The organism is Xenorhabdus cabanillasii (assembly GCF_003386665.1).
GTDB lineage: Bacteria > Pseudomonadota > Gammaproteobacteria > Enterobacterales > Enterobacteriaceae > Xenorhabdus > Xenorhabdus cabanillasii.
Window position 1 is genome coordinate 2,248,444 of the sequence record NZ_QTUB01000001.1, and the last position, 57,671, is coordinate 2,306,114.

57 protein-coding genes, 1 tRNA gene and 7 pseudogenes (2 of these 65 only partly in view) are annotated in these 57,671 nt (G+C 40.2%); 46 read left to right on the forward strand and 19 right to left on the reverse strand.

What is annotated here, in order from left to right; translation table 11 throughout:
* Together sdhE and BDD26_RS10755 are read left to right on the forward strand one after the other, a co-directional pair.
* Nucleotides 1-28, forward strand: partial view of an FAD assembly factor SdhE gene (gene sdhE / locus BDD26_RS10750; RefSeq protein ID WP_115826524.1) — the final stretch only. 239 nt of this gene lie to the left of the window's left edge; only the last 28 of its 267 coding nucleotides appear in the window; the start codon falls outside the window, past its left edge; its stop codon occupies nt 26-28.
* Between the two features lies 1 nt (nt 29).
* Nucleotides 30-461: a protein YgfX gene (locus tag BDD26_RS10755; protein WP_244922713.1), complete on the forward strand. Its 432-nt coding sequence runs from the start codon at nt 30-32 to the stop codon at nt 459-461.
* A gap of 199 nt (nt 462-660) precedes the next feature.
* Here the strand turns inward: BDD26_RS10755 and BDD26_RS10760 are convergent, their stop codons facing one another.
* Nucleotides 661-1,764 carry a Txp40, insecticidal toxin (previously name A24tox) gene (locus tag BDD26_RS10760; protein ID WP_244922714.1) on the reverse strand — a complete coding sequence of 368 codons (1,104 nt, stop codon included), beginning with the start codon at nt 1,762-1,764 and terminating at the stop codon, nt 661-663.
* Nucleotides 1,765-2,801: 1,037 nt separating this feature from the next.
* On the opposite strand from BDD26_RS10760, the gene BDD26_RS10765 reads away from it, so the two are divergent.
* Complete coding sequence (locus tag BDD26_RS10765) at nt 2,802-3,182, forward strand: DUF4354 family protein (RefSeq protein ID WP_115826525.1); 381 nt, start codon at nt 2,802-2,804, stop codon at nt 3,180-3,182.
* 83 nt (nt 3,183-3,265) lie between these two features.
* Here the strand turns inward: BDD26_RS10765 and fldB are convergent, their stop codons facing one another.
* A complete protein-coding gene (gene fldB, locus BDD26_RS10770; protein ID WP_038270096.1) occupies nt 3,266-3,784 on the reverse strand; it encodes a flavodoxin FldB in 519 nt (172 codons plus the stop codon).
* Nucleotides 3,785-3,890: 106 nt separating this feature from the next.
* On the opposite strand from fldB, the gene xerD reads away from it, so the two are divergent.
* From xerD to BDD26_RS10805, 7 genes and pseudogenes are all read left to right on the forward strand, one after another.
* Nucleotides 3,891-4,829: a site-specific tyrosine recombinase XerD gene (xerD, locus tag BDD26_RS10775; protein WP_115826526.1), complete on the forward strand. Its 939-nt coding sequence runs from the start codon at nt 3,891-3,893 to the stop codon at nt 4,827-4,829.
* A 74-nt stretch (nt 4,830-4,903) separates the two neighbouring features.
* Nucleotides 4,904-5,605 carry a bifunctional protein-disulfide isomerase/oxidoreductase DsbC gene (gene dsbC, locus BDD26_RS10780; RefSeq protein ID WP_115826527.1) on the forward strand — a complete coding sequence of 234 codons (702 nt, stop codon included), beginning with the start codon at nt 4,904-4,906 and terminating at the stop codon, nt 5,603-5,605.
* 52 nt (nt 5,606-5,657) lie between these two features.
* Nucleotides 5,658-7,391 (forward strand): single-stranded-DNA-specific exonuclease RecJ, encoded by a 1,734-nt coding sequence (gene recJ / locus BDD26_RS10785; protein ID WP_115826528.1) that lies wholly within the window; start codon nt 5,658-5,660, stop codon nt 7,389-7,391.
* Nucleotides 7,392-7,609: 218 nt separating this feature from the next.
* A protein-coding gene (prfB, locus tag BDD26_RS10790) for a peptide chain release factor 2 (RefSeq protein ID WP_099119400.1) occupies nt 7,610-8,708 on the forward strand; the annotation gives its coding sequence in 2 pieces (ribosomal slippage) (nt 7,610-7,684 and nt 7,686-8,708; 1,098 coding nt in all).
* Between the two features lie 9 nt (nt 8,709-8,717).
* Entirely contained in the window at nt 8,718-10,232 is a 1,515-nt protein-coding gene (lysS, locus tag BDD26_RS10795) for a lysine--tRNA ligase (protein WP_038270101.1), read from the forward strand.
* Between the two features lie 174 nt (nt 10,233-10,406).
* Nucleotides 10,407-10,480 (forward strand) — tRNA-Gly (locus BDD26_RS10800).
* Between the two features lie 107 nt (nt 10,481-10,587).
* A pseudogene (locus BDD26_RS10805) lies at nt 10,588-10,864 on the forward strand (Arm DNA-binding domain-containing protein); the annotation flags it as partial.
* A 104-nt stretch (nt 10,865-10,968) separates the two neighbouring features.
* Here the strand turns inward: BDD26_RS10805 and BDD26_RS10810 are convergent.
* Together BDD26_RS10810 and BDD26_RS10815 are read right to left on the reverse strand one after the other, a co-directional pair.
* Nucleotides 10,969-12,039: pseudogene (locus tag BDD26_RS10810) on the reverse strand (IS110 family RNA-guided transposase).
* Nucleotides 12,040-12,309: 270 nt separating this feature from the next.
* Nucleotides 12,310-12,607: pseudogene (locus BDD26_RS10815) on the reverse strand (transposase); the annotation flags it as partial.
* On the opposite strand from BDD26_RS10815, the gene BDD26_RS19550 reads away from it, so the two are divergent.
* Nucleotides 12,516-12,827, forward strand: coding sequence for a hypothetical protein (locus BDD26_RS19550; RefSeq protein ID WP_170140348.1), 312 nt, complete (start codon nt 12,516-12,518; stop codon nt 12,825-12,827). The pseudogene BDD26_RS10815 and the gene BDD26_RS19550 sit on opposite strands and share 92 nt — an antisense overlap.
* Nucleotides 12,828-12,858: 31 nt before the next feature.
* Here BDD26_RS19550 and BDD26_RS10820 read toward each other — a convergent pair whose 3' ends face one another.
* The 5 genes from BDD26_RS10820 to BDD26_RS20645 form a co-directional block, all read right to left on the reverse strand.
* Entirely contained in the window at nt 12,859-13,245 is a 387-nt protein-coding gene (locus tag BDD26_RS10820) for a hypothetical protein (protein WP_147299012.1), read from the reverse strand.
* Nucleotides 13,217-13,435, reverse strand: coding sequence for a peptidoglycan recognition protein family protein (locus BDD26_RS10825; RefSeq protein WP_115826530.1), 219 nt, complete (start codon nt 13,433-13,435; stop codon nt 13,217-13,219). The genes BDD26_RS10820 and BDD26_RS10825 overlap by 29 nt, the downstream gene beginning before the upstream one ends.
* 37 nt (nt 13,436-13,472) lie before the next feature.
* Nucleotides 13,473-13,754: an N-acetylmuramoyl-L-alanine amidase gene (locus tag BDD26_RS19755; protein WP_211305468.1), complete on the reverse strand. Its 282-nt coding sequence runs from the start codon at nt 13,752-13,754 to the stop codon at nt 13,473-13,475.
* A gap of 159 nt (nt 13,755-13,913) precedes the next feature.
* Nucleotides 13,914-14,168, reverse strand: coding sequence for a toprim domain-containing protein (locus BDD26_RS20640; protein ID WP_342353480.1), 255 nt, complete (start codon nt 14,166-14,168; stop codon nt 13,914-13,916).
* 92 nt (nt 14,169-14,260) lie between these two features.
* A complete protein-coding gene (locus tag BDD26_RS20645) occupies nt 14,261-14,425 on the reverse strand; it encodes a hypothetical protein (RefSeq protein WP_342353466.1) in 165 nt (54 codons plus the stop codon).
* A gap of 324 nt (nt 14,426-14,749) precedes the next feature.
* Between BDD26_RS20645 and BDD26_RS10835 the strand changes: the two genes are divergently transcribed.
* Nucleotides 14,750-15,004 (forward strand): hypothetical protein, encoded by a 255-nt coding sequence (locus BDD26_RS10835; RefSeq protein WP_115826531.1) that lies wholly within the window; start codon nt 14,750-14,752, stop codon nt 15,002-15,004.
* A 200-nt stretch (nt 15,005-15,204) separates the two neighbouring features.
* Nucleotides 15,205-15,654, forward strand: a complete 450-nt coding sequence (locus BDD26_RS10840) for a GNAT family N-acetyltransferase (RefSeq protein ID WP_038269198.1) — start codon at nt 15,205-15,207, stop codon at nt 15,652-15,654.
* A 12-nt stretch (nt 15,655-15,666) separates the two neighbouring features.
* Here the strand turns inward: BDD26_RS10840 and BDD26_RS10845 are convergent, their stop codons facing one another.
* Nucleotides 15,667-16,734 carry a PfkB family carbohydrate kinase gene (locus BDD26_RS10845; protein WP_115827542.1) on the reverse strand — a complete coding sequence of 356 codons (1,068 nt, stop codon included), beginning with the start codon at nt 16,732-16,734 and terminating at the stop codon, nt 15,667-15,669.
* An 812-nt stretch (nt 16,735-17,546) separates the two neighbouring features.
* Between BDD26_RS10845 and BDD26_RS10850 the strand changes: the two genes are divergently transcribed.
* The 5 genes from BDD26_RS10850 (at nt 17,547) to BDD26_RS10870 (ending at nt 23,506) form a co-directional block, all read left to right on the forward strand.
* Nucleotides 17,547-18,911 (forward strand): ShlB/FhaC/HecB family hemolysin secretion/activation protein, encoded by a 1,365-nt coding sequence (locus tag BDD26_RS10850; RefSeq protein ID WP_280524516.1) that lies wholly within the window; start codon nt 17,547-17,549, stop codon nt 18,909-18,911.
* Nucleotides 18,899-19,063: a ShlB/FhaC/HecB family hemolysin secretion/activation protein gene (locus BDD26_RS20510; protein ID WP_280524517.1), complete on the forward strand. Its 165-nt coding sequence runs from the start codon at nt 18,899-18,901 to the stop codon at nt 19,061-19,063. The genes BDD26_RS10850 and BDD26_RS20510 overlap by 13 nt, the downstream gene beginning before the upstream one ends.
* A 258-nt stretch (nt 19,064-19,321) precedes the next feature.
* Nucleotides 19,322-19,762, forward strand: coding sequence for a two-partner secretion domain-containing protein (locus tag BDD26_RS10855; RefSeq protein WP_115826532.1), 441 nt, complete (start codon nt 19,322-19,324; stop codon nt 19,760-19,762).
* Nucleotides 19,747-20,619 (forward strand): two-partner secretion domain-containing protein, encoded by an 873-nt coding sequence (locus tag BDD26_RS10865; RefSeq protein WP_115826533.1) that lies wholly within the window; start codon nt 19,747-19,749, stop codon nt 20,617-20,619. Before BDD26_RS10855 ends, BDD26_RS10865 begins: the two co-directional genes overlap by 16 nt.
* Nucleotides 20,606-23,506 carry a hemagglutinin repeat-containing protein gene (locus BDD26_RS10870; RefSeq protein ID WP_115826534.1) on the forward strand — a complete coding sequence of 967 codons (2,901 nt, stop codon included), beginning with the start codon at nt 20,606-20,608 and terminating at the stop codon, nt 23,504-23,506. Before BDD26_RS10865 ends, BDD26_RS10870 begins: the two co-directional genes overlap by 14 nt.
* 84 nt (nt 23,507-23,590) lie before the next feature.
* Here the strand turns inward: BDD26_RS10870 and BDD26_RS10875 are convergent.
* Nucleotides 23,591-23,793: pseudogene (locus BDD26_RS10875) on the reverse strand (VOC family protein); the annotation flags it as partial.
* Between the two features lie 369 nt (nt 23,794-24,162).
* Here BDD26_RS10875 and cobU point away from each other — a divergent pair.
* The 3 genes from cobU (at nt 24,163) to cobT (ending at nt 26,631) form a co-directional block, all read left to right on the forward strand.
* Nucleotides 24,163-24,708 carry a bifunctional adenosylcobinamide kinase/adenosylcobinamide-phosphate guanylyltransferase gene (cobU, locus tag BDD26_RS10880; RefSeq protein WP_115826535.1) on the forward strand — a complete coding sequence of 182 codons (546 nt, stop codon included), beginning with the start codon at nt 24,163-24,165 and terminating at the stop codon, nt 24,706-24,708.
* Nucleotides 24,705-25,469, forward strand: a complete 765-nt coding sequence (gene cobS / locus BDD26_RS10885; protein WP_038269203.1) for an adenosylcobinamide-GDP ribazoletransferase — start codon at nt 24,705-24,707, stop codon at nt 25,467-25,469. The genes cobU and cobS overlap by 4 nt, the downstream gene beginning before the upstream one ends.
* Before the next feature lie 97 nt (nt 25,470-25,566).
* Nucleotides 25,567-26,631 carry a nicotinate-nucleotide--dimethylbenzimidazole phosphoribosyltransferase gene (cobT, locus tag BDD26_RS10890; protein ID WP_038269204.1) on the forward strand — a complete coding sequence of 355 codons (1,065 nt, stop codon included), beginning with the start codon at nt 25,567-25,569 and terminating at the stop codon, nt 26,629-26,631.
* Nucleotides 26,632-26,698: 67 nt separating this feature from the next.
* Here cobT and BDD26_RS10895 read toward each other — a convergent pair whose 3' ends face one another.
* The gene (locus BDD26_RS10895) at nt 26,699-28,327 is read right to left on the reverse strand and encodes an AMP-binding protein (protein WP_115826536.1); all 1,629 of its coding nucleotides are present in this window, start codon (nt 28,325-28,327) and stop codon (nt 26,699-26,701) included.
* 283 nt (nt 28,328-28,610) lie between these two features.
* On the opposite strand from BDD26_RS10895, the gene BDD26_RS10900 reads away from it, so the two are divergent.
* Entirely contained in the window at nt 28,611-29,360 is a 750-nt protein-coding gene (locus BDD26_RS10900) for an SDR family oxidoreductase (RefSeq protein WP_115826537.1), read from the forward strand.
* A gap of 159 nt (nt 29,361-29,519) precedes the next feature.
* Entirely contained in the window at nt 29,520-30,215 is a 696-nt protein-coding gene (locus BDD26_RS10905; RefSeq protein ID WP_115826538.1) for an epoxyqueuosine reductase QueH, read from the forward strand.
* Between the two features lie 136 nt (nt 30,216-30,351).
* Here the strand turns inward: BDD26_RS10905 and BDD26_RS10910 are convergent, their stop codons facing one another.
* Nucleotides 30,352-31,167: a helix-turn-helix transcriptional regulator gene (locus BDD26_RS10910; protein WP_115826539.1), complete on the reverse strand. Its 816-nt coding sequence runs from the start codon at nt 31,165-31,167 to the stop codon at nt 30,352-30,354.
* A 974-nt stretch (nt 31,168-32,141) separates the two neighbouring features.
* Here BDD26_RS10910 and BDD26_RS10920 point away from each other — a divergent pair.
* On the forward strand, nt 32,142-32,630 hold the full coding sequence (locus tag BDD26_RS10920; protein WP_115826541.1) for a bactofilin family protein: 489 nt from the start codon (nt 32,142-32,144) through the stop codon (nt 32,628-32,630).
* Nucleotides 32,631-32,785: 155 nt separating this feature from the next.
* Nucleotides 32,786-33,331 (forward strand): GNAT family N-acetyltransferase, encoded by a 546-nt coding sequence (locus BDD26_RS10925; protein ID WP_115826542.1) that lies wholly within the window; start codon nt 32,786-32,788, stop codon nt 33,329-33,331.
* A 70-nt stretch (nt 33,332-33,401) separates the two neighbouring features.
* Here the strand turns inward: BDD26_RS10925 and BDD26_RS10930 are convergent, their stop codons facing one another.
* The gene (locus BDD26_RS10930) at nt 33,402-33,995 is read right to left on the reverse strand and encodes a phage repressor protein CI (RefSeq protein WP_176551362.1); all 594 of its coding nucleotides are present in this window, start codon (nt 33,993-33,995) and stop codon (nt 33,402-33,404) included.
* A gap of 229 nt (nt 33,996-34,224) precedes the next feature.
* Here BDD26_RS10930 and BDD26_RS10935 point away from each other — a divergent pair, with 229 nt between their 5' ends.
* From BDD26_RS10935 to BDD26_RS10990, 12 genes and pseudogenes are all read left to right on the forward strand, one after another.
* A complete protein-coding gene (locus BDD26_RS10935; RefSeq protein WP_038269211.1) occupies nt 34,225-34,563 on the forward strand; it encodes a DUF5347 family protein in 339 nt (112 codons plus the stop codon).
* A gap of 496 nt (nt 34,564-35,059) precedes the next feature.
* Entirely contained in the window at nt 35,060-35,272 is a 213-nt protein-coding gene (locus BDD26_RS10940; protein WP_038269212.1) for a hypothetical protein, read from the forward strand.
* 19 nt (nt 35,273-35,291) lie between these two features.
* Complete coding sequence (locus BDD26_RS10945) at nt 35,292-35,528, forward strand: DinI-like family protein (RefSeq protein ID WP_115826543.1); 237 nt, start codon at nt 35,292-35,294, stop codon at nt 35,526-35,528.
* Nucleotides 35,529-35,752: 224 nt separating this feature from the next.
* Nucleotides 35,753-35,956 carry a tail protein X gene (locus BDD26_RS10950; protein WP_038269214.1) on the forward strand — a complete coding sequence of 68 codons (204 nt, stop codon included), beginning with the start codon at nt 35,753-35,755 and terminating at the stop codon, nt 35,954-35,956.
* 9 nt (nt 35,957-35,965) lie between these two features.
* Complete coding sequence (locus BDD26_RS10955; RefSeq protein ID WP_038269215.1) at nt 35,966-36,229, forward strand: hypothetical protein; 264 nt, start codon at nt 35,966-35,968, stop codon at nt 36,227-36,229.
* Between the two features lie 5 nt (nt 36,230-36,234).
* A complete protein-coding gene (locus tag BDD26_RS10960; protein WP_115826544.1) occupies nt 36,235-36,774 on the forward strand; it encodes a lysozyme in 540 nt (179 codons plus the stop codon).
* The gene (locus BDD26_RS10965) at nt 36,771-37,271 is read left to right on the forward strand and encodes a lysis system i-spanin subunit Rz (protein WP_115826545.1); all 501 of its coding nucleotides are present in this window, start codon (nt 36,771-36,773) and stop codon (nt 37,269-37,271) included. The genes BDD26_RS10960 and BDD26_RS10965 overlap by 4 nt, the downstream gene beginning before the upstream one ends.
* Nucleotides 37,272-37,448: 177 nt before the next feature.
* Nucleotides 37,449-38,084 (forward strand): phage baseplate assembly protein V, encoded by a 636-nt coding sequence (locus BDD26_RS10970; RefSeq protein ID WP_038269218.1) that lies wholly within the window; start codon nt 37,449-37,451, stop codon nt 38,082-38,084.
* The gene (locus BDD26_RS10975) at nt 38,081-38,431 is read left to right on the forward strand and encodes a GPW/gp25 family protein (RefSeq protein ID WP_010845437.1); all 351 of its coding nucleotides are present in this window, start codon (nt 38,081-38,083) and stop codon (nt 38,429-38,431) included. The genes BDD26_RS10970 and BDD26_RS10975 overlap by 4 nt, the downstream gene beginning before the upstream one ends.
* Before the next feature lie 22 nt (nt 38,432-38,453).
* Nucleotides 38,454-39,362, forward strand: coding sequence for a baseplate assembly protein (locus tag BDD26_RS10980; RefSeq protein ID WP_038269219.1), 909 nt, complete (start codon nt 38,454-38,456; stop codon nt 39,360-39,362).
* Nucleotides 39,355-39,963: a phage tail protein I gene (locus tag BDD26_RS10985; RefSeq protein ID WP_115826546.1), complete on the forward strand. Its 609-nt coding sequence runs from the start codon at nt 39,355-39,357 to the stop codon at nt 39,961-39,963. The genes BDD26_RS10980 and BDD26_RS10985 overlap by 8 nt, the downstream gene beginning before the upstream one ends.
* Nucleotides 39,960-40,568 (forward strand): annotated as a pseudogene (locus BDD26_RS10990) (phage tail protein); the annotation flags it as partial. The gene BDD26_RS10985 and the pseudogene BDD26_RS10990, both read left to right, overlap by 4 nt.
* Nucleotides 40,569-42,934: 2,366 nt before the next feature.
* On the opposite strand, the gene BDD26_RS11000 reads toward BDD26_RS10990, so the two are convergent.
* The 4 genes and pseudogenes from BDD26_RS11000 to BDD26_RS11015 all read right to left on the reverse strand — a co-directional run bounded on the left by BDD26_RS11000 (nt 42,935) and on the right by BDD26_RS11015 (nt 46,443).
* The gene (locus BDD26_RS11000; protein ID WP_244922715.1) at nt 42,935-43,552 is read right to left on the reverse strand and encodes a tail fiber assembly protein; all 618 of its coding nucleotides are present in this window, start codon (nt 43,550-43,552) and stop codon (nt 42,935-42,937) included.
* Complete coding sequence (locus tag BDD26_RS11005) at nt 43,552-44,679, reverse strand: phage tail protein (protein WP_115826547.1); 1,128 nt, start codon at nt 44,677-44,679, stop codon at nt 43,552-43,554. The genes BDD26_RS11000 and BDD26_RS11005 overlap by 1 nt, the downstream gene beginning before the upstream one ends.
* Before the next feature lie 137 nt (nt 44,680-44,816).
* Nucleotides 44,817-45,071 (reverse strand): annotated as a pseudogene (locus BDD26_RS20160) (transposase); the annotation flags it as partial.
* 232 nt (nt 45,072-45,303) lie between these two features.
* Nucleotides 45,304-46,443: pseudogene (locus tag BDD26_RS11015) on the reverse strand (ISAs1 family transposase).
* Nucleotides 46,444-46,682: 239 nt separating this feature from the next.
* Here BDD26_RS11015 and BDD26_RS11020 point away from each other — a divergent pair.
* Entirely contained in the window at nt 46,683-47,423 is a 741-nt protein-coding gene (locus BDD26_RS11020) for a glycosyltransferase family 25 protein (RefSeq protein WP_115826548.1), read from the forward strand.
* Between the two features lie 228 nt (nt 47,424-47,651).
* Here BDD26_RS11020 and BDD26_RS20170 read toward each other — a convergent pair whose 3' ends face one another.
* Entirely contained in the window at nt 47,652-48,959 is a 1,308-nt protein-coding gene (locus BDD26_RS20170) for a phage baseplate protein (protein WP_244922716.1), read from the reverse strand.
* A gap of 477 nt (nt 48,960-49,436) precedes the next feature.
* Here BDD26_RS20170 and BDD26_RS11030 point away from each other — a divergent pair, with 477 nt between their 5' ends.
* The 8 genes from BDD26_RS11030 to BDD26_RS19765 all read left to right on the forward strand — a co-directional run.
* Nucleotides 49,437-50,609 (forward strand): phage tail sheath protein, encoded by a 1,173-nt coding sequence (locus BDD26_RS11030; protein ID WP_038265766.1) that lies wholly within the window; start codon nt 49,437-49,439, stop codon nt 50,607-50,609.
* Nucleotides 50,610-50,620: 11 nt separating this feature from the next.
* Nucleotides 50,621-51,139: a phage major tail tube protein gene (locus BDD26_RS11035; RefSeq protein ID WP_038265769.1), complete on the forward strand. Its 519-nt coding sequence runs from the start codon at nt 50,621-50,623 to the stop codon at nt 51,137-51,139.
* A 90-nt stretch (nt 51,140-51,229) separates the two neighbouring features.
* Nucleotides 51,230-51,547, forward strand: a complete 318-nt coding sequence (locus tag BDD26_RS11040) for a phage tail assembly protein (RefSeq protein WP_038265772.1) — start codon at nt 51,230-51,232, stop codon at nt 51,545-51,547.
* Nucleotides 51,548-51,558: 11 nt separating this feature from the next.
* Nucleotides 51,559-51,681, forward strand: coding sequence for a GpE family phage tail protein (locus BDD26_RS11045; protein ID WP_072022032.1), 123 nt, complete (start codon nt 51,559-51,561; stop codon nt 51,679-51,681).
* The gene (locus tag BDD26_RS11050) at nt 51,674-55,918 is read left to right on the forward strand and encodes a phage tail tape measure protein (RefSeq protein ID WP_244922717.1); all 4,245 of its coding nucleotides are present in this window, start codon (nt 51,674-51,676) and stop codon (nt 55,916-55,918) included. Before BDD26_RS11045 ends, BDD26_RS11050 begins: the two co-directional genes overlap by 8 nt.
* The gene (locus BDD26_RS11055) at nt 55,915-56,421 is read left to right on the forward strand and encodes a phage tail protein (RefSeq protein ID WP_115826549.1); all 507 of its coding nucleotides are present in this window, start codon (nt 55,915-55,917) and stop codon (nt 56,419-56,421) included. Before BDD26_RS11050 ends, BDD26_RS11055 begins: the two co-directional genes overlap by 4 nt.
* Complete coding sequence (locus BDD26_RS19760) at nt 56,418-57,281, forward strand: contractile injection system protein, VgrG/Pvc8 family (protein WP_211305469.1); 864 nt, start codon at nt 56,418-56,420, stop codon at nt 57,279-57,281. Before BDD26_RS11055 ends, BDD26_RS19760 begins: the two co-directional genes overlap by 4 nt.
* Nucleotide 57,282: 1 nt before the next feature.
* Nucleotides 57,283-57,671: the 5' portion of a contractile injection system protein, VgrG/Pvc8 family gene (locus tag BDD26_RS19765; RefSeq protein WP_211305470.1), read on the forward strand. It continues 229 nt past the right edge of the window; 389 of the gene's 618 nt are visible here — the first part of the coding sequence; it begins with the start codon at nt 57,283-57,285; its stop codon lies beyond the right edge, outside the window.

Sequence of the window (57,671 nt, forward strand, 5' to 3'; positions counted from 1 at the left end):
CCAAGCTCGTGGCCCTGTGGTACGGTGAATTGAGAATATCTCTCCGAACCCGCCTGTTTTCCTCTGGCGTGCATGGAGTGATTGCTCTGGCTGCTCTATTAGCACCCTGGTTTGCCAATAGTTTTTATGTCTGGCTTCTGCCGCCGATCATTATCTCTATAGTGGTGAGTTGGATAAGGAGCCAGAGAAATATCATGCAGTGCCGGGGAAAACTAATACTGTTTCGTGGCAATAAAGTACACTGGCAAAAAGAAAGATGGAAAATTACTCAGCCACCGTGGCTTAGCCGTTATGGAATAATGCTCACACTGCGTACTTTTGAGCAAGCGGAAAGTTTTTGCCTCCGGCCTAATATTCAATTATGGGTGGCATCGGATAGTATGTCGGTTGAAGCTTGGCGTAGTTTTAGCCAGATTATGCGTAGTACAGAATTGTGGAAAGAAAAGGCAGAAAGAGCATGAGAATCTGACTGTATTATTCCTGTATGTGGAGAATCTGTTGTGGTTAATAAATGGACAATGTCACTGCTGGACTGGAGAATGGCAATAAGCTGTTTTATTGGCGAATTCGGTGACCGCCTGGGCGGTCACCTCTGAGGAAGTGCAATAGAATTACAACCTCTCACATTTATCTCACGTCTTATCACTACTATAAATCAGACTATATATTTTGGTAATGAGTTCCAACACTCTGAATCTCCATTATTTTGTCAGTATTATTTATAGTGAATGTTACCCTGTGTTCTTGGCTTAGCCTTATACTATATAAATCTCTACCTTGCAGTTTTTCGAAGTTACTGCCGCTTTTTGTACCAATACTTGTTGCTGCTGTACGTGGATCACTACCCTTTTGTACCTCTTTTATAAGTGAACTATATTTTTGTTTTGAAGCATCATCCATTTTAGCAAATGCATTCCTGGATTTATTATCTTTAAGTTTTTGTAAACTAACTCTCCATTTAGATGGAGCTGCTGTAGACGCTGTTGCTGTAGAAGACATTGTTGGTAATTTAGGCGCTTTTGTTGGACCGGCCAGATAACCTATTCTGCCATCAGGTAACTTCTGCGGTGGCCGAAAGAAAGGTTTAGAAAGTTTCTTTCTCTCAATATAATTCGCTAATGATTTAGTTTCTAGACCATTGTAAAAATTACTTGAAAAAATCCTTTTTCCTAGTGATGTTACAGCAGATAAGATAAATAAAAAATCAATTAATTTAAAAAATCTTGCAGCGTTTGATTGTTGATTTTCCTCCAGTGGAATTTCCTGTGAAGAAAAGAAATATAGTGCTAATAATTTATCTTCATCTGAATAATCTCTTAATGGTTTATTTTCAAGATTAGGAACATCCCAGGTATTTTCAGGATATTCACCTTCAAAATCCAGTTCGTTCTTGTAAAAACCGTTTGCCATATCTTTAGAAATTTGATCACCATTCTCACCCAATAGTGCAGATGAAAGATTAGACATGTATTCTTGATAAATTTTATCTGCGGTATCCTTATTCTTATAATAGTCCTCTGGAAGCTGAGATTCATTATGAATACCACTTACCGCTAAAGCGTATGCTAATATTACTTTCTTAGCTCGATATTCAATTCCATGTGCTGCTGTGTGACCTTCATCTGTTTGCCTAAAGTTTAGTACACGTATTATCTCTCCCGCTATTTGCTTTTCAACGGGTGGATATCCACTTCTATCATCAGGAGTTAATTGTACTACACTCGGAGTTGTTACGGATTTTATAACCATTGTATTTTCAACCATTGTACTTTCCCATTATGTTGGCGTTTATTGAAATAACTACTAATATAAATTGCAGCGTTGATTTCCGCTGTTACGGTTTCTTGACTGCTTTAATTAAATTATCAAGTTTATTTTCTCTCGATAATATCCTTATAAACACCTCAGAGAATTGAGGTGCTAATATCTTAATAAAAAGTAACTATATAATCATGTTCTATGATTATGACTAAATATAAAAAAATTTGTTTATGTGACTGTTAGACATATAGATAACATAGCACTTTTATGGTGTCAAGCACTGCTAAGTGACTTAATTTTGATTATATTATAGGCATGAGTGATTCAATTTTAATTAAATCTTTGTAGCCTGAGCCAGTTTATCAGGACTCTTTTAGAAACAACTATAGCGAATGAAACCGCATTAGCTCTATATATTTTGTTTTAGTGTTGTCTCTAATGATAATGAAAAAGAAAGCAAAACAAATAAAATTACTTGATGTAGTCTTGATATTAAATTTTTTCCATCATTATTGTATGGGATTTCTAACAAATATGTTGGCGTACATGTTGTTAAATTTTTTTTAAATTGTTGTTGGTTTTACTTGTTAAATTATTTAAGCGTTAGCACATATTTCTCAATTTTTTATGGTAGTGAATTAATTTCGTAAATAGGATTTACATTTTCTTATATATTTATTGGTTATAAATTAATGCCAATGTATTTGTGAACAATATGTTTCTAATAATAACTAGTAATTTATCATCAGGGAGTGTTGAGGTTTGATGAAAGAGAATTAGTTCAATAATAATTAACTTTAAAGTAATCAGGGTCTTTAGATAAAATTTCTACAAGATTTTTTCTTTTTTGAGTTGATTATAAGTGGTAATAATCTGAATTATTTTGTGTTATTGCAATTTAAAAATATCCCCCAATCCTGCAATAATATTGAAATGTCACTTTACTGATGGATTAGTTACTTAAAAGTAGTATTATAATTGAGACTGTATCTTGCATACGTACAGTTACTACGATGATTTCAACTAAAGAAGGGACTTATATGAAGGTTTCCACGCTTGTCGCATCAGTTGCTTTGGCTGGCTTTTGTTTTACTGCACACGCCTCTGCTCTTGATAATGTTGCTGTTTATTCTACGGAGAAATCTAACGGCTCTATATCAGTGGGTGGCAAAAATGCTTACACTAAATCCTTTGAAGTTGCAGTAGCGAACTTATCCGGTAAGGATATTGATTTGTCGAAGCTTTGTCTGAAAGCTTACTCTCCTGACAAAAAAGAATTTAGTCTGGATACAGTTGATGAAGACCTGAATCAAGGCACACTGAAAGCGGGTAAGTCCGTCAAAGGTATTGCTGTGTTTGCTTCTGAAAATGACGTAGTTCATAAAGCCGCTCTTATTAAAATTTCTGACGATTGCAAGTGATCAGATAAAGCAGCCTTCCTGGCTGCTTTCTTTGGGTTAGCCTTTCAGACCCGCTCTGAACTCTTAAAAAAGCTTAATTGATGTTAAAATAGTGCTTCCATCTCTGCCAATATCTGCATACACCATTGATTCAAACGCTCATCAGTCTCTTCAAACTGGTTCACATCATCCAGAGCAAGGCCGACAAACTGCTTGCCATCTTCGGTCAGTGGCTTTGGACTGGTGAATTCATAACCTTCAATCGGCCAGAAGCCGATAAACTGTACGCCTGCAGGAAGTAAAAGGTGATACAGCATTCCCAGGGCATCCAGAAACCATTCGCTGTAATCAATTTGATCTCCCATGCCATACATGGCAACAATTTTCCCTGTCAAATTCAGTGATGGAAGTTGATCCCAAATGGTCAGCCAATCTTCCTGTATTTCACCGAAATCCCATGTAGGAATGCCGAAGATCAAGACAGAATATTCTTCCATCAATTTAGGATCACAATCTTTGACGTTGTGCAGGTCAATCAGATCCTCACCAAGAATATCGCGTATTTTTTCTGCTACCATTTCAGTATAGCAAGTGGTAGAGCCGTAAAAGAGACCAATTTTCATCATTATTTATCAGAGAATTTCTAATATAAGAGAGGGTATTGTAACAGAAGAATTACTTTTTCAGGCATAATAGCCGATCGGAAGGCACAGATATAAAGGAGGGCTTGTGCCAAGCAAACACGTATTAAAAACTGATGTATCGGAACAAAGCCCATCGGCTAATCCCCTGATAGAACAATTTTTGGATACGATCTGGCTGGAAAAAGATCTGGCAGAAAACACATTGGCTTCTTATCGGCTTGATTTACAATCTCTGAATAATTGGCTGGTGCATGGTGGCTATGATTTGCTTTCTGTACAGTCTATCGAACTACAATCATTTTTGGCTGAACGGGTGGATGGTGGTTATAAAGCCAGTAGCTCTGCACGTTTGTTGAGTGCCATGCGCAGATTGTTTCAGTATCTCTATCGTGAAAAAATGCGGACGGATGATCCAACCGCGCTTTTATCTGCTCCCAAATTACCTAAGCGCTTACCAAAAGATTTAAGCGAAAAGCAGGTTGAAGATTTGCTAAACGCTCCCTCGATTAATCAACCAATAGAACTGCGGGATAAAGCGATGCTTGAAGTGCTTTATGCCTGTGGGTTACGCGTATCCGAATTGGTTGGGTTAACATTATCGGATGTGAGTTTACGTCAGGGTGTTGTCAGGATCGTGGGTAAAGGGAACAAAGAGAGGTTAGTTCCTTTAGGAGAAGAAGCTCTCCACTGGCTGGAACAATATCTAGAGTATGGACGCCCATGGTTACTGAATGGCATAGTGTCCGATGTATTTTTTCCCAGTAAACGGGGAACACAGATGACGCGCCAGACTTTTTGGCATCGGATCAAACATTATGCTGTATCGGCTGGTATTGATTCCGAACGTTTATCCCCGCACGTTTTACGTCATGCTTTTGCAACTCATTTAATCAATCATGGCGCTGACTTACGGGTTGTGCAGATGTTACTCGGACATAGTGATCTCTCCACAACACAAATTTATACACATGTGGCAACTGAACGTCTTAAAGTGCTGCATCAACAACATCATCCTCGCGGATAACAATTCATAAATGTTGTTCATTGACAACTGCTTATGAATAGGTTGCGAAAAAAGGTGAAAAAAGGAACAAAGTAATGAAGAAGATTGTGTTTTGTCTTTCCTTGATACTAACTACTTTTGCTAACAATACCTTTGCTGACGACAGCAAGATTAATGATTCATTGTCAAAAATGGGGCTTAAGGCAGAAAGCATCACTCCATCGCATATTACCGGGGTAAGTACTGCTTTAACCCAGCACGGAACACTTTATATATCCAATGATGGTAAATATCTGTTCCAGGGGCCACTTTACGATCTCAGTGGAAAAGTACCAAAACAAGTGATTAATAAGGCTTTGGTAGAAAAACTGGAATCTTTGAAAGATCAAATGATCATTTATAAGGCTCCAAAAGAAAAACATGTAGTTACTGTATTTACAGACATTACTTGTGGATATTGCCATAAGTTACATGAAAATATTAAAGAATATAATGATGAGGGAATCACTATCCGTTATCTGGCATTCCCTCGTAATGGCTTGCAACACCAATCAGCGAAAGATATGCAATCTATTTGGTGCAGTGCGAAGCCTGCTAAAGCATTGGATGATGCTTTTAAAGGCGAGAAAGTTTCGCCTATTGAAAGTTGTAAAAAGGATATTGCCAAACATTATGAGCTAGGCTTACAGTTTGGTGTCAGTGGAACACCAGCTATGATACTCAAAGATGGCAGTATGATTAGTGGTTTTATGCCGCCAAAAGATTTAGCTGACGCATTAGCACAGCATGCTGAATAATCATCGCCAACAGATCCTGATTTAGTGAATAACAGGTAGTGAATTAAGCCCAGTGAATAGAAAAACACAACTCCGCCGCCGTCCAGCGGCGGATGATAGCCACCTTCCCGATAGTATCCATCCGTTATTGCGCCGTTTATATGCTACGCGAGGTATACGCCAGGCTGATGAGTTAGAACGCGGAGCAAAAGGGCTACTCAATTATCAATCTCTCAATGGCATTGAAGAGGCTGTTTCCTTGCTTATCGCAGCATTGCACCAACATTGGCGCATTGTTATTGTCGGTGATTTTGATGCTGATGGAGCAACCAGTACCGCATTAAGCATCCGTGCATTACGTGCAATGGGATATCGTGATCTGGATTATTTTGTGCCTAATCGTTTTGACGATGGTTATGGCTTAAGTGTGCAGGTTGTGAATGATGTCGCCAAAAAAGGGGCTGATCTGATCATTACAGTCGATAATGGGATCTCTTCCCATGATGGTGTTACGACAGCACATCAGCATGGCATTAAAGTGATCGTCACAGATCACCATTTGCCGGGAGAAATACTGCCAGCCGCAGATGCTATCATCAACCCCAATCTGGTGGATTGCTCCTTTCCTTCGAAAGCATTGGCGGGTGTTGGTGTTGCCTTTTACCTGATGTCCGCACTCAGAGCGGAACTACGTAAAATAGAATGGTTTGAGCAACAGGGTATTCCTTTGCCCAATCTGGCAGAATTGCTTGATTTGGTGGCATTGGGAACAGTGGCAGATGTCGTTCCTCTCGATACCAACAACCGTATTCTGGTGTATCAGGGATTGAACCGGATCCGGGCAGGGCGTTGTTGTGCCGGTATTCGTGCATTACTGGAAGTTTCCAAACGGGAATCAGGAAAGCTGGCTGCCAGCGATTTGGGATTCTCTCTTGGCCCGCGGTTAAATGCAGCAGGGCGACTGGATGATATGTCCGTTGGTGTTGCATTGTTGTTGACTGATGATCTTGTACAGGCACGACAGATTGCCTGTGAATTAGATGGATTGAACCAAACCCGCCGTGAAATTGAACAGGGTATGCAGCAGGAAGCCTTGCAGATCTGTGACCAAATTGAACGAACTCATACTGAATTACCTTACGGGCTGGCTATTTATCACCCTGAATGGCATCAGGGAGTTGTGGGCATTTTGGCATCTCGTATTAAAGAGCGTTTTCATCGTCCGGTTATCGCTTTTGCTCCTGCGGGAGACGGAACACTGAAAGGTTCAGGCCGCTCCGTAAATGGACTACATATGCGAGATGCTCTTGAGCGTCTTGATACCTTATATCCGGGTTTAATGCTGAAATTCGGTGGCCATGCCATGGCAGCCGGGTTATCGATTGAGCAGGATAAATTCGACCAGTTTCAGCGCCATTTCTCTGAGTTGTTGGCAGACTGGCTGGATATCACTCAGCTTGAAGGTGTCGTCTGGAGTGATGGTGAGCTGGCATTAAAAGAGCTGTCACTGGAAGTTGCTGAGATCCTGCGGGATGGAGGTCCTTGGGGGCAGGCATTTTCTGAGCCGGTATTTGACGGTAAATTCAAGCTTCTGCAACAGCGGATTGTTGGTGAAAATCATCTGAAAGTCATGCTTGAGCCGTTAAAAGGAGGGCCGATGTTGGATGGTATTGCGTTTAACATCGATACAAAATTCTGGCCAGATAACAGCGTTAAAACGGTGGAACTGGCTTATAAACTGGATATCAACGAATTTCGCGGTAACCGTGATATTCAGCTTTTAATCCAGCACATCTGGCCTCACTGAATTGGCTTTACTGACTGAGTCGATCGAGTGGCTAAGGTAGTGTGACTAACCATTTATCCATTGCCACATAATCAAATGTGATTATGTGGCAAGTCACTTGAAATGCTATAAACCCTTTGCCAGATCCGTTACAATACGCGGTTCGAAAATATCCATACGATCATCTTTCTGTAAAAACCATCGTTTTTTATAAAAACACAACGTATAAGACACGAAATATGTTTGAAATTAATCCGGTAAAAAACCATATTCAGAACCTGTCTGAGCGGACAGCAGTTCTGAGGGGGTATCTTTGACTATGATGCCAAGAAAGAACGTTTAGAAGAAGTCAATGCTGAATTGGAGCAGCCTGATGTCTGGAATGAACCGGAGCGGGCACAGGCGTTGGGTAAAGAACGTTCATCACTGGAAGGCATTGTAGAAACGATTGATCAGCTTGAACAAGGCTTAGAAGATGTAAACGGCTTGTTAGAACTGGCCGTTGAAGCTGATGATGAAGAAACTTTCAATGAAGCGGTAGCTGAATTGGAGCAATTGGAAGAAAAACTGGGCCAGCTTGAATTCCGTCGCATGTTCTCTGGCCAATATGACAGTGCAAACTGTTATTTGGATCTACAGGCAGGTTCTGGTGGTACGGAAGCACAGGACTGGGCGAGTATGTTGATGCGCATGTATCTGCGCTGGGCAGAATCCAAAGGCTTTAAGACTGAAATTATTGAAGAATCTGATGGTGATGTTGCAGGTCTGAAATCCGCTACCATCAAAATTATCGGTGAATATGCCTACGGTTGGTTACGTACAGAAACCGGCGTACATCGTCTGGTACGTAAAAGCCCGTTTGATTCTGGTGGTCGCCGTCATACATCATTCAGCTCAGCCTTTATTTACCCGGAAGTTGATGATGACATTGATATCGAAATCAATCCTGCTGATTTGCGTATCGACGTATACCGTGCCTCTGGTGCGGGTGGTCAGCATGTCAACAAAACCGAATCTGCGGTGCGTATTACTCACATACCGACAGGTATTGTTACTCAGTGCCAGACAGACCGCTCTCAGCATAAAAACAAAGATCAGGCGATGAAACAACTGAAAGCCAAACTGTACGAGCTGGAAATGCAGAAGAAAAATGCTGACAAACAGGCTATGGAAGAGAACAAATCGGATATCGGTTGGGGTAGTCAGATCCGCTCTTATGTTTTGGATGATTCCCGCATTAAAGATTTGCGTACAGGTATCGAAACCCGTAATACGCAGTCTGTGCTGGACGGTGATTTGGACAAATTCATTGAAGCAAGCTTAAAAGCTGGCCTATGAGGAACTAAAATGTCACAACAACAGCAGGGAGCTGAACAGGCTCCTGATTTAAATAACGAACTGAAAACACGCCGTGAAAAACTGGCTACACTGCGCAGCAACGGTATTGCATTCCCGAATGATTTTCGCCGTGAAAACATTTCTGAAGATCTGCATGCAAAATACGATGCCAAGACTCAGGAAGAGCTGGAAGCGCTGAATATTGAAGTGACTATTGCAGGTCGTATGATGACCCGCCGTATCATGGGTAAGGCATCTTTTGCAACCTTGCAGGATATGGGCGGCCGTATCCAGATCTACGTTTCCCGTGACGATCTGCCGGAAGGTATTTATAACGAACAGTTCAAAAAATGGGACTTAGGTGACATTTTAGGTGTACGCGGTAAATTATTTAAAACCAAAACCGGCGAGCTTTCCATTCATTGTAGTGAACTGCGTTTACTGACTAAAGCACTGCGTCCATTGCCGGATAAGTTCCACGGTCTGGCAGATCAGGAAACCCGTTACCGTCAGCGTTATCTGGATCTGATCTCGAATGATGAATCGCGTAAGACATTCCAGATCCGTTCCCGTGTAATGTCTGCGTTGCGTAATTTCATGATCAGCAAAAACTTCATGGAAGTTGAAACGCCGATGATGCAGGTGATCCCTGGCGGAGCGAGTGCGCGTCCATTTATTACTCACCACAATGCGCTGGATATCGACATGTATCTGCGTATAGCGCCAGAGCTTTACCTGAAACGTCTGGTGGTGGGTGGTTTTGAACGTGTGTTCGAAATCAACCGTAACTTCCGAAATGAAGGTGTTTCACCACGCCATAACCCAGAGTTCACCATGATGGAACTCTACATGGCCTATGCTGATTATCAGGATTTGATCGTTCTGACTGAAGAACTGTTCCGCGCACTGACTCAGGACGTGTTGGGTACAACTTTGGTCAAATACGGCGAGCAAGAGTTCGATTTTGGCAAACCTTTCGTGAAAATGACCATGAAAGAGGCAATTTGCAAATATCGCCCGGAAACCAATGTAGCGGATCTGGATGATATGGATAAAGCTGTTGCTATCGCTGAATCTCTTGGCATTGAAGTTGAAAAAGGTTGGGGATTGGGCCGTGTTCAGTGTGAAATCTTTGAAGAAACTGCGGAAAGCCATCTGATTCAGCCGACATTTATTACTGAATATCCGGCAGAAGTTTCTCCACTGGCACGTCGTAATGATGATAATCCCTTCATTACTGACCGTTTTGAATTCTTTATTGGTGGACGTGAAATCGGTAATGGTTTCTCTGAGCTGAACGATGCAGAAGATCAGGCAGAACGTTTTGCAGAGCAGGTTCGTCAGAAAGACGAAGGTGATGACGAAGCCATGTTCTACGATGATGACTACGTAACTGCACTGGAACATGGCATGCCACCAACAGCGGGTTTGGGTATTGGTATCGACCGCATGGTGATGCTGTTTACTGACAGCCATACCATTCGTGACGTGATCTTGTTCCCGGCCATGCGTCCGAACAAATAATCGTTTTTTGATTAAAATCGATGAATAATGCCCTGCTCGGCCTGTTGAGCGGGGCATTTTTTTACGCATAAGATAGATTGAATTAACTGATTAAAAATTTGTACTTCTTTTGATTGATAAGCCGTTGCTGAGATTCAATAAGAAGTATATATTTGATTGCGTCAATTCGCTGATGCGGGTGTAGCTCAATGGTAGAGCAGAGGCTTCCCAAGCCTACGACGAGGGTTCGATTCCCTTCACCCGCTCCAAGTAAACATCTCCCGCAGTCAATTAAAGTCTACTAAGCCCAGAAAAATCAAACGAGTTACTCTCTCTTAATCTAGTATCGTCTTTCTAAGTCTATGTAATGTGTTGTATGAAGCTGACAGACTTAATGATTAAGCGAGCTAAACCGAAAGAAAAAGCCTATACGTTAGCGGATGGCAACGGGCTATCTTTGTTAATCGATACTAATGGCTTGAAAGGCTGGAGGTACTGTTATCAATTTGCGGGTAAAAACGAAAATGATTTCATTCGGTATTTATCCAGTAGTAACACTTACCGAAGCCAGAACCAAACGTGACGAAGCGAGAAAGTTAGTTGCTAATGGAATCAATCCCAGTAAAGTCAGAAAAGCTGAAAAAATATCCGTTCTTTCATATTGCTTGCGGCGAACGTGGGTGATGAGGATACGCCTTCCACTTTCAGTTCATCGCACAACGCTTGCGATAAATATCCTTTGATGCCCTTCTAAGTGTCAAGTTGTTATTTGCACGCTGTTAATCTGCCGATCCCGGTTACGCAATAAAGTAAATATTTCTCTGGATATATAACGTTTTAAACAGCGTATAGCTTCCAGTTTGGAATGACCTTCTCCGACCCGTCTAGCGACATATTCCTGTGTCTTAGCATCTGTACGTAGCCTGCCAATGGCGATAATATGAAGCGCACTGTTCGCTGCACGATCACCGCCCCGGTTGAGCCGATGACGCTGATTTTTTCCTGAAGACGCAGGCACTGGACTTACCCCACATAATGCAGCAAAACTTGATTCTGAACGGAGGCGTTCTGGATTATCTCCAACTGTGATAAGACGTTGAGAAGCACATTCATATCCTACCGCTTTGCACTTAATAAGATCCGGTGCAAGATCATCCACAATAGCGGCAATCATGATGTCCAGTTCGCTAATTTCATCATGTAATTCCAGATAGCGTCGCGCCAGTGATTTCAGTGAAATACGGTAGGCATCCTCAACATGACGGTATCGAGTCATATCGGGTTTGGATGTGACGAGAATGCGTATCAGCTGCATTCGTGTGAGTTTTCTAAGCTGCTCTCGTCATTTTTCAGGCACAGAGACGAGAGTCATCTGAAGCATTTGTAGTGCAACACGCCGTGCCATGATTGCTGTTTTCCGGCAGGCTTTCAGAACACGAAGAGATTCAACCATACCATCCCTAGTTTTAGGCGTGACTGTCCGGATAAGTGAAAACGCTGCATGAGCTGCGCATTCGGCATCAATCGTGTCACTTTTTCCCCGCTTTCTGCGTTCCATTCTATCAGGGGCAGTCACCTCAAGGACTTCAATACCTTCAATTTGAAAATATCGCAATAAACCCGCGCCATATGAACCCGTACATTCAATACCTACCCGGATTAGTGGCCCAAATGACCTCATCCAGGATAACATTTGGCAATATCCCCGCCGAGTTGCCGGAAAAAATTCGCGCCCTAAAACACAATTATTATGATCAACGACTGCTGCAACGTGCAGGTCTTTATGTGTATCAACACCACCGATGACGCCCTGTTGAATTTCAGCCATAGGATAAAATCTCTGTTAGCGAACGCGCTGGCTTCTCCTGATAGATACCTCGGACAGGACAGTAAAGAGACAAGCCGTCAGGCCCTTCTTGAGTCACGCGTACCGTGAGGAGAATCCCCTTATAGCGTATTCTTGTCACCGACAGATCAAAGGCAGGACACAATTTTGGTCAATCGCCATACGGGTCAGGAAACAGAAAAAACGCCATACATCAGAAGAATAGATTAAAAAGATCTTTGGTCTATAGAATCTGACAGAGGTATTCTTACTGTCTCCATACAAATGCCCAGTTAGCCCTTTCACCAATTTCTTAACGGGTTTGCGATCGTCAGTATTTCCCGGCGTTAATTTGACAGATAAAAGTTCACCACAATCATTAATGACCAAATGAAGTTTAAAACCATAAAACCACCACATGCGGGTTTTTCCTCGTTGTGCAACGCCATCAAGAACATGATTTCGGGGGAATACGGCAATTGTGGCAAACAGCGATTTTGGTGGAATCTATAAAGGCAATGCCTTGTGATTTTTCTTTGCATGAAACAAGGAAGGCGCATAAAGGAATAATCGCTCTTTTCTTCCTTATCCAGAGTTCAGGTTTCTTACAAAAACGATCCATCGCCTGTCAGGATCGCCTTCGGATGGCGAAACAAAACGCCCTTTCAGGCTACAGGAGTTTTTTATTGTCGCTAAAAAGCGCTTTAATCCAGTTTAGATTAACTGATTTTTATAGTCATAGTAATAATGAAAGTTGTGTGTTGAACGATATAATTTATAATCAAGGTTGAAAGTTACTTTAACCTTGATTATAAATTATAATTATGGATTCATACCATCGAACGGTAAGATAAAGAAAGCTTCACATTTCTTTGATTCACAACCTAAAAATTTCTCTCTATTATTTTTTTTAAATGTAATCATTCCTCCACCATTAATATAAAAATTCCATATTTCATTGTTTATTTTTACTTTTCCATTTATATCACATGGAGTTTGATAGAAAGATTCATATGGAGAATAATCATATTCCCTGCTAATATCAAAAATATTATTTATATCTTCCTTACTTAAGTTCCATTTTTTGCAGATATCAATAATGTCTTTGTCATTATTTTTAGTTATCACTAATCCTGTTAAACTAATTATTTCTATTTTGTTTTTCGAATAAATATAAGGGCTAAATATCATTAGAATAAAGATTAGCACCTTCGCCTTCTGTTTTATAAGATATTTTATCATGTTCATATATATCACCATTATCTAAATTATAATTACATTTTAATAAGCTAACTAATTTTTTAATTGATTCACTTTGTTGTGCAGTGGCTTGATCCCAAGATTTAGATGCCTTATTATAACCTGCAACAACTTCAATTCCTATACTATCATCATTCATAGGGTATCTATCAGGATATGCTTTTAATTTTTCATGGTCATGAATTTTTTTTCGGATTCCATCCCCAACCTTTTATTTTTTTTGCTTCATCTGAATTACAATTATTTTCTGCTATACATTTAGATCTTATTTTTCCTATATGATATGTATATTGTTTTAAACTAGCTGTTTGTTTTATTGTACCATCCTTGTCTATAATAAAATGCGTTCCAACTCCTGTTGATTTGAATGATGATATAGCTGTTGACATACTTGAACCTCCTGTTCTATGTAATTCCTCCGGTTGATAAAACCCCTGATAGAAGGCCAGTTTTGCCATTTCTACACCGTGCTGCTGGCGATAATCGTCCTAGTTGGCTTTAATGGAATCCGGTGGCAATGTGACCCAACCATTAACCGCAATGGCTGCTTTTTCTGCCGAGATTTTGCCGATATTCACTTTTGGTTTACCGTTATTATCCAACTCATCGGGATGATGTCAGTCATTATCCGCTGCAATAATAATTTTCGTGTCCGGCCAGCGCTCCCGAACGGCTTTGGCAACAGAATGTAAATTGCCTGCATTCAGCGCAGCGAGAACAGTACTTTTACAGAGCTGGTTAACCGTAAATGCTGTGGCGTAACCTTCTGTAATGATGACTGTGTCGGGGCGTTCTTCCAGCTCTGGCAGAGTAATAAAAGTCCCTTTCTTCTGGCTGCCGGAGAATAGTTTTTTCTCGCCATTCGGTTTGATGAATCGGACAGCAGTCTCTGATTAGGGCAGAGCAGCCCCTTTGCAGTCAGATAGGGAGATTTGTCCTGCAACAGCTTGCGTTATCAATGCCGCTAATCGGCTGTGTTGGATAGATGGTTTCTCTGGTTGGTCTGGGTTCGGGCAAAGGCAATGCCAGTTGCCATAATGGTGATCATTAATAAAGTGAAAACGGTCAGTGCCACCACGAATAGGGCAGTCAGCAGGCTTTCCCAATGATACATGGCGGATTTTTTCATGGTCTGGATCAGATCGAGCGGTTTTTGGTTACCTGTCTTATCTGAAGCTGTAAATTTAGGGTGATTTCTGGGTATGCTGTATATCAGCTATCATCGTTACCTCGTATAACGGTTGTTGGTCAGACGCCTCAGTTATGTGTCAGCGTTGTTTTTTTATATTACGTTTATTATTTATCGGCTTATCATTCACATAGAGCAGTGCTCCTACCACGTTGACCATAACAATTTTACCCTGCACGATCTTAATCTACGTTTTGATTCACGCACGACAAACGTCCCGAAAACTACGTGGCGTCACTTGTGTAACAGCGGAGCGATTACCAAGTGACGCTGCTGGGCAGCCAATTCCGAAGGTATATATCTATTAAAGGTATTATGGGATTAAGTACCGATGACGCATGGGGAGGTATAGATAATAGATTTGGAGGTAATATTATGTACGATTGGTCTGGAATTGTTTCCACAGATGGTGAATTAACCTTTTTATTTTTAGATAGCCATTATAGTGATAATTCTGGTGACTTTTATGTCAATGCCAAAATAGAGTCAAGTTATTCATTTCTTGAAGAAATAACATAAAGTTACTTAATTAATATCTATATTAAAAATGCCAAGTGAAATAATATCAATACTCTTCACTTGGCTAATAAATATTCTATCATTATCTTGTTTGATATGCTTATAGCTTCTCATATCTTATTATCTAAAATTAACTTACTGCTACGGTAAATTTTGATATTGTAGGAAAAATTTTCAGGAAAAAATAATGGAGGAAAAAAATGGGGAACCATCTACATTGGAAGAAAGAAAACTATCGAGTTTCAACAGATAAATCTCTGTTAGATATCACGGCTATTCACCAGTTTCTTACATTTTCCCATTGGGCCAAAGGAATTGATCTCGAAACAGTACGGTGCTCTATTGAAAACAGTCTGACATTCGGATTGTTCTACGAAAAAGTGCAGATAGGGTTTGCCAGATTTGTGACAGATTTTTCAACTTTTGGATACCTGTGCGATGTTTATGTATTGGAAGAATATCAAAAACAGCAGTTAGGAAGCTGGTTAATGACATGCTGCCAATCTCACCCTGTTATTCAACGACTGCGAAGAGTAATGCTGGTGACTTCATCTGCACATTCGTTATACGAAAAGTTTGGCTATTCTCCTGTTAATCGTGAGAATTTTGTCTGGCAAATATTTCGTCCAGATGTTTATGAAAAAAATTGATACCAAACAAGGCTACCGATGTTTAAATTTATTGGGAAAGATGACAATGTCTTCTGATGACAATGTGAATGCAGAACATTGCTGAGAAAATTGAACACTATCTTCCAGTGTCATTCCGGCTAGCCAGCAGTGAGCAAGCCCTGCCATCATTGCATCACCGGCTCCATTTGTATTGACGACATTACTCATTAATGCGCGTGAATGACCTGCTTTATTATCTAATTCACTATAATACACACCTTCTGCATCCATACTTAAAATTATTCGTTGGACACCCTGTTGATGAAACCAGGATGCAGCAATGGCTGCGTCTTCCAATGTTTCAATCTCAATACCACTAAGTATTTTGGCTTCGGAGCGATTAGGTTTCAGAGTGTGGATATAGGATAGCCAATGGCGGATATTAGACGCTTTGAAGGTGGAAACGGTATCAACAAAAATCGGAACATTATTAGCGTGGCTGAATATCCATTCCAATGATTCCTGAGATAAATTGCAGTCAAGCACTAATACACTGGCATTTTGGATAAGTTTTTTAGATTGAGTCAGTAACGAGGGAGTAAGTTTATCCAGAATGCTCATATCATTTACAGATATGATACACTTTCCATTTTCATCAATAAATGAATTGCAGATTGATGTTTTTTCATCATCCAGCTTATGTAAATATTTAATATTAACGCCAGATAATTTTGTTTGTTCTGACAGAAGCTTGCCATGTTGATCGTTGCCAACGACGGAAATTAAATAACTTTCATTTTTTAATGCAGCAATATTCTGAGCGATATTTCTCCCGACCCCACCGGGGGTCGAGATTATTTTCCCTGGGTTGGAATCATCATATACTACTTTAGCAAAGGTATAGCTGGTTATATCTATATTAGTTGCACCAATTGTAACAGCATAAACATCATTGGATAAAATATAACCTTTCCCTTTGATATAACCTTTTTTACTTAGGTTCATAATATGCCCTGCAACACACGAGCGACTAATTCCAAGAATATCTGCAATTTCTTGCTGTTGGATAAAAGGGTCTCGTTTTAAAATTTTCAGTATTTGGGTTTCCCTATTTGACATATTATAGCCTTGGTTACTTTTTGTATGCATACTTTTATTTCATATTGGGCGGACAGTAAAGGTTATTTTTATAATTTATTCAGCTTTTGAGAAAGTGATCGTAAGTTTGGTTGGATTGATTTTTTGCTAATATTGTGATCTGTGTCATAAATATTATTCTGATAAATCAACAATGTTTAGGATAATAAAAGTGTTTAGATTGTAAACTATATTTTGTTCTGAATAAAATTGTTTTATATCAAATCGTTATGGTTAATTATGTTTCTTGCAAACAAGTGTTTGGTTTTTATGGAATAGCCTTTTGATATCATGCGATAACGAAAGATATTTCATATCTTAATATATTACATTCACATTTCACATAATGAAATTAAAAATTTTGTCTAAACCTGCCTGATGCTATCGGAAACAAGTCTGGTTTCTATATTGTCAGATAACAACGTTGGTATTTAAGTCTATCTTCATGATATGAGGTGTTTTTCACAAATTACCTTTATTTGAATATATATTTATTGTTATCCATCTGAATAAAATATTTTATGATTTTGATTATATTGACAAAAATAGATTATTAATTTTATTTATTATAATTTTCATAGGGATAATTGGCGTTTTTTTATTACATTAATGTTATTAGGTGGTTATGCATTAATATATTTCTTGTTGGTGTTTATGAATTGTTTGTATTTTATCTGTAAAACTATGGCAATATGCAAGTGCTAAATTTGAAGTTAATTAATTGTGATTAAAAAATTGTCAGAGTGAATTAATATATTAATGATAAGCATTAATTGATTATTTTGGTGCCCTATATGATTAGAAAACTCACAACAATATTTATATTTTTAATACCGTATATCTCTTTTACAATATCTGCTGCTCCGGTAAGCCTTAATGAAAATTTATCGCCATCTGTCGTGAGTGAAGGAATAAATAATTTACAGAACAGTGAAAGAGAGATTAACAAACTCATTGAACAGAGACGGCATCAGGCAATACTCAATCGATCAGAACAGAATTCTGCAAAAAAATCATCACCAAAGCTCGCGGAGTCACTCGCGGAGTCAAAAAAATGTCTGCCAATTAGTGGCATTTATATGCAGGGAATATCATTATTGTCAACCTCTGATCTGAAAACACTAAGTGCTATTCCTGGTGATTGTATTACCAGTAATTATATTAATAGATTAGTGTCAGAAATTACGAATCTTTATATTCAGAAAGGTTATGTTACAGCCAGAGTAAAACTCATTCCGCCTGATTATGATAAGAAATTGGGCATCAGCGTCATAGAGGGTTTTGTTGAAGATATTCGGGGAGGAGATCGCTGGGTTAATAGCAAAACTCTTTTTCCTGATTTAAAGAATAATCCATTAAATGTACACCAACTCGATCAAGGGTTAGATCAGGCAAATCGTCTGCAATCAAACAGAACTACATTGGATATCTTGCCGGGTACAGTCAATGGAGGTTCTATCATTCTCTTGAATAACAAACATAGCGCCCCCTGGAAAGTCTCTGTGACAACTGATAATTATGGACAAAAAAGTACCGGGAAGTGGATGGGAAGGTTAAATACCAGTTTTGACAGCCCATTGGGATTATCAGATTTTATTAGTTTCAGTGGAAACTCTACACTAAATACTTCTAAAAAAAAGTATAACCATTCTTATATCTTACTTTACTCACTTCCTTATGGCGAGATGACATTCAGCGGATTTTATGTTGATTCCCAATATAGAAATAAGATGCATTTACAGGTTAGGTCAATAAATATAAGAGGAAATGCTGAGCAAACAGGAATGCGTGCTGATTGGGCATTTCACCGTAATCAAAAACAAATAGATACATTAAGTACACAGGTAGTATATAAAAAAGGAAATAATTATTTAAATGATGAAAAACTCATAACAAGTAGTGAAACTGTTAGTCTTGTTTCTCTTAGTGTTAATCATTTTCAAGTTATTCCTACAGGTATTTTTACCTTTAATATGGGAATTGATAAAGGAATGCCATGGTTTGGTGCACAGACAGTTATGGACAAGAATTTTATTAAAGGTCAAATGTCACTGAATCTGAAAAAGAGGTTTACACTGTTTAAAATCAACCTATTTTTTTTGATAGTGAATTTTATACACAATATAGTCGAAATCGGTTACCGGCTATGGAATGTATAGATATTAGTGATAAAAGTAATATTCGAGGATTTAATGAAAGTTTCTTATGCTCTGATAATGGCTGGTATTTAAAAAACACATTGTCTTATCCGATCTCTATACCTCAAGGCTCTCTGACATTAAGTTTTTGGTGGAGATTTAGGTCAGAGTAAAAGTTATAACAATAAAGGTGAATGGATAAATGCTATAGGATTGAATGCCGGACTGACACTACATTACCAACAATTGTTTGCTGATATTCAAGTCAGCCAAGGAAAAATCTTGTCTCCACAATATCGGGGGCTTGATAACCCCATACAGCTATTAACACGTTTCTCTTACAGTTTCTAATTCTTAAGTAATCACTTTTACTTTTTTAAACCTATTTTTTGATTACACATAGTAATAATTAGAAACACAGGAGTAATTATATGAAAAATAATTGTTTTAGATTATCACCTACTGGTCGGCTTGCTGTGTCAGTGGCAATTATTATGATCTTTAGTTCAAATGGTTTTGCCAATGGGATTACACCCGGAGGTGATCCATCACACCAACCTGGTGTAACAAATGCTAAAAATGGAGCAGTGGTCATTAATATTGCTGCTCCTTCAGAATCAGGGTTATCACATAATCAATATGAAGATTTTAATGTTTCTAAAGATGGTGCAGTTTTCAATAATTCACTAACAGACGGTAATTCACAATTGGCTGGCAAGTTATCGGCTAATAATAATTTGCATGGCCGGGCGGCACAGATCATTTTAAATGAGGTTATCAGCCGTAACCCTTCTTTATTACTGGGTAAACAAGAAGTTTTTTGGCGTGGCGGCAGATTATGTATTAGCCAATCCCAATGGTATCACTTGTAATGGGTGTGGTTTTTATCAATACAAATCAGTTATCGCTGGTTGTAGGTAATCCACTAGTTGATAAAGGTGTTTTGAAAGGGTTTAACACGTTTGAAGGTAAAAATAGTCTGAAAATTGGTGAAGAGGGCCTGGTACATAACGCTGTTATAAATCTTATTGCACCCCAAATTAATAGCCTTGGTAAAATTAGTACCAGTCAGGATCTTAATATAATAACAGGTCAAAACAAAATTTCTGCTGATGGCCAACTATTGGATACAAAAAAATCAGCAGTAGGTTTACTTGATAGCTATTATTTAGGCAGTATGCAGGCTGGCCGTATTCGGTTATTAAGTACAGATAAAGGTAGTGGTGTTAATTTGCAAGGCGAAATGGCAGCAGGTGGTGGTATTAATATTGAATCCAAAGGAAAGTTAAAATTGGAAGGAGCCAGACTGAAAGGAGGTGATCTTGAATTAAAAGGTGACACTATTTTATCCCAGGGCTCTTTAGGAGAAGTTTCCTTCAAAGATGAAAAATCAGAAAGATATATTATGAGCGGAAATAGTACTCGAAAAGAGAGGAAGTTGCAGTCTGTTGCTCATACCAGGTTAGAAGGTAAAAATATTACATTGAATGCCAAAAAAGATAATAAAATTATGGCAACAGATATTTATGGTGACAATATCAATCTAACCGGTGAAAATCTGAAATTAGAAGGACAGCAATATAATCAGCATACTGAGGATAATGAAGAACAATGGAAATTTTTATGGAAGGACAGTAAAACGAATACCTATGATAAATTTCGACAGGATGGAAATCATATTCAAGCAAGTGATAATATCAAATTAACCGCAACAGATGAGGATATTTAAAATACAAGGTAGCCAGATTGATGCGGGTAATAATATATTATTATCAGCTAAGCGTGATGTAGTAATAGACAATCTGCTAGAAAATGAAAAAACGAGTAACCAGGAATATATCAGACTTGATTCTGGTAAATTAACGACAGGAAATAAAGAAAAAAGCTATTCCATCCAGAAAAATATCAGAAGTGAATTGAATGCTGGTAGTGATTTGGGAATTGAAGCAAATGGCAATGTTGAATTAATTGGTGCTAAAGCCCATTCCGGAAATAATTTAATTATTAAAGCAGGTAAACAAGCCAGGATTCTTTCTAAATCTTTCGATAATAATAAAGCAACAGATGCTAATAACTTGACTTACTGGGGAGGGATTGCAGGAGGAAAGAATAAAAATAATTATACTGAGGATAAACAAAATCAATCTTCGGATATAACAGCGAATGGACATATATTATTGGGCGGTGATGATGGAATTAGGATTACCGGAAGTAACATTAAAGCGGGTGAAGGAGCATACTTTAAAACAATTAATGGTGATTTAATAATTGATAATGCAGTCAATTATCATCAAAATAACATTGATGAGAGGAATGGAACTGTCTTTAATATTACTAAAGATTCTAATAAAGAAAAAGAATATAAAGGGACAGCACTGCAAAGTCAGGTTATTTCTGATGCAGATTTGAAATTACTCAGTGGTAAAGACATTGAAGTGGTGGATAGTTTGATAAAAAGTGCAAATAATTTGAATATCGATGCACTTGGTGATGTAAAAGTTTCCTCTTATGGTGAAAAGTATGATCAGCAGAAAATAAAATCTTTTCTTAAAGTAGGATTTATATTTAAACCTTATGATAAAAAAGATAGTGGAAAAATTTTTGATGTTGGGCCTGTTATTAATTATACCAGTGATAGCCAACAACAAGGAAAAATAACACAAAAATCATCAAAGCTTAGTGGCGGGAATATATCTATTAATGCCAATAAAGATGTGACTATTATTGGCTCAGATATAGAGACGAAAAATGGTGATGCTCATATTTCAGCTGACAACATCTCCTTCCTTGCAGCCGATAATGAAATTTCAAAAAATCAATCTCATTCATCTACTAACGTTGGTTTAGTGTTTTCTTTGAGTAAGGGGGGTATTGGCGCTGCTATTGGTACTAAATATGGCAATATCAATAATTCTCAGCAGCAGAAGATTGCAAGAGTATCAAAAACGAATATCGCTGGTAACCTCAAATTAACTGCAAGGGATAAATTAGAGCAGCAAGGGACTCAGCATAATGTCGCTGGCAGCTATGATGTTGATGCCAATCGTATAGAAAACCGGGCAGCTGTAAATAGTATCACTACTTCTTCAGGTAATTTGACAGCAGGAGGAGCTGTAGGAATTTCTTTTAATATGAAAAACAATTCTCCCGGTGTTTATCTTGATGTTGCAGCTAAGGGAAGTAACCACATACAAAATTCCGGTGTATCAAATGATAATGTTACCTCAATAAAGGCTAATAATATTAACGTTAATGCCAGAGGAGATGTTTATGATCAGGGGACACAATACTATGCAACTGGTGGAGATATAGAGCTAAAAGCGAATAATCATATCAGTGAAACGGCATTTAATCATAAAGAAATAAATGTTTTTGATACATCAGGCAACGCAGGTTTACAAGTGGGTTTTGACATCATGTCTCAGGAGATCGTCGCTAAAGGGACAGGAAAAGGCGGTTCATCATGGAGTTTTAAATCCCGCGCTGATGCTATAGCTAGTGATTTCAAGGCAAAGAAAAACATTAATATTCAGACTAAGCATGATGCCAGATATCAGGGGGTATCTTTTGATACAGAAAATGGGAAAACTACCATAAATGCGGGAGATAATATCAGCTTCAATCAGGTAAATAATATTAATAAAGTTTCTAATACAAATTATAGTGTTGGAACTGGGATTCAGGTGGGATTCAATGTTACTACTGGTGTAGTTGATTCTGGTGCTATTATTGCTGGTGCGCAATATGCTACAAGTGATGAAAATACAATAATAGCGAAAAACAGCAATGTTAAAGGAGCACAAGGCGTTAGTTTAACTGCTGGCAACAATTTATCCTTACAAGGCACAAATGTTTCTGGTAACCAAGTTGATTTAACAGCAAAACAGGGGGAGATTGCTATTACATCAGCCCAGGATAGTGTAAAGAAAAATGGTCTTCAAATTGGTGGTGAAGGGGGAGTCAGTGCTGCAATTAATGGCTCAAAATTGAATCAATTAGGTGTGAAAGTTTATGGAGAGTTTGGTAAAGAGTATGCTAATGCAGTTACCAACCATAACAGCCAGATTATCGGTGAAACTGTTACGTTGAATAGTGGAAAAGATACAACGCTTAGAGGGGCTAATATCGTAGCGGATAGGATGAATGGTAAAATTGGAGGGCATCTTAATATTGAAAATGCCAAAAATATCAATAACAGGCAACTGATCGATGTTGGTGCTGGATTCAATTTCAATGGAAGTAATATATTGAATAATAACCAGCCAGCTAATTTTTGGGGAATATTGGCTAAAGTCAAAGATGTGCTGACTGGGATAAAACCAAGATTTAAATTTAATTATGATAAATATGATCATACAGATTTAGTAAGCCAATCTGGTATTTCTGACGTCAGTAGTATTGATCTCAATGTAGCAGGTAAAAATTATCGGATCGGAAAGAGAAATGATGGTAATAAACAGCTCATTAACTTTAATACTCAAGCAAGAATAAATCATTCGATCACAGCATGTAATAAAGGAGAAAAAGAATCTGCGGAAATACCTTGTTATCCTGTTCAAATTATAGCAGACATTCAAAGTTATGATGAAAAAACAGGAATGCTTCAGGGAAAATAAAATGTTATCAATTAAATTGAATATTGTTTTTTTATTAATTATAAATAATAACAATGACGCAATCACATTGCGTCATTGTTATGCTTCCTGTCTTTCATTTGAAGCGATTGCTAATAATAAATTGCAATCACTTTCAGGATTGGGTGTTACGACAACCCATCTTTTACCTGGTTGTGAGTGTCTTCCACTAGCGTAGATCCCAATTTACTGGTGTAATAATCAATGGTTTTATCATAATCATCAATAACAATGGCGACGTAACCCAGACATCTTTTTTGTGTTCTCATCGTATTCCTAATTTAAAATTACAGCATCCGTGTCCCTAAGGTCACATTTTTTTCGGCTTTAATGATTTTGCCAACGCGAATATCGAGGGCCATAAAAGTAGATATATCTGTGAGATGGTTTTCAGGATTTTGCATGCGATCCATCTGTTAATAATAGGTTAATTATATTGGAGGTGATTGTAACAAACAGCACATAAGAATGTTTGTTTAACTTTGTGAGCTAATTCACGTGGATAAGAAACACATATCATTATGAGTGCATCAAATAATTATTCAGTACATTATTCTATGGCAATAATATAGCTTTCTGAGCCTGCTCAATGGCGAAGCTATGCAACCCGATATGATGCAATCTTCCGGAGCTAACAAATGATTTTAGTAACTGGTGGAGCACGCAGTGGAAAAAGTGCTTATGCTGAACGGTTGATTACTGAGCACTGTGAACAGGTATTGTATATCGCTACGGCTCAAATTACGGATGAGGAGATGGCTGTTCGTATTGAACGACATCAGCAAGATCGCCCTCCACATTGGCGAACCTGGGAAGGATATCAGGAACTGGGAAATGTTATCCGTCAGCACCGTAAGCCGGAAGAGGGAGTTATACTTGAATGTGTGACCACATTAATTGCCAATCTTTTATTTGATAAATCAGAAGGTGAATCACCCGATAAACTGGATTTCACACCATTGGAGGTGTTTGTTCACCACCAGATAGATGATTTGATCGATGCTTGCCTGAATTGCCCGATGCCTGTTTATTTAGTGACTAATGAATTGGGGATGGGGATTACACCTGAAAATCGACTGGCTCGTCATTTTATTGATATTGCCGGACGAGCCAACCAGAAACTGGCGCAGGCAGCAAAAGCAGTCTGGTTGACGGTTTCTGGTATTGGAGTGAAGATTAAATGAAATTGAAACTTTTTTGGGCAACATTACAGTTTATGACACGGCTTCCCGTGCCTGCAAAATGGGCTCAAGGTGCTGATTTTCGCCAGCTAGGGCGTGGTATACCAACTTTCCCTCTGATTGGCCTTATTGTCGGTGTAATTGCATCCTGTCTTGCTCTGGCAATAAGTCAATCTGGCGGGGGCGTGTATATTGGTGCAATCGGTTATGCGTTAGCTTTGGCACTTCTGACTGGCGGATTGCATTTAGATGGTCTGGCTGATACCTGCGACGGGATTTTCTCCAGCCGTCAGAGGGAAAGAATGCTGGAAATTATGCAGGATAGTCGTCTTGGAACGTATGGCGGGCTGGCCCTGATTTTTTGTATCCTCATTAAAATGCTTGCTGTTGTTGAACTTGCCTATCATCCTCCCCTGAAATTATTAGCCTTATTATCCTGTGCTCCTGTTGTTGGGCGTACTGTTGTTGTGCTGTTGATGTTTGAGCAGCGTTATGCCCGTGAAAATGAAGGGATGGGGAGCAGTTATATTGGTCGCATTACCCCACGTGGTACGGTCCTTGCTTTACTGACAGGGACAGTATTGGTGATGATACTTGGCGATTGGCAGGGATTATCTGCAATGATGGTTACGATGATCGCCATTTTTTTACTTTCTCTCTATTTTAATTATCGGTTGGGAGGGCAAACCGGAGATACGCTGGGAGCGGCAATTGAAATAGGCGAAGTGGTTTTTTTACTGACTTTAATTTTGATTTGGAAGTAGTTTTTTGAAAAATAGCTTTTAGAAATTGGTCTATGGAGAGTAAATGAATGTGGTTTTCTTTAAGCATCCAATCTGAAATTTGGCCGGAAGGATAATTATGACCTTTCAGTCTTTGTCTATTTTACTTGATAAAATTCAACCGCTTGATCGGAAAAAAATGGAGAAAGCAGTACAGCATATCGACAGTCTGGTCAAACCGATTGGTAGCCTGGGGCGTCTGGAGACTCTGGCAATACAACTTGCGGGAATGCCTGGTATTGAGGATCTGCGAGATCTGCAAAAAGAGATCGTCGTTATGTGTGCTGATCACGGTGTTTATGATGAAGGTGTGGCTATTTCTCCCAAAAATGTGACGGCCATACAGGCACGGAATATGTTGCAAGGGCTGACAGGGGTTTGTGTATTAGCGAAAAATAGCAATACTCATGTTTTGCCTGTAGATATTGGTATCGATTGTGAACCAATAGATAATTTGCTATCCCTCAAATTAGCTAGGGGCTGTGGCAATATTACACAAGGTCCGGCTATGCCTCATGAATATGCAGAAGCATTATTGTTGGCAAGTGCACAACTAGTTCAACAGCGTATTGCAGCAGGAGTTTCAGTGTTTGGTGTGGGAGAGCTGGGAATTGCAAATACTACACCAGCGGCGGCAGTCATCAGTGTCCTTACCGGAAGTGAACCCTGTGATGTGGTTGGAATGGGGGCTAATTTACCGATTGAACGACTCAGGCATAAAGAATCTGTTGTACGCCGTGCTATTGATGTGAATCAGCCTGATGTGCAGTCCCCTCTTGATGTATTAGCAAAGGTAGGTGGGTTTGAGCTTGTGGGGATGGCAGGCGTGATTTTGGGAGCAGCAGCAGCAGGTGTTCCGGTCGTCCTTGATGGCTTTATTTCTTACGCATCTGCGCTGGCGGCAGTCCAGATAGCGCCCTCTGTCCGGGATTACTGTATTCCATCTCATATGTCAGCAGAAAAAGGGGCAGTGTTGGCATTACAGCATTTGGGGCTGCAACCTTATCTGCATTTAGATCTGCGGCTTGGTGAAGGCAGCGGAGCAGCAATTGCAATGTCTCTGATCGATGCTGCCTGTGCGATGTATTGCAATATGGGGTATCTGGCAAAAAGTGGGATTCGATTTCCTGCGTTACTCCATTGAATAGGTTTTTTCGGGAGTAAAGTTATATTGCTGCATGAATTCCCGCATTTTTACCATGTCCTGTATGTTATAGGTCTTTAGCTAATTTTCTTAATTGTTTTTTGAGGATCTTCCCGTTTACATTGCGTGGCAGTGCTAAAAAAGTATAACCTTTGGGCCGCTTATAGCGTGCTACAACGGTACAGATATAGTCATCCAATTCTTGTTCAGTAATCAATGTATGTTCATCAAGTTCGATAAAGGCATGGGGAACTTCACCCCAATATTCATCAGGTTTTGCTACAATAGCGACAGCCAAAACTCCGGGGTAATTTGACAGAGCATTCTCCAACTCAAGGCTGGAAATATTCTCACCACCAGAAATAATGATATCTTTTTTCCGATCGATGATTTTAATATAACCATCGCAGTCAACGACGGCTAAGTCTCCGGTAAAAAACCATTGATTTGTCATATCAGATGTAACACGGCGGGCAGGATCATAAGAGGCAACAATATTGCCCCGGATGACAATCTCACCAATGGAGTGCCCGTCAGAAGGGACTGTTAATCCGCTGTTTTCATCAATAACCCTGACTTCTCCTTGTAAATTGGAAACAATACCCTGACGCATCTTTTTTAAAATTGTTTCTGATGTTGGTAGTGTTTCCCAATCGTGTTTATCTTCACAAACAACGACCGGCCCATAAGTTTCTGTCAGGCCATAGACTTGGGTAACAGCGATCCCGACAGCGTTAAGCAGAGCAAAGATTTTCTCTGTTGGTGGAGCGCCGGCAATAAGACCGTAGACATTATTATTAAAAGAAATACCGCGCTTCTGAGCTTCTTGTCCCAGGGAATAATGCACAATTGGAGCGCCACAATAGTGTGTAACCTGATGTTTTTGCATAAGCTGTATGGCTTCTTCGGCATCAAATTTGCGCATGCAGATATGTGTACCGGCACGTGCGGCTATAGTCCAGGGAAAACACCAGCCATTACAATGAAACATTGGTAGTGTCCATAAATACGTAGGGCGCTTAGGCATATCCCAATCCAGGATATTAGAAATTGCGTTAAGGAATGTACCTCGGTGTGAATAGACAACCAATTTGGGCTGTCCACTGGTTCCCGAAGTGGAATTAATGCTGATGGCTTCCTGTTCGTCAATGGGATAAAAATTCAGGATCTTGGATGAGTATTGGGTTAACAGTGATTCATAGTGGATAAGATCCTGACCAGGTTCTGATATTGATATGGCTGCATTATGTTTAGTCACCACAATATTTCCAGTAACCACAATGATTTTTATTGGGTTGTTAAAAACAACATCATCTAACAATGGAAGATAGTCTTTATCTATAACCAATATCTCAGGATTAATTTTCTCAAAAATAAAATTTAGTGTAGCTGAATCTGTTCTGATACTTAAAGCATTGAGGATCCCACCGGACAGAGGAACAGCATAATGTAGCTCCAGCAGTTCATGGGTGTTGGGTAATAGTGTCGAGACAACACTACCTTTACCCACTCCCATTTGCTGAAGTGCAACTGCAACTTTTTCACAACGTTTTGCATATTGTTGCCATGTCCAACACTGTTCTCCATCTATTACCGCAGGATAATCACCATTACTTAACATGGCTCTTTTGAGAAATAAAACAGGTGATAGTGCACTACCGTCATACTCATTTAAGAATGAATTAGAGAGAGTCATATTTTTTACCCTGTATTTTCACTTATTACTAAAAGTAATCATGATTATGAGAATATGCAATCCATAATAAATAATTATGAGTGCTCTTTTCTCAATAAATTTCTCACGAAATTAAGTCAAATAACATCACACTTTTTATTTAGATATTAAATTGATATTTTATTGTTTTTAATATATCGGTTATATTTATTGTTATTGATAAAATAATATGCCGAAAATATATTGAAAAATTAAGTGTAAGGTAGCAAAAATACTGTATCTACCGATATAAAAGGAAACAAAAATGTTTAATTTAACCGGAAAAATCGCATTTATTTCTGGAGGAACCAAAGGTATTGGTAAAGGGATTGCTCAGGTATTTAAACGGGCAGGTGCGACGACTATTATTTCAGGTACGGATAAAGTAAAAGGGGAGATTATCGCCAAAGAATTGGGGGTTGATTTTATCTCCCTTAATGTCACGGATCAGGCTGCATGTAAAAATGTGATTGATGGAATTGCCGAAAAATATGGCAGGCTTGATATTCTTTGTTCAAATGCGGGTATTTTTCCACAACATTCTCTTAAGGAGATGACGGTTGAAGATTGGGATTTGGTGCATACCGTCAACCTGAAAGGCACATTTTTATTAGTTCAGGCTGCGCTGAATGTAATGGAGAAGCAGCAGTATGGACGAATTGTCATTACTTCATCTGTTACTGGTGAGGTGGTGGGAATGCCGGGATACAGCCATTACGGTGCCAGTAAAGCAGGGCAACTAGGGTTTATGCGAAGTGCGGCACTGGAATATGCCGATCAGGGTATTACAATTAATTCCATTATGCCGGGCATGATTGTCACTGAAGGCTTGCAGGCATTCGGGGAGGATTTTTTGAAACAGCTTGAAGCTACAACCCCAATGCGTACCTTGGGAACACCGGAAGATATTGGTCATACTGCTTGTTTCCTGGCTTCTGATGAAGCGAAATATATAACCGGGCAGACAATTGTGGTTGATGGTGGGCAGGTATTGCCAGAAATACAAGATGTTTGATTGACCTAATATGATCAAAATCGCCTTTTCTTGCTATTCTTTTCTTTCTGTCCGTTGTCGTAAGGCAGAAGAAAAAGGTAAGATGAGCAACTAATAAACACAGGGAGGGAAAGCACATTCTCTTCCTGGTTTTTTATTGTCTGAATTAGGTAAAATACTATGTCATTGAACTATGAACGTAAGTCGCTTCCACTACCCAATGGAAACAAGAAAGTATTGCTGCACTCATGTTGTGCGCCGTGCTCAGGGGAAGTGATGGAAGCGATGTTAGCTTCGGGGATAGATTTCACGATATTTTTCTACAATCCGAATATTCATCCGCTAAAGGAATATGAACTGCGTAAAGATGAAAATATTCGTTTTGCAGAGCAGATGGGTATTCCTTTTATTGATGCTGATTATGATCGTGATAACTGGTTTGAACGAGCAAAAGGCATGGAAAACGAACCTGAACGCGGCATTCGCTGTACTATGTGCTTTGACATGCGTTTTGAGCGGACGGCGTTATATGCTCATGAACATGGTTTTCCTGTTATTACCAGTTCGCTTGGTATTTCACGCTGGAAAAATATGCAGCAAATTAATGAGTGTGGTGTCCGCGCTGCTTCCCGTTATCCGGGGCTAACGTATTGGGAATATAACTGGCGTAAAGGCGGTGGTTCTGCACGTATGATAGAAATCAGTAAACGCGAAGAATTTTATCAGCAAGAATATTGCGGCTGTATTTATTCTCTGCGAGATACTAACCGACATCGTTTGGCGACCGGACGGGAAAGAATCAAACTCGGTACTGTATTTTATCGTGCGGATAGTGATAAAAAAAGTAATAAAAACTGCGATAGTAAAGATCACTAATTACTATAACTGTCGATTAACGCATTCTCTTTTCTCACTTATTTAATACCTGTCCACCATGTTGATATGGAGGCAGGTTTATTATTTTTTGCCTCATCATATCTGCCTGAGTTTTGATGAGGCAAAAAAACTGTAATTAATTTTTGCCATATCTGGCTCGATTGGGTGTACACCCAAAACGCTTCCGATAGCTTTGAGTAAAGTAAGACTGACTGGAAAAGCCAGATTCCAGCGAGATATCAGCAATACTCATTCCACTGTTCAATAATAATTGATGTGCATAAAGAATACGCTGTTCACTGATCCAGGCGCGTGGTGATATGCCATAAACACTGTTAAAAAGTTCTTTGAATGAAGTTAACCCCATACCAAATTCGCGGGCAAAATCATTCAACCTCCATTCTTTGAGATAATGAGCCTCCATAAATGCTTGCAATCGTTCTACCTGACGATTACTTAACTGCCGCAAAACCGACATCAGTAATGAGCCTTGTTTTCCGAGAGAAAGTAACAAAAGTAGTTCTTCAATTCTTAACTGAATCAATACCGGGGGATAGTCATGAGCAAGTAAGTTGACTAATCCACGGATACTTTCTGTTAATAAAGGAAACCGATTGAAAGGAGTTAACCGATAAACGGGGAAATCATGGCGTTCTACGTTACTTAATATCGCTCCAAAACGTTTCATAAAACTACGCAAAAAATCCATATGTAATGGTAACCATAATGCCTGACAATTTTTTGTATTAGTTTTTGCAGCATAGTTTCCCGGATGGGTAAGAAGGATATCATGTGACTTGATGTGATAGGTTTTGGTACAGTCTTTCCATATCATTTCTCCATCAAGTAAAATATACAGTCCTCTCTGTTTATGTTCGAGAATATTGAAGTCCGGCATGGTTAACTGTAAAGAGAAAATACTCTTTTTGTTTAAGTCTGTCGTCCTTTTCATTTTATACTCCTAATCTTCCGTATCATGAGTAATCTGAGATCCATTAACCATATCCTCTATCTTCCAAGTGGCTTTTTTGCAACTCAAAACTTATTGGATATATATTGATAAATTGAATGCAGGATTAAACATATTGGCAGATATCAAAACATCAATTAAATCACTCCAGTATTATATCTTCAAATTAATATTTATGTTAGTTTTAAATGCCAAAAATTTAGATTTATTTATTCTCAAGCCGGAGAGGCTGAGATGGTGATATGTTTTTACCCATACCGTTAATGAAAATTATCAAATTTTAATTGGGTAAATTTAAATCCCAATAGATTGATTATTTTTTTAGATAAATTTTTATATTAGAAAAAGCAAAGAATAGAGTCACATTTACACCAGAATCTATGTGCTCATTATTATTTTTTCACCATTTAGGTTTTGGGGTACAGCAATATTTCCGTATCACCTGTGATATTATTTTGTTAATTATTCGTTTAATTGTGTTGCGGATTTATTAGTTTATATGGTTTTTATATTGAAAATAGTAAGATAAAGCTGTTGAAGTGAGCTTTTTATGCTGGAGTTTAAGAGAGAATCATAGATGATTCAGTATATTAGGCTTTAGCGACAACGTTATCGGTGTAATAGCGTTACAAATACCTCTGTTATAGCTTTGTAGATTGTTTTTTATACTGATACAATGCTAGGATGTATTTTCATCGCCTTTCTTCTATATCCGCTAAGGCATATTCATCGATATATTTGCTGATGAAAGATAAAAAATCACAAGAACGAGAAAAATATGGAAAAGTATCGTTTTTCAGATAACGCTTTTTTATACAGTCTATGGCTCTTCTGGGCTATTACACTGGGATTGTACGTGTATGGTGCAAATATTAGTTGTGCCATAACAGCAATTTTATCTTTTTTAGCCTTAGTATTTTACTTTACTAATATGAAACAGAGAATCAAAGCTATGTTTGGAAAAAAAAACTGAGGCATCTGCTGCCAGTCTGGTCACACAGGTCACTCCTGTGCAAACTGAAGAGAAAAAAATCTCCGGTACTGAAGCCCGCGCGAATACAATCATCGCAAAGAATTCCGTATTTAAAGGGGATATCGATATGGAAGGAGATATTCAGATTTGGGGAAAAGTTGTCGGGAATATTCGCGTAAAAGGAGGTGCTATCCGTGTTATGCATGCCGGAAAAGTGGAAGGTGAGTTAAATGCACCTGAAATTATTATTGATGGTCATGTTGAAGGAACGTGCTGTGCAGAAACATTGGATATTCTTGAGCACGGAGAATTACGGGGTATTAGCCGTTGCGGAAGTATGTCAATCCGACGTGGTGGATTATTTGTTGGTCAGTCTGAACAAGTAGAAAATAAGAAAAAACAGGAAGCAGAGCGAATTGTTTCTATTAAAGAAAGTCAGGGAGACAAGCCAAAATCTAAAACTACTGCCTGATCTCTGCCGATAAAAAATACTCCTCGTTTTTCAATCTATTGAGATTCATAGAGTATAAAACTCCATGTATTTCTGCCGGGAATATGTAGAATTTTCCGGCAGTTTTTGTTTTTATAATCAATTGATTTATACCCAATGGATTTCAAGGAGGCGTTGTGATTATAGAGCTGGAAACAGAAAGGTTATGGCTTCGCGCCTGGAAGGAAGAAGACAGAGAACCTTTCTTTCGTTTAAACAGTAATCCGGAAGTGATGGAGTTTTTCCCCAAGACGCTGACGAAAGAGCAAAGTGACATGTTAGTTGATAATTGTATTCGTAAATTCGAAATACAAGGGGGTTGGGGATTATGGGTGGTTGAATTAAAGCAAAGTGGCGAATTTATTGGCTTTGTCGGGCTGAATATCCCCAACCTTGAATTTCCATTTTCTCCTTTTGTTGAAATAGGCTGGCGTCTTGATAAACCATTTTGGGGGAAAGGCTATGCTTGTGAAGCTGCCCGTAAAGTTCTTGATTTTGCTTTTACAGAAATTGGACTGGATGAAATTGTGGCATTCACCTCCTTGCTGAATTATCGCTCAGAAAGTGTAATGAAAAAATTGGGTATGGCCAGGGATGAAAAGACATTCATGCATCCGGCAATTGAGGGAGATAACCCATTGCGGGAGCACGTTCTGTACCGGATCAAGCGTCCGGCTGGTTAAATAGACGCCATCAAGGTTATTCTGATGGGCAGAAATGACCTTGATGGAAAACGTATTACTACATAAGCCATTATTGTCTGGAGATCACCAAAGCAACGCGGCCAATGAATTGAATATCACTGATCGCACAGTCAAAGGTAACATCATCATCACTGACCCGAATTTTACTGACAGGGATTTTGGCTATTTTCTTGATACTGTGCATTCCTTCAATGTCTACCAGCCATAAACCATCCTGAATGTTGTCTTCCTGGGCATCAAGCAGATACCAGGATACACCATCATCAACCACTAGTGGTTCTTTGAGGTCTTTGGAAATTAGTTCACTGTCCAGGATAACCGGATCAGCCTCATTTAGTTTTCCCCCTGATAGTTTTACACGAGGGATTGACGGCGCGATGATATCTTCCAACCGTTCCGTTTTTTTACCCCCTTCTCCGTTTGGGAACATCTCCCCTTGCCCTGTACTCAGCCATAGCAGTGAAGCGCCAGTTTCTAGGTTGCACTGGATAATCCAGTCCGCAGGGAAACTATCACGAAGATAGCGGTTTGCCATAGTGCTTTTGGACACGCCTAAATGGTCGCTCAGAGCCTGACGAGACTTAAATCCATACGCGCGGACAAGGCGTTCGATAGCTGGTCGTCCACCACTATCAGTCCCCATCTTGATCTCAATATTGATATTTTTCATTGACAGTATAGATAAGAGAGATTAGTATCCCACAAATGTTCTCTAATTGAGATCTTTCGTGAGCCCAGATTGGTTAATACGAAAACCATTGAGAGATATTGCATCATGAACTGCCAAATTTCAATCATTATGCCAGAGATCAGCTGTGTTCCAAGTATTGCTCTGATAATAATCTCTCTGAAGGTAAAAGAGTGAGGAAAATATGGCGAATACGGAGAAAGAAAAATTTGCCCAAATTAACCTCGGCCAGCGGTTGGAAGGATTGAACCATTTGTCGAGGATTAGAGCAATATACTGGGGAAATAATGAGAAAGAATTAAGACGGTTTCTTGCTGATATGCGTGACAAAAGGGATTGTCATTATGAAGAGAATAAGCGGGTGCTATCCGCTATTTTCTATTTGGCGAATATCCCGCGTTCCCGTCATGACAGTGAAATCAGCCAATTTACCCCAGAGGAAAAACGGTCTCTTATCAAGGCGATGAATCATATTAAGGTTGTAGTTAGTCAGTTTCCCAAGCATTTGACGTTATCCAATTAATCACTCTCTCAAATATTTTTCTGTTTGTTTTTTGAACGAATTGTGTTTTTGAACGGATGGCATATGTATGTCAGGCACTAACATATCTTTAATATGGTGACTATTGATGAATGGTTTTTTTTCGCTCATGAATATCACTCTGGCAACTATATTGCTAACAATAAGCAGCCGGGAATGTACTGACCAAACATCCCACAGAACACTTCAATGGCAGAATGTTTGTTGTGGGAGACGAATGCAGAAGATTATCAATTATTGGAAGAACTAATAACTGTACGGATAGACAGGAAAGATATTGTTGTGATATAGATGAGAAATGGTTTTAAAGAATGTTTTTTTTTCAAAAAAAATTTCTATAAAAGAAATAATTAATAGTTATTAACTATTAATTTTTATCTTTAGGAAGGGAAAAAACTACTTTAAATTTTCACTAATTAGGTGTACTGTACATACATACAGTTTTTGAGTGGAGGCGTATATATCAGTGGACTCTCTTATGGAATCATTGGTAGCACAACGTATTAATTTTATTGCCAGAATGGCGACAAGTTGTGAATGCAATCAAGCAGAAGACAAAGAATTGGCATTGGTCTGGATAGCTGAGTTATCTGCACCTTATGAAAAAAGACTCAGTGGTTATAATAATTTGTATAAAAACAAATTGTTAGAAAGGGAATGGTCGGTAAATTCAGATTCGGTAGAAGAATAGACTTTGACGGGAGAAAATGATGCGAATTGAGATACTTTTCGATAAGCGAGCTAATGTTTCTGAATCAGTCATGTCTGCGCTTGAAAATGAACTTAAAAAGAAAATACTACCTCAGTATCCAGATACGCGTTTTAGAATTGCCGCCAGCAGCAATACATCCGTAAAAGTGACAGGAAGTAAAAACAGTAGTGAACACAACCAAATGATGGAACTCATCCAAAGTGTCTGGGAGGATGATAGCTGGCTAACGGATTAGACTTAATAGATTGAATTATCGAACAAATAGCAAGCAATTTAAATAACATAAGGGCAGGGTCAATTCCTGCCTTTATGCTTTCTTAAAAAGATAAATATCCCGGCAGAGTTGTTCTTCATTTGTACTACTTCCCCGACAATGCCGTTTCATTGAGGTATTCCGCTGATTATTCGATCATAACTCTCCGATTTACTGACTGTTTTCTGCGAAGAAAAGGAGAGTGTATGCAAATTATTGCACAACAAAATGAGACGGTTGATGCTTTGTGCTGGCGCCATTATGGCCGGACATTGGGTATGACGGAGCGTGTATTACTGGCCAATCCGGGACTTGCTGATTTTGGCGCGATATTGCCTCATGGAACGAAAGTTGAAATGCCGGACTTTATGCCTGCGGCCAGCAAGCCCATGATCCAGCTTTGGGATTAAGGGGTATGAATGGATAAATACAGCCATGCAACTTATGCCTGCGCCGGCACCACTGCTATTTTTTCCGGTCTTTCTTTATATGAGTGGAGTTTCCTGTTGGGGGCATTCGCCAGCATTGCTCTCGGTATTCTGACTTATCGTCTCAATCGTCGTGAGCAAATGAAACGCACTTTGATCTTAAAAGAAATTCTGGAAAATCTGGAGGTAGATCCTGCGTCAAAATCAGCCAGTATTGTTAGCGAGCTGATAAATCACGCACCAAAAGAGCTGTGATATGTATGCAGGATTTCAAAATCAAACTTAGCCGGTTGCTTATTGGTCTTATCATTGGTGGTGCCAGTTCTTCCGTCATTCTTTCTCAGTTCCTTGATGAGAAAGAGGGTAATCGGCTTGCAGCCTATCAGGATGCTGGTGGGGTTTGGACGATATGTCGGGGAGTGACGCGCATTGATGGTAAGGCGGTATATAAAGGAATGCAGTTGACCTCTGAACAATGTGAAGCCTTGAACCGGATTGAAGCTGATAAAGCGATTGATTGGGTAAAAAAGAATATCCACATTCCGCTGACTGAACCACAAATTGCAGGGATTGCCAGTTTTTGCCCGTATAACATTGGCCCCTCAAAGTGCTTTTCTTCCACATTTTATCGCAAGCTCAATGCCGGAGATAAAAAAGGTGCCTGTCAGGAGATCAAACGCTGGATTTATGATGGAGGGCGTGATTGCCGAAAAACTAAAGGGCAGCCGAACGGCTGTTATGGACAGGTATTGAGGCGTGATCAGGAATCTGAACTGGCTTGTTGGGGACTGGAACAATGAAGAAAATACCTTTAATTGTCACCCTTGTAATTGGAGGATGTCTTGGCTGGTGGGGACACCGTTCACTGTTTCTTGGTGAAGTGGCAAACTTGAAGCAGCAACATTCTGCTCAAATTGCTGTTATCTACCAGAAAACAAGCCAGGAAACATTATCTGCTATTCAACAAATGAAAGATGCACAGAACAGGGTTGCCCAACTGGATGAATACTATTCTGGAAAATTAGCTCATGTTACTGAAAAAAATATCGCTTTGCGGGCTGATATTGCCGCTGGTCATCGCCGGGTGCAAATCGCCACCGCCAACCTTGCTACCTGTCAGCTCACCCAAAACCGAAATACCCGCTCCCGCAGCGTGGGCGATGGAACCCAGGTCGAACTCACTGCAAAAGCTGGACGCACTATTTACGATATCCGAGCCGGGATCATCAGCGACCAGGCCAAATTAGATTACCTGCAACAGTATGTCCGTGAAGTTGTCCGGCAATGTAAGTTCTAGTCATTCTTGCATGACTTAACAGGACTTCCCCCTTGCATGACCCCTAAAAGCCTTTTTTCATTTTGGAAAATGGCTTTTATTTTATTGAGTTAATTTTATTTTTTCTGCTGTTTTGTATGTCTGTTCCTACAAGCCCGATTTAATGTTGTATCTGTTTTTTCATGGCATTCTTACGCCATGAACACACAACTCACTGAACTGATGCGCTTATTGCGCAACCTGATCCGAACAGGCGTCATTACCCAAGTGGATACCACAAGGGGCATGTGCCGGGTCGCGACAGGCAACCTTGAAACCGATTGGCTGCACTGGCTGACATCCAGAGCGGGAAACTCCCGCACATGGTGGGCACCCAGTGTTGGTGAGCAGGTTTTATTACTGTCCATAGGCGGCGAACTGACCACCGCCTTTGTATTGCCAGCAATTTTTTCAGATGAGTTTCCGGCACCATCAACATCTCCTGAAGCAACACATATTAAGTTTCCGGATGGTGCAGTGATGGAATATGAACCGCAATCAGGCGCATTGACTGTGACTGGTATCAAAACCGCGACAGTGACTGCATCGGATTCCGTTCATATAACTGCGCCGGAAATTACCTGTGTTGCCAGTACCAGGATCACGCTGGATACACCGGAAGTCATCTGTACGCAGCTAATGAGCACGGGGAATCTGATCGTGCGCAACGGCGGCAAAATGACGGGCAATATTGAACACACCGGCGGCACATTCAGTTCCAACGGCGTGGTCGTGGATTCCCATAAACACACCGGTATCCGGTCAGGCGGTGACACATCAGGAGGCCCCGTATGATGTATCTGGGTATGAACCGACAGACAGGCAGGGAGCTGACCGATCTGGATCATGTCCGGCAATCTGTCAGCGATATTTTACTGACCCCTGTGGGTAGCCGTATTGCACGACGTACTTACGGCTCTTTGCTGCCTGAACTGATTGACTGGCCGCAGAATCCGGCGCTCAGGCTTCAGGTCATGGCAGCTAGTTATACCGCAATTAGCCGTTGGGAACCACGTGTGACGCTGACGTCAATCACGATGGAAACCCTACAGGATGGCAGAATGGTGGTGGATATCACAGGTACTTACCATCAATCTGCCAGAGAATTTTCACTTTCTATTCCGGTGAACCATTCCCGGTGAGGCTATTCCTGAGAGGTAAGGTATGCCAACAATCGATTTAAGCCAGTTGCCACCACCGGATGTGGTTGAGCCACTGGATTACGAACAACTGTTAGAAGAGCGTAAAAGAGGGCTGATATCACTTTATCCCGAAGAACAGCGGGATGCGATTGCACGAACCTTACAACTTGAATCCGAACCTTTGGTCAAGTTGCTGGAAGAGAACGTGTACCGCGAACTGCTCCTGCGCCAGCGAGTCAATGAAGCCGCACGCGCGGTAATGGTGGCTTATTCAACCGGCAGCGATCTGGATCAATTGGGTGCGAACAACAACGTATCCCGCATGGTTTTGCATCCTGCGGATAACTCCACCATACCGCCGACACCAGCTGCTATGGAGTCTGACAACGATTACCGTGTGCGGATTCCCCAGGCCTTTGAAGGTTTAAGCGTTGCAGGCCCTGTCGGTGCTTATGAATACCATGCGCGTAGTGCAGATGGCCGTGTTGCAGATGCTTCGGCTATCAGCCCGTCACCAGCCAACGTTACGGTAACAATCATGTCCCGTGAAGACAAAGGCGTGGCATCCAAAGAACTGTTGGAAATCGTCGAAAAAGCTCTGAATGACGAAAACGTACGTCCGGTGGCAGATCGTTTGAAAGTCCAGTCAGCGAACATTGTGGAATATGAAATTGATGCAGTGTTGTACATCTTTCCGACACCAGAATCAGAGCCTATCCGTAAGGCGGCTGAGCAGAAACTGAAACACTATGTCGAAGCACAGCATCGTCTGGGGCGTGACATTCGTTTGTCAGCGATTTATGCCGCATTACATGTGGAAGGTGTCCAGCGTGTAGAACTGAAAGCCCCGCTGAAAGATGTCGTGCTGGATAAAACTCAGGCTTCTTACTGCACCAAGACCACATTGACGATGGGAGGTTCTGATGAGTGATCGCCTTTTGCCGATGGGTTCAACCCAGTTAGAACTTGCAGCGGCTAAAGCTTGTGCAGAGTTGCAGAAGATCAAAGTGCCATTGCGGGAACTGTGGAACCCGGACACCTGTCCGGCATCGTTACTGCCTTATCTGGCATGGGCGTGGTCAGTGGATCGCTGGGACGAAAACTGGCCTGAGAACACCAAAAGGGAAGTGATCAAAGGCTCGTTGTTCCTGCACAAACACAAAGGAACGATTGGTGCGATTCGGCGGGTGGTTGAACCATTGGGTTATCTCATCCGTGTACGGGAATGGTGGCAGACCAACGATGCTCCGGGCACCTTCCGGCTGGATATTGGTGTGCTGGATAATGGCATCACCCATGAAATGTTCGAAGAGCTGGAAAATTTGATTTTCGATGCCAAGCCAGTGAGCCGACATTTGATTGGATTGGATATCAACCTGGATACGCGTGGTGAATATCACTATTCGGCAGCGACTTACAGCGGTGACGAACTGACAGTTTATCCCTATTTCCCGAAAGAAGTAACAGTATCCGGCTCAGAAATTATGGGCGCGGGAGTACATATTATTGATGACATGAGGATTAGACCATGAGTACCAAATATTTTGCGCTGCTGACACAGTTGGGCGCAGATAAACTGGCAAATGCTGCGGCACTGGGTACTAAAATCGAAATTACCCATATGGCCGTTGGTGATGGTGGTGGCAGCCTGCCGACACCGGACACTAAACAAACTAAATTGATTAATGAAAAACGTCGTGCAGCGATTAATACGCTGAGCATCGATCCGAAAAACACCAACCAAATCATCGCAGAACAGGTTATTCCTGAAAACGAAGGTGGCTGGTGGATCCGTGAAATCGGCCTGTTTGACAAAGATGGCATCCTGATTGCCGTGGGTAACTGTGCGGAAACCTACAAACCCCAATTGCAGGAAGGTTCTGGCCGTACCCAGACGATCCGTATGATCTTGATTGTCAGCAGCGCTGATGCGGTGACTTTGAAAGTTGATCCGTCTGTGATCCTGGCAACTCGCGAATATGTTGATGATTCCATTAAGAAACATGCGAACAGCCGTAATCATCCTGACGCGACACTGAAAGAAAAGGGATTTGTGATCCTGAGCAGTGCGGTGGATAGCAATAGTGAAACTCATGCAGCAACACCGAAATCGGTAAAAGCGGCTTATGATTTGGCTAATGCGGCGAATAATAATGCGAATGGACGTGTTCCGTCTGGACGTAAAGTGAATGGTAAAGCTCTGTCGGCAGATATTTCATTGAATTCTGCGGATATTGGAGCGTATTCCAAAGGCGAGACCGATGCTAAGGTGAATGAAGCTAAGGCGCAGGCAAATACAGCTAATGATAATGCGAATTCACGTTTGGAAAAGAGCAAGAATGGTGCGGATATTCCCAACAAAGATGAATTTGTGAAAAACCTCGGTTTAACAGAAGCCAAAACCAAAGCGGAGGGGGCATTACCCCGCAGCGGGGGCGAAGTCACCGGGAACATCACGATTTCAACTGACAGTGAGATAGCCTGGCGCAGAAATACGGACATGGCTGCTATCGGTTTTAAAAATACCGGCGATGGCGATCCCGACTCCTATATGTGGTTTAAAACCGCAGATAATGGCAACGAGTATTTCAAATGGCAGCATAGCCTCTCGGGGGGAGGAACCGCGGAATGGATGAGCCTGAAATCGGATAATCTCCGGGTTAAAGGGCACCCGGTTTATCATGAAGGCTATAAGCCAACGGCTGAGGCGATTCAGGCTGAGCCGCGTTTTAACACCACCATTGACCTGACCGGATTGAGCAGTGACCGCTACTACCCGGTATGGTGGCGCTTTCCATCAAATGATGGAGCGAATTCGTGGTTAACGATTCATCGTTGGTATGCGGAAGATCAAGAAAAAGAGCCCTTTGGTAAAGGGGTAACTCACCTTGCTGGATTATCATTACAGATTGAAGGAGGAGATGTTCCTTGGGGAGGAGATGCTCGTTATCTGAATATTAAGCGTATTCATCAAAGTTACCGTAAGACGGTAAAAAATGTTCGTCATGGTATGATAAGTATTGCCAGACCGATCGAGGGCAAATATCCTCTCTATAGCGGGGCTAAATCCGGCGATATTGTCATATGTTATATGTATAGCGGCTGTTATTTACGCGGTGGACTAACTTATCATATCACCAGTAATTTTGACGGTATTCATTATTCTCGTGAAGAAGGAGAAGTAGAAATATGGAAAGCTGAAAGTCCTAATGAATGGGAAATTAAATGGATGGTGAAATCTTATACCATTGATGATCCACAGTTAGGGAAAGAATATGACGATACTGTTCTGCCTTATGCTCATGATTATGCTGAAACCATCAATTTGGCAAAGCATGCCTATCCTAAAACAGGCGGTAAAATCGAGGGGAAAGTGGAAGTTTCCAGTGATATAGAAGCGACTGGCTGGATTGGGGGTAAGGAACTTAGGGAGCGTAAATCTGACGGTAACTGGGTACGGGCATATAGCCCCCAGAATAAACCCACGGCAGAAGAGATCCAGGTTGAACCGCGCTTTAATACCACCATTGACCTGACTGGCTTGAGCAGCGATCGTTATTATCCGTTATGGTGGCAGTTTCCTTCCAATTATTATGGAGCTAATCCGTGGTTAACTATTCACCGTAATTATGCGGAAGATAGAGGGGATAAAAACCCGTTTGGGCAAGAAACACACCTTGCAGGTTTGTTATTGCAAATTGAAGGTGGAGATGTTCCATGGGGAGGGGATGCCCACTACCTGAATATTAAACGGATTAGCCAAACCTACCGTAAAACGGTCAAAAATATTTGCCATGGCATGATGTGCATAGCAAGACCTATTGATGGGAAGTTTCCGCTTTTATATAATCTGAAATCTGGTGATATCACTGATTGTAAGGTTCTAAGTGGCTGTTATTTACGTGGCGGTTTGACCTATCATGTGACAAGTAATTTTTCTAGTATCCATTATTCTCGTGAAGAAGGTGAAGTAGAAATAAGTCGTTGGTCAGATAGTCATGAGCTTAAGCAGGAAATTAAATGGATGGTGAAGTCCTATGCCATTGATGACCCTTTGTTAGGAAAAGAGTACGATGATACGATATTTCCTTATTCACATGATATTATAGAACTCATTAAAAAATATCGCTAAAAAAATAGCTTAAAGGTTAATGGAAGCATGGATATATAGACTTAATGATACAATGGGGTAGAACAAACAATGGAAATAATAGCAGAATATCAGATTAATGGCTAAAAAACCTAAATGTTTTATTGTCAAACCTACAATAAACTGCTTTAAATAGTAGTGATGATAAAATATTATCCATCAACATCAGATATAATTTTGTGGCGATTGTGTTCCATAGAAACTTGGATTGTAATTGGGAATTAGTGATTTTTACTCTATTCAGAATAGTATAAAAGGATTTAAATTTAAAAAATAAATTAGTAAAAATAGATGTCTATTAGACAAATTTTTAGTTAATATAAATAATAACAGGGGCATAATGCCCCTGATTATTACTCCGGTTTCTCGGGCCAGTCCAGTTTTTCAATATCTGAAATATCAAGATTAATCAATTTAACACTATAAATTTCCCATTCACGCAATAGTGAAGTTTCCTCTTTTGACGCCATATCAAGTCGGACTTTGCGTTCCAATTGAACAATTTTTTGTTCAGCTTCATGTAACAAAGATTGTTTTTGATTTTCTATTTTTTGTAAATCATACTTTTGTTTTTCATTAAAATCTGTCACCCATTGTTGTCCATTCCATTTATCAAATGAAGTTTTGGGCTCTAATAGAGTCAGTTCAGAAGGTAATTCTCCAATTAATTGAATTTTATGAGATTGTTGGGTTTTAATATGGTAAGCAGTTTTTCCACGATAGTCTGGTACATTAATCCATGACTTTTCATCTTTACTGCGACAAACAGCAATATCAACCGAATCTGGTAATTCAGGTGCATCTAAATAAGCACCAGCAGATAAACCAACGCCAATAACTATGCGTTCCATATCTGCACAAATATATTCTCTGGTTTCTGTATTAGACCGATAAACCATTACCCAACCATTAGAAGTTGCAAAACCTTTTTCATCAAATTTTGGTATTTTAATATCTGTTGTATATTTCATTATGCTGCTCTCACTATATATAAAAATGCGATGTTACGGGGACGAGTCGATACATATGCCCACCAATCATAAAGTTGTACTGTACTATTCCCAGGATATATCCATTTTTTACCTTTAATACTTTTCCATTGTTCGCTTGTCATTGGATCACCAAATGCATAATCTGGCTTTCCGATAAAGCTAACATCCCCTGTATCATTATCATCAAAACCTGAGATTATTGTTCCCTCTTGATGTGTTAATATTTCCCTATTCGGGTCTGCACCTTTTCCTTTATCTAACCCACGAATAAATTCACCACGTAGATCTGGTATTATCCCAAAGGGATATGCTATTCCTAACTTAGGATATTTAGATTTATCAAAATGTTGACCATTACATTCGAAATAACCTTCAGGTGGATTAGCATGGGGCCATGGTAAAGGTACTCCAACTGGAATATTGGTTAATGGGTTAATATCTTCTTCAGTTAAAATACGCTTACTTCCTCTGAAATTACCTTTTTCATCAAAAGCATATGTAGATAATCTAAAATAGCCCGAATATCCCCCATAAGAAAAAGAAATTCCTCTTGCATGTTGAGCACTTTGTGCTTGAGGATGGGCTACATGGATGGCTAATGCCCCAAGGCCACTTAAATCTTCATTTGGTCTTAAAAATCCGGATAATCCTAAATTACGTGAACTAGGATCATCAAGGTAGTTTGCAGTTTTAGATAAAATATATCCTGAAGTTTTGGTATTTGTATTTAACTGAATATATCTATCGTCAAAGTTCCCATAATCAGCAGGTACAACCCGTTTTCCAATTCTTAGTTCCTCGCGAACATAACACCCATTTAGTGTGTCAATGTTTGTAGTGCCTTGGCCACGTAGATAATGGCTAAATGAAGGCTTTGCTGGAGTACCGTGGTTATAGCCTAAGTAACTTAGTGAATCTCCTATATTATTACCATCTGTGCGAGTAAAAACATTAATTGCACCAGTATTAGTTTGAGCACCATGAAAATAAACGGGCTGTAGAACTGCCCCGCCAATATCTTTGTTGAGTGCGTTTTTCGCCAGATCCACGGTTTCCGCCAAACCGAGGTTAAAAGAGATTGCTAAATGTTCCCTAATTTCAGGCATAAAATCAGGAATCCTTTAAATAGAATAATTATAAATAAATTTTATTATTTATTGGTTTTAAGAGGGAGGGTATCCAGTGTTTTATTCAAATTTAAATTCTGGATTGTGACTAAATTTCAGTAACAATATAATCATGTATCAGTTTGCTGATCTAAATTTCGGCTATTTTTACGATAAGGGATCACCATAACCGACTCTTGTTCTTCAATAACATTTCTCAAACGTTGACTATCATATCCTTTATCAGCAATCACAAAATCTGATAGGAGTGACTGAAACACAAGACTTTCCGCATGAACAATATCACTGACCTAACTACCCAAAAGTTCAAAATGGACGGGTAAATCGTAACTATCTACAGCCAAATGTATTTTGGTAGACCGTCCTCCACGACAGAATTCTAGTTCTCATATGATAAAAAATGCCTTCAATTACTTGGCGATGTTCAGTTTTATGGTAAAGATAGCTTATTCTATTGCGTACCTGCTAACATAGTTCGCAGCATAATGGGAGGTTTGGTTATGTCTTAGCGAAAACGATTATACCAAATCATCATGCTGTTCAGTACCCCCTTACAAAACGTCAACAGTACCTAACTGAGGGGACAGGGCAAACGGGTCTAAATTATACAGAGGTAAAACCCATCGTGAGGACTTTCAGCATGTAGCCATTATCCCATCCTGCTTTCTGGCGCTTGGTCTTCACACCCACTTTAACCGACTTCTCATTTTTCAGCAGGTTAAGCGCTATTTTATTTATTAACGCCACATTTTCAGCCGTATGACCGCTTCTCAGGCGCTGGCTATCCTCACCCAAACTGACATCTAATTGCCAGTGCAGTTTATTTTCAATATGCCAATGGCTGCGGATGGCACAAGCGATAAATTCTGCCGAGGCATTACGATGACTGGTAATATAGTAGTGCCTTTCATAACTCGCTGTTTTCCCTTGCTCTTCCCGCCATGACTCCACAACCACTATGCCGCCCAATGTGTGCCACTGAGGATGACGCGCCCGTAACCAATTTACTTCGTTAATCAACCACAACTGACGCTGCTCTATACGACCATGATCGCCATCCGTACTTCGGTAGTGAGCGGGGGAAACGCCCGTAAAATCTGTCGCCAACTGGGTATCCAAAAAGAGTTTAATATCATCGTAAAATTCACCCTGATTTCCTTTCGGGGCCAACACATAATCGGCCTTTCCCGTGACAATCTGGTTAGCTATTGCGTATTGACAGCCCATGGCGTCAATTGTGATAGTGGAACCTTCAATATCCAGCAAGGCCAGGAGTTTAGGGATCGCGGTGATTTCGTTCGACTTATCCGAGACTTTCATCTGACCAAAGCAGAGTTGATTCGCGACTGACCAGGCGCTGACCAGATGGAGAGCCGGCGCGTCATTGGCTTTGTCGAGCGTTCCCCGCAAAGTTTTGCCATCCAACGCGATAATGTCATCGGATATTTCGGCTAAGCTGTTCACCCATTGGGTAAAAGCGAGCCCAAATTCTTGGGGATCAAGCCGGTTTATCACATCGTTAAAGGTATCATGGCTGGGAATGCCATTGGGAAGATCCAGAAATTACCGAAACCAATCTTCTTTGGATTTACCGTATTCTCCAATCGCATTGAAGCCTTCACAACCACAGATCACGGCACAAATCGAGATGGTCAGAATATCGATGAGCGCATACTGTTTAGTTCGGCTAACACGTGGATCAGTGAAGTGCCCGAAGGCTTTGCTGAGAGTCGTTGCTTGCATGGCAGTTTCTGCGGTTATTATTAACAGAGCGCTGATTATAAATCACAAATGGTGACCCCTTCTATTTCTATGTACCGAATGCCATCAGCAGAATCACGTTGGTCAGTTTAGACCCGTTTGCCCTGACTGAGGGGACTACCCATTAATGAAAAATTATGTAGCTGGAAATTATCAGACTGTTTGATTTAGAAAAATCTGTGTTAGTATGTCACATTAAATAAAATTCAACATGGTGCCCTATGAAGGTTTTTGTCATTAATTTAGAAAAAGATATAGAACGCAGAAAATCAATGCAAGAACAGTTGCAAAATGTGAATCTTGATGCTGAATTCATAACAGCAGTATACGGAAAAGAATTAACTAATGAGCAGCTGTTAAACTCATGTCCTAATTTTGATGACTTAGCCCTCACTCTTGGTGAAGTTGGTTGTTCAATGAGCCATATAAATGTATATAAAAGAATGATCGATAGCAGTATACCTGTTGCTTTAGTATTAGAAGATGATGTACTTTTTGATGAAAATTTAATTACTATATTGTCGTCTTTAGATAATCACTCCTTGTTATTAAGTTCAAAACCTTATGTTTTTTTATTAAATAACACTAATGAATATTTCGAATCATTTAAGAAACCATTAATAGAAAACTATAATATTGTCAATGTAATTGATGCCGCATGTGCTTTTGGATATGTTTTAAATCTATCCGCAGCCAAGAAATTATATGATTATTTACAACCTGTTAGATTTGTTGCCGATGAATGGAAATTTTTCAAAGAACAAGGTGTAATTAAATTGAAAGGAATTATCCCGCCAGTAATTCATCCTTCTGTCCAATCGCTAGATTCATCAATCGGAGAAAGAGAGTATACATTGACGAAGTTAGATATAGAAAATAGAAAACGTACAATTATCATTCAAATAAAGTTAGCTTTGTGGAGAATATTCATTCGTACTTGGCTGAAAAAAGTTAGGCCTTAGCTTGAAAGCTAAGGCTATCACAGGACGGGAGCATACTTTGATTAATATTCAACTTAAAATTTAAATATTATTCTTTAACTGTGGCTTACTAACAATATTTAAAAGAATTATTTATATGATTATACTTTGCTCAATATAAATTCTGTCAAATTGATTTTTAAAATATAATCATCTTTAAAAAAGCAACTAGAATAATGTACTCGCGCCCTTAAGACCATCATGAATAAACTAAGTTGTTCTGTACCAACCCATTAACATAATATAGGCATTAATAACATCAAATCCTTCACCACTACCGGTTTCTGATGTATTACCACTAACATTATGTGCATGTTCTCCATTCCATGATGTGTTTCCAGTCCAAGTTCGGGATGCATCAAATGTGGTAAGGTTTGCCCATCTATCTGTATATTCTATACCAGGTTTACTCTGGCCATTTCTAGCAAAAGCACCGCCAAAAATATCACTTCCATGAGCAATAACACTTGGTAGATAGCCAGTAATGTTCATATTCCCACGATTATGATTATGTCCTCCAGTACTATTTGTATTCCCACTAAAATAGTGACTGTGCTTTGGAATATGTTTTATAGTTAACTGCTTAGTATCATTACCGCCTGTTGATAACACATTTGATCCATTAGCAGCAGCCAAGCGAACTGTTCTATTTTCACCAATATACTTCCATGTTGTTCCGGGAAATAGATTGTTGGGATTTTTATTTTGTGCAAACCATAAAACAATTCCAACAGGGTATAGTAAATCTATGGATACTGCTTTGGCTAACGCATCAGTGACTGCTTTTTGACTCATTATTTGTTCAGCTGAGTTTCCAGTCTCTTGTACTATCACTGATTTTGGCACGGCACTTTTTGCCAAATTAATAGTTTCAGCATAATCATAAGCATAAGGCAGAACAGTATCGTCATATTCTTCCCCTAACTGTGGGTCATCAATGGCATAAGATTTCACCATCCATTTGATTTCAAAATTATCATGATTATCACGGAATTCTAGGGCACGATCGACTTCAACTTCACCTTCTTCACGGGAATAATAAATACCTGGAAAATTACTGGTGACATGGTAAGTTAAACCGCCCCGTAAATAACAGCCACTGAATCTTCTGCATTTAACAGTATCTCCAGACTTAACATTGTCATAAAGTGGATATTTACCATCAATGGGTCTTGCTATGCACATCATGCCATGGCGAATATTTTTGACCGTTTTACGGTAGGTTTGGCTAATCCGTTTAATATTCAGATAGTGAGCATCCCCTCCCCATAGATAATCACCTCCTTCAATCTGCAATAATAATCCAGCAATATGAAATTCACCTTTACTAAATAGGTCTTTTTCTCTGTCTTCCGCATACCAGCGATTAATGGTTAGCCACGAATTCGCCCCACCATTAGACGGAAATTGCCACCATACCGGATAATACCGATCTGTACTTAGGCCAGTCAGGTCAATCGTCTGGTTATAACGCGGTTCCCCTTTTACATCTGCTGCACTCAGGGTCACATCTTCCACCAATGATTTCCCATTTACCTTCCTTGAATTCGGTACGGCATTCTGGGCTTGATTTTTGGTTCCCACTAAACCGAGGTTTTTTACAACCCCTGGATCCTTATGATCCTAGCTAAGATCCAATCTCCTAACCCCTGAAAACCAATAAGCAATGGTGAAAATAACTCTATTCAGCTTGTCAAAAAATAACCAAAAGCTCGAATTACTTAAAATAATACTGAATAGAATAAATTTTGAACTATTTTTTGATTAAAAAATAGACTTAAAAGTTCATTATTTGGTCAACTAAAGACCATCCTCACCAAAAACTGCTAATTTCTCTACTCACCTAAAAATAAATTAAATTTCAATTTAACATACTGATTATTAATAAAAATATTAAATTAGATTTGTACCTTACCCCACACACAGCCAATCGAATGATTTCCCCCGGGCAATCCGCCAATATATCAGCACACCTTAACAGGAGAGAACGCTAATATGGCACAAGATTATCATCACGGAGTCCGTGTACAGGAAATTAATGAAGGTACTCGTACCATCACTACCGTTAGCACTGCTATCGTAGGTATGGTTTGTACTGCTCCTGACGCAGACGAAAAAACATTTCCATTAAATACTCCAGTCCTGATTACTGACGTTATGAGCGCCAGTGGTAAAGCTGGAAAAAAAGGGACTTTGTCCGCATCACTGAAAGCCATTGCTGCTCAGGCTCTGCCTGTGACTGTGGTTGTTCGTGTGGCTGAGGGCGAATCTGAAGAAGTAACCATTTCTAACATCATCGGTGGTGTCACTGATGCAGGTAAGAAAACCGGTATGCAGGCACTGTTGGCAGCACAAAGCCAGCTCGGTGTTAAACCACGCATTCTGGGTGTTCCGGGGCTGGATTCAAAAGCAGTTGCTGTTGAACTGGCAAGTGTTGCCCAGAAACTGAAAGCAATGGCGTATGTCAGCGCTTATGGCTGCAAAAATATCTCCGAAGTTATCAAATATCGCGACAACTTCAATCAGCGTGAGCTGATGCTGATTTGGCCAGATTTTCTGAGTTGGGATACCGTTACTAACAGCGAAGCTATCGCGTTTGCAACCGCTCGCGCTCTGGGCCTGCGCGCCAAAATCGACGAAGAGACTGGCTGGCATAAGACGTTATCCAACGTTGGTGTCAACGGTGTGACTGGTCTGTCTGCTGATGTCTTCTGGGATCTGCAAGATACTGCGACTGACGCTGATCTGCTGAACAAAAGTGGTGTCACTACACTGATCCGCAAAAACGGTTTCCGTTTCTGGGGTTCCCGTACTTGTGCAGATGATCCACTGTTCCAGTTCGAAAGCTACACCCGTACCGCTCAGGTTCTGGCTGACACTATGGCTGAAGCGCACATGTGGGCGATTGACAAACCGCTGACCCCATCGCTGGTACGCGACATTATCGAAGGCATCAATGCTAAGTTCCGTGAACTGAAAGCTGGTGGTTACATTATCGATGGCCGTTGCTGGTATGACGACAAAGCCAACGATAAAGACACCCTGAAAGCAGGCAAATTGACCATCGATTACGACTATACACCTGTACCGCCACTGGAAAACATGATGTTACGCCAGCGCATTACAGATAGTTACCTGATGGATTTCGCAAAAAGTATCAATAAATAAGGGGCTAACTGATGGCATTACCTCGCAAACTTAAATATCTGAATTTGTTCAATGATGGCAACAACTATCAGGGCATTGTGGAAGAACTGACTCTTCCTAAGTTAAGCCGCAAGCTGGAAGCCTATCGTGGTGCTGGTATGAACGGCAGCGCAATGGTGGATTTAGGTCTGGATGAAGGTGCACTGGATGCGGAATTCACTCTGGGCGGTATTGAGTCTCAGCTGTATAAACAGTGGGGCATTGCACAAGTCGATGGTGTCATGCTGCGCTTTGCCGGCTCTTTTGAACGCGAAGATACGGGTGACGTGGTTGCAGTTGAAGTTGTTATGCGTGGTCGTTTCCAGGAATTCGATCACGGTACTTATAAACAAGGCGACAACACGCAAACCAAAATTACCGCTAAAAATACTTACTTTAAACTGACCTGGGATGGCGAAGAGCTGATTGAAATCGACACCGTCAACATGGTTGAAAAAGTGGGCGGAGAAGATCGCCTGGCACAGCATCGCCGCGCTATCGGTCTTTTTTAATCGCTCTTTTAAATTTTAAAACTTATTTCCTGTCTCAATCAGCATATCGCGGCTGAGACAGGTTCTTACTCGGATAAACAAGGTTGAATTATGACTGACACACTGAAAACTCAAAATGATGATCTGCGCACAATCGAATTGGAAGCTCCACTGGCGCGGGGTAACGGAAAAATCACGGAAGTGACGATACGTAAACCTACCAGTGGCGCGTTGCGCGGTGCACGTTTACAGGCACTGCTGGAAATGGATGTGGATTCTATGCTGCTGGTCCTGCCGCGTGTTACCACTCCTGCATTGACCAAGAATGACCTGATGATGATGTCACCTGGTGATCTGATTAATCTCAGTGTGGAGGTGGTCAATTTTTTGTTGCCGAAGTCGGTCAAGTCCGATTCCCAGAACGATTAACTGTTGATGAACTGGTGGCAGATATTGCCACCGTTTTTCACTGGACTCCGGCAGACACAGATGAAATGTCATTGTCGGAATTATTGGACTGGCGACATCGGGCCATTTTAAGAAGTGGTGCAGAAAATGAGTAATATACAGTCGCAGCTTAACAAGGTACTAAGTACTGTTGGTAAGCTGACCAGTTCCTTTAAATCGTTTCAACAGCATCAGAAAAAACTGGTAAGTTCAGTAGATAAAATTTATAACCAGTTTAAAAAACTCAATAAGACTGTTGAAGGATTAAAACCCATTGTAGGTTATGCGCAGGAAACTGCGCGTATGCGCGCCGATCTTAAGGCCTATAATCAAACAATTAAACAATCTTTCTCTGCGCGGCAAAATTCCTCAAAAGTGACGCAAGTAAGTGCCGCTAGCCAATCAGCTAATATGGTTCAAATAACCCAGAATGTCCGACAGGAAAATTCATCCAGTAAAAAAAATGAATTTAATCTTGGTGTGACGGGGAATATGACTAACAATTTTAAATTGTTAGATAAGCTAGTCATTAATATTAATCCTCAGATAACTATTTTATTTGGCATGCTGAATAAAATTAATGGAGTTTTGAATTTAACTGCTGGCTTTGTAAAAGTTACATTCCAAACATTAATTAGTCATATACAAATATTTGGCAATATCGGCATAAAAGCATTTGACACTTTAAGAGTCAGCTTAAATATATTTACTCTGCTAGGGCTTCAGGCATTTGCTGAATTAAGAGCCAGTCTGAGTTTTTTTGTACAACTGGGTGTTCGGGCGTTTATAGCGCTAAGAACAAGTTTGGGCATTTTTATGCAGTTGGGACTTCAGGCATTTGCTGAGTTAAGAGCGGGTCTGAACTTTTTTGTACAGTTGGGTATTCGTGCATTTGTAGCGCTAAGAACAAGTTTGAGCATTTTTGTACAGTTGGGACTTCAGGCATTTGCTGAGTTAAGAGCGAGTCTGAACTTTTTTGTACAGTTGGGTATTCGTGCATTTGTAGCGCTAAGAACAAGTTTGGGCATTTTTGTGCAGTTGGGACTTCAGGCATTTGCTGAGTTAAGAGCGAGTCTGAACTTTTTTGTACAGTTGGGTGTTCGGGCATTTATAGCGCTAAGAACAAGTTTGGGCATTTTTGTACAGTTGGGCATTCGTGCATTTGTAGCGCTAAAAACAAGTTTGGGCATTTTTGTGCAGTTGGGACTTCAGGCATTTGCTGAGTTAAGAGCGAGTCTGAACTTTTTTGTACAGTTGGGTATTCGTGCATTTGTAGCGCTAAGAACAAGTTTGGGCATTTTTGTGCAGTTGGGACTTCAGGCATTTGCTGAGTTAAGAGCGAGTCTGAACTTTTTTGTACAGTTGGGTATTCGTGCATTTGTAGCGCTAAGAACAAGTTTGGGCATTTTTGTGCAGTTGGGACTTCAGGCATTTGCTGAGTTAAGAGCGAGTCTGAACTTTTTTGTACAGTTGGGTATTCGTGCATTTGTAGCGCTAAGAACAAGTTTGGGCATTTTTGTGCAGTTGGGACTTCAGGCATTTGCTGAGTTAAGAGCGAGTCTGAACTTTTTTGTACAGTTGGGTGTTCGGGCATTTATAGCGCTAAGAACAAGTTTGAGCATTTTTGTACAGTTGGGTGTTCGGGCATTTATAGCGCTAAGAACAAGTTTGAGCATTTTTGTACAGTTGGGCGTTCGTGCATTTGTAGCGCTAAGAACAAGTTTGAGCATTTTTGTGCAGTTGGGACTTCAGGCATTTGCTGAGTTAAGAGCGAGTCTGAACTTTTTTGTACAGTTGGGTGTTCGGGCATTTATAGCGCTAAGAACAAGTTTGAGCATTTTTGTACAGTTGGGCGTTCGTGCATTTGTAGCGCTAAAAACAAGTTTGAGCATTTTTGTACAGTTGGGACTTCAGGCATTTGTTGAGTTAAGAGCGAGTCTGAACTTTTTTGTACAGTTGGGTATTCGTGCATTTGTAGCGCTAAGAACAAGTTTGAGCATTTTTGTGCAGTTGGGGCTTCAGGCATTTGCTGAATTAAGAACGAGTCTGAACTTTTTTGTACAGTTGGGTGTTCGTGCATTTGTAGCGCTAAGAGCGAGTCTGAACTTCTTTGTGCAGCTAGGCATTCGGGCGTTTGTAGAACTAAGAGCGAGTTTGAACTTTTTTGTACAACTGGGAATTACTGCTTTTGTTGAACTAAAAGCCAGTCTGAATATTTTTGCGCAGTTTAGCATTCAGATTTTTGTTGATCTCAGAGTTAGTCTGAATAAGTTTGCGGAATTAGGGCGTCAGGCTTTGGATACATTAAAGTCCAGTTTGAATACTTTTGCCCAGTTAGGCATTAAAGCTTTGGAAACGCTGAAATCCAGTCTGAATAGGTTTGCAGAATTGGGTAGCCAAGCACTGCAAACATTAAAGTCCAGCTTAAATGCTTTTGTGCAATTAGGGGTTCAGGCTCTGAATAAATTAACATATCCTTTGGATATGTTTGTCCAGTTGGGACTTAAAGCTTTTGAAGAATTAAAAGCCAGCCTGAATTTCTTTGCTCAGTTAGGTATTCAGGCGCTGGATAAATTAACGGCTCCACTGGATATATTTGCACAATTAGGAACTCAGGCGCTGGATAAATTAAAGTCCACACTGGATGCATTTGTGCAGTTGGGAGTTCAGGCCCTGAATAAATTAACGGCCCCACTGGATATATTTGCACAACTGGGAACTCAGGCGCTGGATAAATTAAAGTCCACACTGGATTCATTTGTGCAGTTGGGAGTTCAGGCTCTGAATAAATTAACATCTCCGCTGGATATATTCGCTAAATTGGGTATGCAGGCTCTGGAAGAATTAAAAGCCAGCCTCAATTTTTTTGCACAGCTGGGAGTTCAGGCACTGGATAAATTAAAATCCAGTCTGGATATATTTACCCAAATTGGGGTTCAGGGACTGGAAGAATTAAGAGCCAATCTGAATAGATTTGCGCAGGTTGGTATTCAGGCTATGGAGAATTTAAGAGATGGCTTGAAGGCATTCGCACAATTCGGAACCGAGGCTTTGGAAGCACTAAGAGCTGCCATGGATTTTTTTGGTAAAACCGGGGATAAGGTTTTTGGCTCTCTTAATGATGGTGCTGATTTGCTATCTAATAAAGGAAATAAAGATACTTTTGGCAAACAAAGAAGAGGATTAGGAGCATTAGGGAATATTGGCCAAAAAGTTTTTGGTGTTTTGGGTAATGGTATAAATATTCTGGCAAGTGTTGGTGCAAAAGGGCTGTCTTTTTTAAGTAATGCTTTCAGTGTATTAGGGAAAGCAATGTTGTTTATTGGCCGGGCTATGATGGCAAACCCAATTCTTGCTGTTATTGGTGTTATCGCAATGGCTGCTATTTATATTTGGCAGAATTGGGAATCATTAGGGCCAAAATTTACTGCTTTATGGGATGGTGTAAAAAATATCTTCAGTGGTGCTTGGGAAGGAATTAAAAACCTTGTCAGTACGGCATGGGAAGGTATTAAGAGTTTCTTCATGAATGGTGGATTAATCGGCATTATCTACCAAAACTGGGACAGTATTAAACAAAGTGCCTCAGAAGCCTGGGAATTTGTTAAAGCAACAATAAGTGGTGTTTGGGAATCTGTTAAACAGAATACATCTGAAATCTGGGAGAATGTTAAAAAATCAATTTCAGATAAATGGGATGAAATTGTTGCTGATGTTCAGGCTATTCCTGAAAAATTAAAGACGGCAGGGTCAGAAATGATCGATAGTTTGCTGGTTGGTATTCAGGAAAAATGGGAAAACCTGAAAAGTAAGTTTTCCTCAATTACGGACTGGTTTAAATCGTGGTGGTCTGGCGATGATAAAAAGGAAGTTGCCGTAAAAACATCACAGGAAATTACTAAGAGCGACACAGCGCAACAAGCGGCACAAATTACTAAACACGATTCAGGAGGATTTATTCCTGCCGGGAAGCAAGGCCTCGTGGGTGAATATGGTCCTGAAATTATCAACGGCCCTGCCAATGTAACCAGTAGGAAAAATACCGCGAAACTTGCTGCCTTGGGGCTTGCCGCTAGCACAATAACTTTGCCTGTTGCGGCGCAGGATGCACCTTTACATGCGCAGAGTCTGCCTGCTCATGCTTATGAGGAAGTTCAGGTGAAACGGGAGCGGAGCCAGCCACAGCAATATGGTGGCGCAGCACCGCAATATAACATCTATGTCTATGGCTCTCAGGGACAGTCCGCACAGGATATCGCCCGCATGGTCAGACAGGAACTGGAACAACGGGAACGTATGCAGCAGGCCCGTATGCGTAGCTCACTTTCTGACAGAGGAGAAGATTTCTTATGATGGCTGCACTTGGTTTATTTGTTTTTATGTTGAAAACCACGCCATACCAAAGTTTTCAGCATAAACAAAGCTGGAGACATGCCTTTAATAGCCGTGTGGGAGCACGGCCTGCATGGCAATTTGTGGGTTCAGATAACGATACGATTACATTATCGGGAGAACTTTATCCTGAATTAACCGGCGGTTCGCTTTCACTGACTGCGTTGAAATTGATGGCAGATAGTGGCAAAGCCTGGTCTTTTATTGATGGTAGTGGCTCGATTTACGGCATGTTTGTCATCGAAAGTATTGATGAGACCAAAACGGAATTTATGTCAGGCGGGGCGCCCCGCAAAATTAGCTTTACGCTGACTTTACGGCGGGTGGACAACAACTTATTTGAAATGTTGGGTGATTTGCAGGATCAGCTATCTGATATCAAGGGTAAGCTGCCTAAATCACGGAGTGATCTTTCTGACCTTAAAGATCAGGCTATGGACAAAGTTAAGGAAGTATTCTCATGATGGATTTCAAACAATGGGTGTCAGGTACAGATTGGATTCCACAGTTTGATTTGGTCACGGGTAAAACCGGAGCACCGGCTTTTCGGTTGGAAACCAATAAAAAGGATATTACCGGCAAAATCCAGTCGCGTTTAATGTCACTAACGCTGACAGATAATCGAGGTCTGGAATCAGACCAGCTCGATATTGAATTGGATGATGCAGACGGTAATCTGATATTTCCTTCCCGGGGCGATATTTTGGCACTGGAACTGGGGTGGCATGGCCACCCTTTAACACCAAAGGGAAAATTTGTTGTTGATGAGATTGAACATTCAGGTGCGCCTGACCGGTTAACTATCCGCGCCCGTAGTGCGGATTTCCGTGGTGACCTGAATGTCAAACGAGAAGAGTCTTATCATAAACTCACGTTAGAAAACATTGTGAGTACGATTGCTGCGAGGAACAAACTGACATTTCAAATCAGTAATGAATTGAAAGGCATCTCTGTGCATATCGATCAGACTAACGAGTCTGATGTAAGTTTTTTGACGAGGGTGGCGAAGCAGGAAGGTGCGATTGCATCAGTCAAAAATGGTGAATTGCTGCTTATTTGCCAAGGGAAAAATAAGACGGTAAGTGGTACACCGATTGATCCTGTTGTGATTACGCGTGAATCAGGGGATAGCCATCGATTTTCTCTGTCCGATCGTGAAGCCTATACGGGGGTTACTGCTCAATGGTTGGACACAAAAACGGCGTCTAAGCAGACAGTAACATATAAACGTGAGGAGTCGGAAAAAAACAAAGTTGATGTTTCAGTTCATTATGAAAGCAGCAAAACTGAGTCATCAGCTAAAAACCATCTTCTAAAAAAATGAGATGCCTTCTAAGCTTGATGATCCATCTAAATATAAAGATGGAAAAAAGATAAAAAAGGAGCAAGGGAAAAATAAAAAAACGGGTGCTGTTGACCTTTCGAAAAAAAATCCTAAATCGAAAGAAGGGAAGAAATCCCCTTACGATAAAACCCGTCATAAAAGCGAAAATCGTCATAACACAAATACCAGTAACCACAGAGATGAAAGTCACTCCTATGAAGAGAAGCAAGAGTCTGTGAATGAGTCTCATCAAACAACGACGATCCAGCAACAGAAACAAGAGTATTTGAAGGGAACTGCGGAGAATATACTGACTCTATCTCGGATATATCAGAACAAAAAAGATGCAGAACGTGCGGCCAAAGCGGCCTGGGATAAAATACAGCGAGG

What these genes read in the sequence shown, in the direction of transcription:
- BDD26_RS10855 (WP_115826532.1), top strand. Translation starts at nt 19,322, where the DNA reads ATGAAAAATAATTGTTTTAGATTATCACCTACTGGTCGGCTTGCTGTG.
- BDD26_RS10945 (WP_115826543.1), top strand. Translation starts at nt 35,292, where the DNA reads ATGCGAATTGAGATACTTTTCGATAAGCGAGCTAATGTTTCTGAATCA.
- BDD26_RS11035 (WP_038265769.1), top strand. Translation starts at nt 50,621, where the DNA reads ATGGCATTACCTCGCAAACTTAAATATCTGAATTTGTTCAATGATGGC.
- BDD26_RS10980 (WP_038269219.1), top strand. Translation starts at nt 38,454, where the DNA reads ATGCCAACAATCGATTTAAGCCAGTTGCCACCACCGGATGTGGTTGAG.
- BDD26_RS10850 (WP_280524516.1), top strand. Translation starts at nt 17,547, where the DNA reads ATGATTAGAAAACTCACAACAATATTTATATTTTTAATACCGTATATC.
- BDD26_RS10825 (WP_115826530.1), bottom strand. Translation starts at nt 13,435, where the DNA reads ATGAATGATGATAGTATAGGAATTGAAGTTGTTGCAGGTTATAATAAG.
- BDD26_RS10900 (WP_115826537.1), top strand. Translation starts at nt 28,611, where the DNA reads ATGTTTAATTTAACCGGAAAAATCGCATTTATTTCTGGAGGAACCAAA.
- BDD26_RS10950 (WP_038269214.1), top strand. Translation starts at nt 35,753, where the DNA reads ATGCAAATTATTGCACAACAAAATGAGACGGTTGATGCTTTGTGCTGG.
- BDD26_RS20510 (WP_280524517.1), top strand. Translation starts at nt 18,899, where the DNA reads ATGGAATGTATAGATATTAGTGATAAAAGTAATATTCGAGGATTTAAT.
- dsbC (WP_115826527.1), top strand. Translation starts at nt 4,904, where the DNA reads ATGAAGAAGATTGTGTTTTGTCTTTCCTTGATACTAACTACTTTTGCT.
- BDD26_RS10870 (WP_115826534.1), top strand. Translation starts at nt 20,606, where the DNA reads ATGAGGATATTTAAAATACAAGGTAGCCAGATTGATGCGGGTAATAAT.
- BDD26_RS10910 (WP_115826539.1), bottom strand. Translation starts at nt 31,167, where the DNA reads ATGAAAAGGACGACAGACTTAAACAAAAAGAGTATTTTCTCTTTACAG.
- cobS (WP_038269203.1), top strand. Translation starts at nt 24,705, where the DNA reads ATGAAATTGAAACTTTTTTGGGCAACATTACAGTTTATGACACGGCTT.
- BDD26_RS10930 (WP_176551362.1), bottom strand. Translation starts at nt 33,995, where the DNA reads ATGGGGACTGATAGTGGTGGACGACCAGCTATCGAACGCCTTGTCCGC.
- BDD26_RS10865 (WP_115826533.1), top strand. Translation starts at nt 19,747, where the DNA reads ATGGTATCACTTGTAATGGGTGTGGTTTTTATCAATACAAATCAGTTA.
- BDD26_RS10965 (WP_115826545.1), top strand. Translation starts at nt 36,771, where the DNA reads ATGAAGAAAATACCTTTAATTGTCACCCTTGTAATTGGAGGATGTCTT.
- BDD26_RS11050 (WP_244922717.1), top strand. Translation starts at nt 51,674, where the DNA reads ATGAGTAATATACAGTCGCAGCTTAACAAGGTACTAAGTACTGTTGGT.
- lysS (WP_038270101.1), top strand. Translation starts at nt 8,718, where the DNA reads ATGTCACAACAACAGCAGGGAGCTGAACAGGCTCCTGATTTAAATAAC.
- BDD26_RS10935 (WP_038269211.1), top strand. Translation starts at nt 34,225, where the DNA reads ATGGCGAATACGGAGAAAGAAAAATTTGCCCAAATTAACCTCGGCCAG.
- BDD26_RS10970 (WP_038269218.1), top strand. Translation starts at nt 37,449, where the DNA reads ATGAACACACAACTCACTGAACTGATGCGCTTATTGCGCAACCTGATC.
- BDD26_RS11005 (WP_115826547.1), bottom strand. Translation starts at nt 44,679, where the DNA reads ATGCCTGAAATTAGGGAACATTTAGCAATCTCTTTTAACCTCGGTTTG.
- BDD26_RS10940 (WP_038269212.1), top strand. Translation starts at nt 35,060, where the DNA reads ATGGAATCATTGGTAGCACAACGTATTAATTTTATTGCCAGAATGGCG.
- BDD26_RS11055 (WP_115826549.1), top strand. Translation starts at nt 55,915, where the DNA reads ATGATGGCTGCACTTGGTTTATTTGTTTTTATGTTGAAAACCACGCCA.
- BDD26_RS19760 (WP_211305469.1), top strand. Translation starts at nt 56,418, where the DNA reads ATGATGGATTTCAAACAATGGGTGTCAGGTACAGATTGGATTCCACAG.
- BDD26_RS19755 (WP_211305468.1), bottom strand. Translation starts at nt 13,754, where the DNA reads ATGGCAAAACTGGCCTTCTATCAGGGGTTTTATCAACCGGAGGAATTA.
- BDD26_RS10845 (WP_115827542.1), bottom strand. Translation starts at nt 16,734, where the DNA reads ATGTCAAATAGGGAAACCCAAATACTGAAAATTTTAAAACGAGACCCT.
- BDD26_RS10840 (WP_038269198.1), top strand. Translation starts at nt 15,205, where the DNA reads ATGGGGAACCATCTACATTGGAAGAAAGAAAACTATCGAGTTTCAACA.
- BDD26_RS10985 (WP_115826546.1), top strand. Translation starts at nt 39,355, where the DNA reads ATGAGTGATCGCCTTTTGCCGATGGGTTCAACCCAGTTAGAACTTGCA.
- BDD26_RS10895 (WP_115826536.1), bottom strand. Translation starts at nt 28,327, where the DNA reads ATGACTCTCTCTAATTCATTCTTAAATGAGTATGACGGTAGTGCACTA.
- BDD26_RS10975 (WP_010845437.1), top strand. Translation starts at nt 38,081, where the DNA reads ATGATGTATCTGGGTATGAACCGACAGACAGGCAGGGAGCTGACCGAT.
- BDD26_RS10960 (WP_115826544.1), top strand. Translation starts at nt 36,235, where the DNA reads ATGCAGGATTTCAAAATCAAACTTAGCCGGTTGCTTATTGGTCTTATC.
- cobT (WP_038269204.1), top strand. Translation starts at nt 25,567, where the DNA reads ATGACCTTTCAGTCTTTGTCTATTTTACTTGATAAAATTCAACCGCTT.
- BDD26_RS11030 (WP_038265766.1), top strand. Translation starts at nt 49,437, where the DNA reads ATGGCACAAGATTATCATCACGGAGTCCGTGTACAGGAAATTAATGAA.
- BDD26_RS11020 (WP_115826548.1), top strand. Translation starts at nt 46,683, where the DNA reads ATGAAGGTTTTTGTCATTAATTTAGAAAAAGATATAGAACGCAGAAAA.
- BDD26_RS10955 (WP_038269215.1), top strand. Translation starts at nt 35,966, where the DNA reads ATGGATAAATACAGCCATGCAACTTATGCCTGCGCCGGCACCACTGCT.
- fldB (WP_038270096.1), bottom strand. Translation starts at nt 3,784, where the DNA reads ATGAAAATTGGTCTCTTTTACGGCTCTACCACTTGCTATACTGAAATG.
- BDD26_RS20645 (WP_342353466.1), bottom strand. Translation starts at nt 14,425, where the DNA reads ATGAAAAAATCCGCCATGTATCATTGGGAAAGCCTGCTGACTGCCCTA.
- cobU (WP_115826535.1), top strand. Translation starts at nt 24,163, where the DNA reads ATGATTTTAGTAACTGGTGGAGCACGCAGTGGAAAAAGTGCTTATGCT.
- BDD26_RS11000 (WP_244922715.1), bottom strand. Translation starts at nt 43,552, where the DNA reads ATGAAATATACAACAGATATTAAAATACCAAAATTTGATGAAAAAGGT.
- BDD26_RS10905 (WP_115826538.1), top strand. Translation starts at nt 29,520, where the DNA reads ATGTCATTGAACTATGAACGTAAGTCGCTTCCACTACCCAATGGAAAC.
- BDD26_RS11040 (WP_038265772.1), top strand. Translation starts at nt 51,230, where the DNA reads ATGACTGACACACTGAAAACTCAAAATGATGATCTGCGCACAATCGAA.
- BDD26_RS10760 (WP_244922714.1), bottom strand. Translation starts at nt 1,764, where the DNA reads ATGGTTGAAAATACAATGGTTATAAAATCCGTAACAACTCCGAGTGTA.
- BDD26_RS10765 (WP_115826525.1), top strand. Translation starts at nt 2,802, where the DNA reads ATGAAGGTTTCCACGCTTGTCGCATCAGTTGCTTTGGCTGGCTTTTGT.